This window comes from Bradyrhizobium sp. JR4.3, assembly GCF_040547695.1.
Taxonomy (GTDB): domain Bacteria; phylum Pseudomonadota; class Alphaproteobacteria; order Rhizobiales; family Xanthobacteraceae; genus Bradyrhizobium; species Bradyrhizobium canariense.
The window spans coordinates 1-44,491 of sequence record NZ_JBEPQF010000051.1; the positions used below are offsets into that span (position 1 = coordinate 1).

Below are 44,491 nucleotides of genomic sequence, written 5' to 3' on the forward strand. Positions count from 1 at the left end.
GATCACTGCGCAGCGCGCCAATCTTGACGCAGCCAAGAAAACCTGACCCAACTCCTCATGCCGGCAACGACACTCCGGCCGCCTTCGTCGGAACAGGTGGCCGCCTTCGATCGGAATGCATGGTCGCGTTCAAGCGGAATCCCTGGCCGCAATCCCCGGAATCCGCATAGAGGCGGCCAGATAAGCAATGAAGCCCGAGCAAGAACGGCTCAAAGACGAAGAAGACAGCGTCGCGGGCCACGAAGCGAGGGCCTGCCGCAGGTAGCGCGCAACGGCATCGGGTATTAATTTCCAAGCGGCCGTCACAGCGATTGCCGCAATCCACGTCGCGCGGGGGCGTCCACTTGGGTGGTTGGAGGATATAGCAGACGACGTCCCGGCATCTATTCGCGCCGAAACCGGCGGAGCTGGCGACGACCTCAATCTTCGCTATAGAGACGGCTCCGTTGCTGAGGTTCAAATCAAGCGCGGCCTGCACTCCGGCGCTCGTCTGTGGGAGCCTTTGCTAAAACTTGCTGGGGCTCTTCACGGCGGGACCATAGGCCATGGAATTCTGGTCATTTCGTCAGACAGCAGCCGAAGCACTAGCCTCGAGCTGGCACGCGGTATCAAACAATTAGGGGAAGACCGAAACGAAGGGTTGGGCGAGCTAGCAACGAAATTGAGCGACAAGCTCAAAGCTGCAACGCTGCCCATGCAATCGGTTTGCTCGCGCCTTCGCATCGTTTCCATTCATGGCACAGACGCCGATTCAGCATCAATACGGGCCGCGCAGGCGGAATTGGCTCACCTTTGTAAGAGCCATGACGACGTGGGCAATTTATGGAACAGACTTTACAGAGACGCCACGTCCTTAATTGAGCATCGGGGACACCGAACCGCCTCATCTATCGTCGGCGTTTTGCGTACCGCAAACGTGGCGATCGCATCAGGCGTTGACACTCCGGGCTGCATTATTACTAGGCTCGTCGATTGGTCCCTCGCGGTGAACGCGACGTTCTCAATCTTCGGCGTTTCCAAGCCTCTTCCAATTGACACTGCGTGGATACCGGTGAGGGTAGCAATTCGCGATGAAGCTGGACACGCGCGCCTTCTAACCACCCGAAGCAACGTGTCGTTGCTCACGGGCAGCATAAGTCGACGGGCAAAATTCGCCGCCGGGCGGCCACCTAAGGCGAGGCCAAGGTGATGGACGATCAGATCGAGCCGGGTCGTTCGCCGCGCCCACGGTGCTAGAGCGCCGTCATCGAAGCGCTCGGTGAAAATACGCCGACCGCAGAGAGCAGTAACGCAGCGGAAGCGGCGCGCCACGACCACTAAGCGAACCTGCCGCCCCGCTAGCGGCAGATCGGTTAGGCGCCGCTGATATCGGCTATGGATCCGCCCAGAACTGGTCCCGCATCCGGGACAGAGACTCGTCCCGCTCGTGGGACGCACGGTGATCACGGTCGTAGCGCCATCACAAAAAGGCGCTTTCCACGTCAAACCCGTGAGGGACCAGAGCCGACGGACGTAGGGCTCGCTGCATCATATTGATTCCTTTGTGAAACCAACACGAGCCGGCGCTTGAACTTCATCAAAAGTGATGGTGTGGAACGGCCCTTCGGACCGGCATCAAAAGTGCCTAACGTGGTCGCGTAGAGAGGCGCCACAAAGGAAGGACCGTTCCATGGAGAAGATTATCACAGTGGGTTTGGATTTGGCCAAGTCGATCTTTCAAGTTCACGGCATCGCCGAAAACGGGAAAGTCTTGGTTCGTCGCACATTGCGGCGATCGCAGGTTCTGCCCTTCTTTCGGAGCCTTCCAGCTTGCGTGGTAGGTATGGAGGCCTGTGCGAGTGCCCATCACTGGGCACGCGAGATAGCGGCGTTGGGCCACTCTGTCCGCATGATGCCGCCAGCCTACGTGAAGCCTTACGTCAAACGAAACAAGACCGACGCGGCGGATGCTGAAGCCATTTGTGAGGCGGTCAACCGCCCGACAATGCGGTTCGTGCCCGTGAAAACTGCCGAACAACAAGCAGCCAGCATGATTTTGCGAACGCGAGAGATGCTGATGAAGCAGCGCAGCCAGACTGCAAATGCCCTGCGTGCTCTCATGGCCGAATTGGGCATTATCGCCGGCACAGGCATGGCAAGCAGGTGCTTCTCCGGGACGAAAAAGACAATAGGATTCCCGGCGCCGCCCGCTTTGCCCTGATCCTATTCGCTGAACAGATTGAGCTGCTTACAACCCGCATAGAGAAGCTCGACAGAGAGATTTTGGTTGCCGTCAGAAAGGACCCTGATGCAAGGCGTCTGATGAGCATTCCGGGTGTCGGTCCTCTCATCGCCGCTACCGTTCGGACATCCGTCGTGGATGCTCGCGATTTTGCGACTGCACGAGATTTTGCGGCTTGGACGGGGCTCACACCGAGGGCACAGTCGAGCGGCGGGAAAGAAAGGCTCGGCGCGATATCAAAGCGTGGAAATCGGCAACTACGGACGCTCCTGATCGTTGGTGCGACCTCTATCATCAAGCTTGCTAAACGAGGCTTGAAAGTCCCACTCTGGATTCGGACCATGCTGCAAAGACGGCCGGTCAAGGTCGTATCGGTCGCGCTCGCCAATAAGATTGCGCGCACGATCTGGCCTTGCTGGTCAGAGGCGGCATCTATCAGGCTCCGGCCGCAATGCTGAAATCCTAATCTCAAGAGCTCTCCGGCGAAAGAAGAAAGCTGCCGAGGAGGCAAGGTGCAAATCTGGATGAACCCCGAATGACGTCATTCCCGGTAGCAATCAGACCGCTTGACTCACTGCGCTTCGAGCGCGAGAAATTGATTGGGCGATTGCTTCCGCGGATATCATCGTGGCCAGCGGCCAGGCGCCGCGTTCACAGGCCGAACATATGACCGCACCGTCATCCCTTGTTCAACCAGAGAAAGATCTTGCAGCCCGGGCCGTTCCACATATGAGTCAGAGCCCTTATTCCATGCCGAAACACAACGGGTGGATGGTCTCAAACTGGACATGGACCAGCGCGGCCTTGATGAGGGCGGAATACCGGACGATCTGAGCGCGCTCTGAAGGTCGACCAGCCTGAATTAATCTTCGTGGACTGCAGAGGTATTCTCAGGACGCGTTCGTTCGAACTCGTTCCCGGGAGCCCCACCAGCGCTGCCGGCGTTCGCGCCGCCATCCCCGTTGCGCCGGGAGGCGCAGCGACGGCACTGCGGGACTGAAACGGAGCTTCTTCGGCAACAGGCTCCAGATCACACGGACGAGCTTCCATAAACTCGAGCACCGCACGCCCCTTTTCGGTGATGCGCCAGCCGCCGTTCAGACGCTCGACGAGCGCTTGCGAGAAGATGTCCAGATCCGGTACGCGTGCGCCCAAGCGCTTGGTTCGCTCGGTCCAGTCGCGTCCGCTGGTCGCAAGAATCGCCATGTCGCGCTTCAGGTCGGCCATCACGGCGAACCCGTCCGGATAGCTGACCAGTATCTTCAGCACCGTGACCTGGAAATTCACCCTTAGGCCCCCTCGAGACCTAGCGCGACATCGTCGGCGCTTCGGACAGCTCGCGGCCGACCTGTATCACGCTGTCCGGGGATGTCTCGCCTCTGGTAGCGGTTTGGGATCTTTGAGGCCACGTGCGTACGGGCACCGGTTTCAGTCCGGGAAAACTTTTCGCAGACCTCGTTCAGGACGGCGCGCAGAAGCGCAGTCGTAGCAGGATCGAACATGGGAGACCCCAAAAGAAAAATGATCGTAAAGCAATCACTGCGGGCTTCGAATTCAACAGTGTTGATAACTCCCGAACTCTACACTTCCGCTTGGACTTGACGATAGCCCGAAAATGCGTGTCCCTAGCCGAGGCCTTAAGTTAGTGGCGGCGGGCGCCGATCGGACATTTATGGAGCGCAACAGGCGTATTTCGGTGGTTGAGGACGGTTTGATACGTTTGCTGGCCGTATCCTTGCGGCGTCGGCTCCCTGAAGCGCGGGATCAAGATTCCCTCTGTTCTCGGGCGATTTGGGCGAATTCTCGATCCAGCCGCGTACGATCGGCGATGGCAGAGGATTGTTTTCGCAGTCGCGGCAGACGTAGCCCTGGCGCTCTTCCGCGACATCGCCGGGGTGGGCCGTCATTGGCTTGCCGCACGTCGGGCACGCCTTCGGGCTTGAGTAGAGCTCCCCCACTGGATTTCTACTGGGTCGTCCGGTCGTGATGTGACATTGATGCGCGAATAGGCCCAGGCGAAGCCGCGGCAGCACGCTACAGGAATTCGCGTGTTGCAGCATCAAACGCGCCCGCGGGCATTCTTTGCGGCTCGCCGCCATCTATCCAGACAAACACGTTCCCCTCGGCGCGACACCGGCAATACACGAATTCGGAATCGCTTATCTGAATTCGGTGGAGCGCAAGGATAGTTGAGAGCCTGGAATTCCATTCGATAAATTTCTGCCATGCCGATTTAACATCGAAGCGCGGCCGATAGGGTCCATTTTCGTGTACGATCTCACTACAGAAATTGTACGCCTCAACCAGCTCGTCGAAATCAAACCCCGGCCTTTTCTCCGGCGAGATTGGCTCGAAGCTATTCGCATAGATCGGAACCATAAATGCGTGAACTCCGGGAAACCTGGCCTTCAAACTGTTCTGGATACCCTTGATCTGTTTCGTCTCATAAGAGATGCTCATACGAGGTTCAAAGGCGGTCCAGCACGCATAGATCATCAGCTCAAAAACCTTGCGGTAATGAATAGCGATCGATTCAGCTATTTCTCGACCTGAGAAATCGAACAACGAGACTTCTATTCCGCAGTTGGCAGCCCTGGTGGCTTCCTCGCTGGTCGCGAGGGACACAAGTCGACTTATGAAGCTGCGGCGCTTCCTGATATCTTCCATACATCCCTGATATGCGATCAAATCGGCAGGTGGTTCGGCCGTGTCGGGCTTGTCGAAAAGAATCGTGCCTCCGGCAAACGACATTTGGGTCCCGTAATACGCGACGTCCTGAGCCTCGAATGTCAGAATCCGGATATCGCCATCGTCATCGATCTCTGCCTTCAAGTTACGCAGGCTTCTCGCTCCTGCCGGACTCGTCAAATTCAGTATCTCGAGCCAGTGATGATCCTTGAGGCGGTATCTCTCGGTCGTGATGTTGATTCGCTTTCTCGTGTCTTCGCGCCTAAAAACGAGAAATCCATCGTGCCCAGGATCTGCATGCATGTTCACCACATGATTCAGATGTATGATGTCGCCCATCACAGCACCCATGTTGATGATCCTCCGAGCTTATGTGTGCGGTCACCGGCCCGAGCATAGCCCCTTTTCAAAACCTCAGCCAGCGCTGGGGCACCTAACTAACCCGGTCGGCTGCAAAGAAGGAAAAAAAGCAGGATCGCGGCCGTCCGCGTTGCACTTATGAGGGGGCTGCGCCAGGTTGGTTGGGCAGAGATCTGGGAGTTTGCAACAATAACGACAAAGCTGCGCGGCATCGACCGCCGCGAATTAACTATTGTTCTTAGTGGCGCAAAGCGACGCTGGGACAAACGAAGCTTTCGCTTCTCTTCCTCGGAACGACTGTTCGACAGTCTGGATGGGCGTGAGTTCCGCTCGGCGCGCGATGCCGAACGCATCTCATGTGCGTTTTTCTCCGAAGGCTTCGTTGCCGGAGCTAGCGTTGCGGCGAATGTTGCGCATCGCGATCCGGCTGGGATCGTCTACGCCAGTTTTCTCACGATGCGCCTTGTTGGTAGCCGACATTAGCGCGCAAACGAGGCCAGCATCGAGCGTGATCCAGCGTGATCGACGAGGGGATAGTGGGGTGGTTGTGCACCAACGTACTCGAAGGAAAAATCCTATTTAGCGACAAGCGTCTAGCGATTTTCCAAGTTCGGAAGGGGTATGTAATTGGGGTTAGTTCCTCGTTACAGATCGTGATGGACCCGAAGTGTCATGCAGCGACTGTTACGCGCCCGCGCAATCACATTGTAGCACGGATTCCGAATCGATATCCATCTCGACTAGATCATCACGCTCATCGCCGACTGCTGGATCCGGCACGCGGCACTCCACGTCCTTCAAACGAAGCGATCGTGAAGGTCGGCAAACGACCAGGTTTCTGCCATCCCAGCGATCGCGTTCCTTTAGCGGATAGAGAACGGCCTTGCCGATCTTGATGAACGACGGTCCGATCCTCATCGAACGCCAGTTGCGAAGCGTGCCTTCGCTGATCTGGCTGCGGTAACGTTCGATTCGACGACTTCGCTAAGCGTCAGGAATATCGGGTCGGACATGTCTGTCTTCCTTTTTTGTCCAGACATTTCCGAAAAGGCGAACGATTGCGTTCAGAGGTCTCACTCGTCCTGTCCGCGACGGAGGTCCGGAATTGAATGAGCCCCGTTGGATACAGAGCACGAAAATTCAATCCACAAAAACGTTGTTGAGGGAAAAACAGGCCGAACGCCGACGTCACCTTTTGTTCGCAACTGAAGATCGGACAAAGCGGATGCGCGCGACGTGATGATCCGAGTGCGATCATCGGGCCGACTTGGCCCAATGATGGATTGGACCGGGGTATCTCGGAAAGCGAGGCTCGCTAAATGGTAGCGCTCGAAGCAACTCGACAGGCCGTATTCGGGCCAGAAAACGACGCGTGTGTCGTCTCAAATAATTTGGTGCGTCGTTTTGAGGAGAGGGGCGGCCGCGCGGGGAACAAACGCGGGTCTTGAATTTGTTTCGATCGGCAGCTTTATTTAGGACCGTGGCGGCGGCCAGAAATCCGTCGATATAGGCGAGTACAGAGGCTTGTCTTGAGACTGCATTGGCCAACAGCTTCGTCGACTGCGCAGCGACGTCCGAGGCATCCGACAGGCGGGAGTTTAATGCGCGGCTTGTCGCGCATAGATCCCAGCCTGACGGTAAAACGGCTATGGTCGCCGAACTTGGAGACGATCACGTGCGCAATGGCCGCTTCGGTCGGCAGCCCACCAGGCAGGACATGCTCCGGCGCGTGTGCCTGCACGACAGCGCCCGAGCAGCGACGGCAGACGTATTTCGGGCGGCGCGTGACCAACACCCGCCATTGCGCCGGGATCACGTCGAGGCGTTTGCTGATGTCCTCGCCGGTCTTCGTCATGGCGCCGCAGCCGCACGGACAGAGCGTGCTCGCAGGCTCGATGATCCGCTTCACCCGAGGCAATGAGCAGGCAAGCAACCCCGATTGCGATGACGGTCTTGATCCGATCCGGCGCGCGATCGGCCCCTGATGATCGCCGCCGCCTTCTCCTGCGCCGCATCCAGGACGCCTTGCGCGATCTCCACGTTTTCGAGCGGCAAATGATATTGATCTGGCCGCAGCTTCTCGGACTTCGCGCGAACTTCTCCCGGCGTAGTTCGCCGAGAATGACCTCCAACCGACGGCCGTGCTTCTTCCGACGTCGCCAACGCCGCCTGATGCTCGCTCAACGCCGCTTGGGTTTGCGCCAAAAGCGCCTTCAGGCGTTCGTTCTCGTCGCGCAGCGTCGCGGTGCTCATGCGCAATGTCCAGCGCATCTCCGCCGCCGGCACCATGCGTAACTCGGCTCCGAGTCATTCTGCCGCAATTATCCAGCAGCCTGTGGACGCCGCGCTTCCTCCGGGCGGACCAACCTCCAATCCAGGCCTTCGAACAACGCCGCGAACATCGCCGGCGATTCCGCATCACGCCGTCCGCAATCTTTGGCCATACGAACTTGCAGCCCTCGAGGCGTTTGTGCACCAGCACCAGGCCCGTTCGATCCCAGACCAGAATCTTGATCCGCTCCGCCCGTTTGGACCGGAACACGAAGGCCGCGCCGCTGAACGGGTCGAGACCAAGCATCTCCTGCACCTTCGCAGCAAGCCCATCGTGGCCACAGCGGAAGTCGACAGGCCGCGTTGCGATATAAATCTTCAGCTCGGCGCCGGAGGCGATCATCGTGACGCCCGCACCGCGCGGATCACCCGAGATAGCTGCTCCCCATCTATCGCCGCGTCCGTCCGTACCACGACGTCGCCGATCGTAATTTCCAGCTTGGCCGCCAGAACGTGAGGCTCCTCTGCCGGCTCCTCCACCACCAGCGGCGCGAAGCTCGCTCCCGGATATTCCCGCGGAGCCAATTCGCCGCGCTGTCGAAGGCGCCGCCGCCAATCGTAAACCTGCCAGCGCGTTGCCCCGTGCTTGCGCGCCACCTCCGACACCTGAGCGCCGGGCAGCAGACTCCCGGCGGCGATCCGCGCCCTTTCAGCCTCCGAACGCACACGAGGCCGAGACGGTCCTTCAAGCACTTCAAGCCGACTGACCGCCCCGACCGACGAGCCGTCCAAATGGACGTCCTTTTTGCCGTCCAATCCCATCCAAAACCTCCGTCCAAGCCGGAGGCCTTCTTCGCACATTTAATCTAACCTTGAAGCCAGGGTACCGGCTTCGCGCTTACCTCCAAACCGCTCGTCAGCTACCAGATCAATCGACAACTCTCTGGTGGAATCTTCCTCCACTGTTGATACGCGCCTTTGGGGCGCCCCCCAGTTTCCCGCATAGCTCAGGTCACCGCACACAGTCCGACTGGTGTCGGGCGAGAGCCGCTCCAGCCAACTCTATCCGCACAAGCCGACATCAGCCTCTGAGACGGTTTTGCAGTGCCTGCCGATCGACGACGAACCGGTCCAGGTGGACTGTCTGCCCTACTTGCGCCAATCGCCTAACCAGCTCACGCGTACCGTCCACCACGAAGACGCCGCAATCATAACCGTTCTGCTGCTGGGCCATGCGGGCAGGCTTCAAGCGGAGGTCCAGCCTACCTGCGAGATGTTCTGCTTGCTTTTTGTTGAGTCCCCCGTAGGAATCGTAGTGATAGGCGACCGGCCGGTCCCGGTCGCTGCGATCAACGAACAGCAGCGACCAATGGTTGCCGCGGCTATTAGGATTTTCAGGATCGGCATTAATCACGGGCAGGAACAGGAAGTCGGCTGTATCATTACCATTATCATCATAGATGATGCGCTGGAATCCGGTTAGCACGACGCCATCGTGGTCAGAGCGCAGATAATTTAGGACTATGAGGGGATTCACGAACCGCGTCCGGGCGGCGAGATTTGGATGGTACCTCTGCAAGTCCTTCTCCTGGAGCCGTAATCCCTGTCGATATGCTGGTCGCCCAGCCATTCCGTGTCATCGAGCACCAGCCCGCGGCCGTGAGACGACACTGTCGGATCTAAAGCCCTGATCTGAGCATTAGCGGAGGTGCTCGGAAACGGCCGTACAGAATTAGCATCGTCGCGTGATTCGGACGGCGTGGGTGCAGTCAGATCAACCAATGGAAAACCGCGGTAGGTGTCTGAGCCAGCCCTGGCAGCGGGCGCCGGCGCAAAGTGAGCATCGTCGCGCAATTCGGACGGTGTCGGCGCATTCAGATCAACAAACGGCTCAAGACCGCCGTAGGTGTCTGAGCGAGCCCTGGCGGGATACGCCGGCGCAAAGTGAGCGTCGTCGCGCAATTCGGACGGTGTCGGCGCATTCAGATCAACAAACGGCTCAAGACCGCCGTAGGTGTCTGAGCGAGCCCTGGCAGGATGCACCGGCGCAAAGTGAGCGTCGTCGCGCAATTCGGACGGTGTCGGCGCATCCAGATCAACAAATGGCTCAAGACCAGCGTAGGTGTCTGAGCGAGCCCTGGCGGGATACGCCGGCGCAAAGTGAGCGTCGTCGCGCAATTCGGACGGTGTCGGCGCATCCAGATCAACAAATGGCTCAAGACCAGCGTAGGTCTCTGAGCGAGCCCTGGCAGGATGCGCCGGCGCAAAGTGAGCATCGTCGCGCAATTCGGACGGTGTCGGCGCATTCAGATCAACAGATGGCTCAAGCCTGCCCTTAGTATGTGACGGGGGCCTGGATGGTGATGCTGGTTCTTGCAGCTGTTCACCCAACCAAACCCAAGCTCCCGCGCTTGGGCTTGCCGGCGTTGAGGGAAGATCCTGCGCCGAGCCGGGATGCCGATCGCCCTGCGCGGCCGGCGAGCTCGGCTGCTCAGGGCCTGCCAGCCCCAGCTCTCGGTTCGCCTCGATGAGTTTTAAGTAGCTGCGAAGATGCGACAAATCGGGACCGTGTATTCTGCCTGCAGTCCGTTGGAACGCTAGCACATCGTTGTCGAACGTTAACTGCTCCTGGCTAGAGCCGTTAAGTCGCCCGATGATGCTCCCTTTGCGATTCCCTTTAAGCCACGCACTCAGTGCGCGAAGACGTGTCGCCCGCTTTTGCGCAGACCCCTTATCCTTCGCAGTTTTAAGATTTTTCAGAGCTTGGCTCAGCGCGCCCTCGATGAGGGGCGCATCTTCTGGATGAGGAACCAGGCGACGTGGGGCCCCGAGGACGCGGGGTTCGGGAGCTTCGGCTTCTTCACCCCCACGCAAGAGCCGCCGGAGAACATCCAGAGCCGATGTAATGCTGTGCTTGGGGTCACGGCCCAAGCTCCGGTACGCCGCAATTTCCGCATCCAGCGTTGCGCCTTTTCGCAGCCGAGATGCTACAGGCCCCCTAATACTTGCGTTGACCCAGCGAACAAATGTCCCAAGTCCGGAAACACTGTTCTTGATGGCGCCTGGGGTGAGCTTGCGCCGCTCGGCGTTTAAACGAAACCTCGCCAAGAGCTCCGCGTCTTCGCCCGGGAGCTGCTCGCCGATCAGCTCGTCCGGCGACGGCATCAGAGCCTGCATCTGCGATGGTGACGCCGCCAGTTGATGGGATGGCGTCTCCATCAGCTGCCGCTCAACGGCGACGCCCTGCGGATTGCTTAGCGTCTTCTGCCTCTTCGCTGATCTCAACTCCCCTATATCATGCTCATCGTTGACGAGAACCTGCTCGCCTGGCCCGAGCGGGTTCCTGTGACGTTTATCCGTCAGTTCGTCGTCATGGTGGCGCCAGTTCAGGGACTCTGCGGGATGCAATGCCAAGCCATGCGGCGGTGGAACCCCATGGTCGTCGCGGGGCAAGTTCAAGTCACGAAAAGACCCTCCGGCATCCGCTGCTTGTTGATGGTGCGCGATTGTCTCGAGAGGCGAGCAGCTGGGTCCGTCCATCGTCTCCAAAAGCAGATCCTGCTGGTTCGCAGGCAGAGTCTCCGGCCAGCTGATAGCTCCGTTCGACCCGCTGTGCTGCGCAGTCGCAGTCCGCCTCGGCTCGGCGCGAACCGCGTCTTCGAGATCAGGAACGGGGCGAATATGACGCCGGAGTTCGATCGCTCTAGCACCCGCCGGCGACCTCAGGAGATGAGCCAGTGCGGCCCCGGCTTTTCTGCGGCCACGGGGGTCCGCCTCCTTATACTGGCTGACATCATCATCCAGCGAGCCGTCGCCAAGTCGAGCAGCAATGCCGGGCTTATCGCTTTCACGGAGGTAATCACTGAAATCGATAAGAAGAGTTGCATAGCCCCTGACGGTGTTGGCGGTGCCTGACGCTGCATCTTCCTTGTACCTCTTGATGAGATCCGCATCTTGGGGATGGGGATTCAGCTCAACCCGGCTTGCAATCGGCGCGATGCCGCCCGGCGATTGGGAGGCTCGAAGATGATCCAGTGGCGTAGCGATGGCCTGCCCCTCCTGCTTGCCGAACTCCTGGGCATCCTTGTCCAGCGACTCTTCGGAAAGCCGGGCAGCAATGCCCGGCTTTCCGTTCTTTACGAGCCAATGTCCCAATCCGAGAAGACAACGTACATTGCGCCTGACGGTGCGATCGGAGGCCCCAGCCTTGAGGAGTGCCGGCCCGAGCCCCTCAATAAGAGACGCATCTTCGGAATAAACAGGATCCATGCTGCTACCTGCGAAAACCAAATTTGCATGGCCGAGCGGCAGCGCCGACGCATTCAGCATCGTTCCACCACCTTCACCGTGCGGAGCCGGCGTATATGGTTGCCCGCTCGCCCGCATGATGGGCCGCGCCTCAGATCGCGATGCATCCGCTTGATGGGCGCGGGCCTGCATGAGCACGGGAGAGGACGGGACAGCGACCTCGCTCAGCTGCTGCTGAAAGGCCGCCGCCTCTGCCGACGAGTCGGCCGGAGAGGCATCTTGCGCGTCCACGCTATCCGTTTGTTGACGCCCCCGATTCATTGAGACGAAGTTCATCTGTACTCACTTTCGATGATGAAGGGCCGGGAGCGCTGATCGTATGCGCCTGGAATTGAGCCGACACATCGCCGGCATTTGACGGTTCAGCTGCCAAGCGAAAGGAAGTCGGGGTCACGACGCTCCCGCTCGAATTTCAACGGACCCCGTTGTCGATCTGTTCGAGGGAGCCCGCGCCAGTTTCGAGCTCATCGAAAAGTTCCTCTCGGTGATAACGGTCTGCTTGATGGCGTCACCACTACATCCCCAGCCGAGCCATCTGCGCCGACACGTGCTCCGACTCCGGAACCGAGTGCAACGGACGGCCGCCAACTGCGTCGCTCATCAAGGACCTACAGAACGAGGCGTGAGAGCGGCGCCGTTCTATCTCGAGGCCCGGAGCGCATCCGCTCAACGACGGAGTCGAAAGATTGCCTGCCTTCCCCGGGGGCGGGACCGGGCTCCGGGCTCGAACTGCTCGATCCCGATGTGCTGTTGGCTCCTGCGGGCCCAACGTGCGATTTGCCAGGTCGGCCAATGCCCGTCATATTCCACCTCCAATCAAGTCGATAGTGCGCAGCCTGTCTGGATAGACAGGCTGGCTGACGAGTAGCTGACGAAGGGCGTTTTTCCTGGATTCATAGGAAAACCCGGATCACCGCGGGTTGCAATTCTGGTGGATTGTGGTGAGGCAAAAATGCCCGGGGAATATCGAGTGGCGGACCTTCGGCTGCCGCACGTCCTGCTCTCCGGGAAGGAGATGCGAATCCGAAGAGCCTATCCAGCGGTGATGCACCATCCTGACCAGACGCAGAGCGTGGGTCAAAGCAACATTTTCTTGCTCCCCGTCCGAGATGTTGCGCAGCGCCTTTCGAAAGTAGCAGCCGAGGATCTCGCGCACAGCGCGGGTTACGTGACCCATTATTTTGCCTATCGAAAGCGGGCTGCTCAGCTGAGGAGGTGACGATGTTTTCACCTCACGGGAGATTGCTCTCGCCGCAGGTCTTTCGGCGAGGAATTACGGTTTCCTTGTCGACGAAAAGATGGCACCGCCCGCGCTCGAACCGGCGGCCGATGGACGGTCCGGAAAGCAAACTCTACCACGCCGAGGCGTTGGCCCAGACGGCGCTGGTCGGCGCGCTGCACGCGGCCGGGTTCGAATTGCTGGTCTCCGCTCGGGTCAAGGATCGCACTAATCGTGAACTGAATCAGCGCGGAAAGTCAGAGTTGATATTGGCATGGATGCCTCTCCAAGGCGCCAGCTCGAGGTCTGCGGTTTTGGGACGCAGCAGTGTGAGTTGGCTCGCCTCGAACTTGATGCGCACGCGCACCGCTGGGCACAATTCGTCATTGAACATCGCCCATCGCAGCACAATGGGCGGCGCCTGTTCGTCCCTGCCGACGCAAGGCGGTCTCGAGAGATTGCGATTGCATCCCATACGACGTTGAAACGTTCGGTCGCGCAGATCACTGGGATGAATGGTGCCCCGATGTTCTGCATGCGCCTTCTGATCTCGATTGATCGCCCTTCCAGTTCTTGCCGTCGCCCCATTTCCCTATGAACTCTTGGGAAATACTCTCGAAATTGGCGAGTGAGATAGCTTATAGTCGTGTGATGCGGGTACGAAGGGGGCCTTTTCGGTGCACGATAGTTCGGTGGAAAGAGCCAGATGGCTCCGCGATTTGCTACGCTTTCTGCCTTTGCGTAGCCAATTCGTGCTCTCGGGCAATACCCGCGACCTTCAGACGCACGAGATCGTTCCGGGCGAGGTGACCGCAGCGCCCCTATCCAGGGTCTTGCCGGACGTTTTAAAGTCAGCTGGTTATGCGCAGATCGCATGGTTCGATCTTCTGAACGGATTTCGGGAGATCGAGTCGGCGGACGGAAGCTACCTCACGCGCGGGTTAGAGCTGTCGCCGCAGAAAGCTGATGGTATTCATGACGGTCAGCACCGAATATGGGAATAGCCGCAGCGTATAGTGTCCGCAGCCGAAGCGGATCCACGCGGGGGTCAGCCCGTGCGTCGACAGCCTGTCCACGTAGCGGCGGGTCGATTGCGGAATAAACACCGCGTCGCGCCGGCCCGATATGATCAATGCGTGATTGAGCCGTCGGCTGAGCCGTTGTGCGTAGGTCGCCGGGTTGATGACCGCCCACGCGGCCTGTACCTCCTCAAATGCAAAGCGTCGTTCGAGGCTCGACCTCACGTGGGCGGTGGCCGAGCCGGTCCAGACCACCTCGGCGAAATCAATCAGCCATCAGAATTAGGACAGCGGCGGACACGCGGGAGTCCAGCGCTGCGACGATTGAGCCGATCGAGGATCCGACGCTCACCCCAATGATGCCGAGCCGGCGGAATCCTTGCCGCTCGAGCCAGGCGAGGCAGGTGCGCGCGTCGAGGATTGCTTGCCGGTTGCTTCGGATCGTGAGCCCGAGATTCTCGCAGACCAGCTCACGGGCAAAGCCGACGCCGGGAGTTTTGCGCTCATGATGGTAGGGAAGACTCAGCCGCAGACAAGCGATGCCGGATGCCGCGAGCAGGCGAGCGAACGCGTGGTACGCCTCGGCCTCGGCGTTCCAGTGATGCAACAGGATGACGGCGCGCTCGCGGTGGCGTGCTTCGTACAGCCGAGCTCGCGCGACATCATTGGCAGCTCCGCTCGCGATAGGGCTTTTGAACGTGATGCTGTCGCGGTCTTGCGTGAATTCGACCGGCGTGTCGGGCGCGAAATAGCGCTCTGGGCTTTCGATGGCTGCGCCCGCGTGGCGCAACAAGGCGGAAAGATCGTCAGGTCGCCCATCGGCCTCGAGTAGATCGAAGCCGACCGAAGGGGCGGCCGAAAACTTGGTTGCGGCCACTTCAGCCGCGGCGGCGTGCTCGACTCCATCCACGTATCGTCGCCAGGAAATCACTCGCGCCATTCCGGATGAGTCTCCGCGCCGCTTCGAACAGCGTAGCGAGTCGGCCGCGATTGTCGAGGGCTACTCATCAAGCGGGGTGCCGCGGAGCGAAATCCCAGATTTTCGCTCGCTCCACGCCGGGCTACGCCTGCGACCCATAGATCGCGGCGCGAGATCAGCGCTGTGCACCCCTCAAGTATACGCGCTCGGTTCGGCGCGTTACGCGTGCTTCCGGCAGGCGTGCTCCTGACGCTCCACGACGGGAGCATTCTCGTTCCGCCGCCCGATTTCGCTAATCCCGCCGAAACCCTGACGCCGGCGGTCCGGTCCCGGTCGGGAAGTTCGATCCGGCCGAGCGGGACGCGCGCTGTGTGGCCTTCGCCTTCGGAGGGCAACGATGCCAGTCGTGATCATTCCCTCGATCGGCCAGAAGTACGAGGCGAAGATCACGCTCGATCACCGCCTAAGTGTGCTCAACGATGAACGAGCGTGAGGACGGGCCGCGAGTGGGATTGTTGTGCATCAAACCACTGCCGCTTCTATCCAATTAAACGCGTCTTAGTTCTTGGGATCGAAGAGGCACTGGGGACGCCAATAGGGATTGTAGGCTATGATCGTTTATGATCTTCACGTTGTTCATCGACATCGTGACCTGCCTTTAGCCGAGCTAGCGACCTGCGCGTCGGCGCGAGCCGTCAGCATCATTGAAGCGAGAAGCAGAAAAGGAGCGATTATCGTTTTCATGGTGACGATGGCATGTTTGTGACAGTTATTTGAGGCTGCACACTCACCTTAGACGCCGCGCTAACCGCGCTGTCATGATGTGCTTGGGCCGCCGTTTTAGCGCCCGATACTGAGACTGTCCAAGCAAGGTAAAGCTGCGGTCATATCAGAATGCAAATGACAATAACTGCAAGAGCACGGCCCTACCATCTAAGTGAGGGCCAATCGAAATCGGTTCCGAGCGTGAGAAGCGGCTCAATCGCGACAGTTTGGTCTGTCTAGGAAAGGATCTCTGCGCGTATCCTCCCTACCTACCCCGCGCGAGCTTTACCGCCCCCTCTGCGAGCTGCGCCTCGCACGGTCATCGATCTCCTCGCGGAACGCGGGAGCCGTAGAAGTGACATCGTCTTTGTCTGCGGCTTCAACGGACCGTCTAACTTCAGCCGCTGCTTCGGCCGCCGTCTCGAACTACGCTGGCGGCCGCGTGGGAAGCGAGGCGATTGGCTAACCGGTCGGCCAGATCTGCCCCTGCTCAAGGAAAGCGCGCTTTATAAAGTCGGCAACGCGCGGCCATATTTCCGGGCTAAGAGGCGGCAGATATTGAAGGTGTCCGTAATCGCCTAGCGGCTCGCTAACGGCGATCTGCCAGGGCAGAACAACTTGCGGCCGCGCGGGCGGCGGAGGCCCTTCGGCTCCCAGCGCGATCTGGAAGGCGTGTGAACGTCGTGGAGCAGATTGGAGAGGGGATCGCCAATTGGAAACGCGAGCTTGAGCACCTTGTGAGAGGCGAGAAGCGAGATGTGCTCGCTATTCTTCGCCGCCACAGCGTATTGGGTGGTCAGGCACTCGCGGTTGACGCCGCCGCGGTGAGGCAGACCGAGCGCGCCTTGCGATTGAGGCGGGACACCGCCCCGAGAGCGAGCCGCGCGCCGAGGCTGTGTGTGGCTCGACGACCGGCCGACGCTCCTCATCATCGACGAGCGTTGGCTCGTCCTCGACGATCCGGCCTTCGGCCAGCAGCTTCGGGAAATGGCTGAAGACGCTTCGGGAGAAGAATGCGTCTGTCGTCTTCGCCATGCAACAGCTCTCCGACATCGACGGCAGCAACATCGCGCCGGCGATCGTCGAGAGCTGTCCGACGCGCGTCTTCGTGCGGAACGAGCGCGCGATCGAACCGCAGATCACCGCGATCTATCGGCGGTTCGGTCTGAATGATCGCTAAATCGAGATTATCGCGCGCGCGACGCCGCAGCGGACTACTACTACTGCCAATCGCGACGCGGCAACCGGCTGTTCGAACTGGGTCTCGGGCCGATCGCGCTTGTATTCTGCGCAGCATCCGCAAAGGGCGACCATGCCGCCGGCTGCTCGCCGAGCACGGCCGCGAGAATTTTACGCCGGCCTGGCTCGCCGATCACGCGCTCCTTTGGGCTGCCGATCTCATCCCTGAACTGACAAACCTGGAGGTGCAATCATGATCGTCCGCAAGACGCGCCGTGGCTTAATGGCCGCGAGCGCCCTGTCGCTCACCTTGTCGATCTCGCCGTTTTTGACGGCGCGCAGTGGATCGTCTACGACCCGACGAACTTCAGCCAGAACGTGCTGACGGCGGCGCGCGAGCTGCAGCAGATCAACAATCAAATCCAAATGCTGAACAACCAGGCCCAAAGCCTAGTGAACCAGTCGAAGAATCTGGCGAACCTGCCGATGTCGACACTCGCGCAGCTTCAATCGACGATCGCTCGGACCCAACCGCTTCTGAGTCAGGCGCGCGCTCTCAACGTTCAGGGTATTCAAACTGTCTATTCCAGCAGCTACCGCACGGCGCCAGTCACGGGCTCCAATGCCACGCTGTTCACTGCTGCTCAAACCCGTTGGCAGAACTCGGTGGCCGCTTTCGAGGATCGCTGAAGGTGCAGCCCGGCGTCGTCGGCAATATCCAGACCAACTCCGGCGCGATGACGTCGCTGGTCACCGCCAGGCAGTCCGCCAGCGGCGCGGCAGGCCGCTCAGGCCGGTAACCAGCTCCTCGTCCTGCAATCCCAGCAGTTGTCCGATGTCGTTGCTTTTCTCGCCGCGAAGGGACGAGCGGACGCGCTGGAGCAGGCGCGCGTGACGGCGACCGAGTCGCAGGGCCTGCAATAGTGCAAGCTCTTCGCGACGCGCAGCGGCTACCAGCCCGGCAACGTCACCATGTTCAGCGGCAACTGAGGCACAGATCATGGAGCGCTCGGATGTGCAGCCACTCCTTGACGCAGCAAGCCAGATGATGGGCTTCACCAGCTTCTTTGCGAACTTCGTCCAGATAGCCGTCTTGATGGTGTCTGGCTCCTGGTGCTGATCGCCTTCTTCATTCCGGCGGTGCAGCTGTTCGTCACGCTGATCGAATTCAAGCTGACCACGCTGGCTTCATCCTCATTCCCTCCGCCCTCTTCAGCAAGACCGTCTTCCTCGCGGAGAAGGTGCTGGGCAACGTCGTCGCCTCCGACGTGAAGGTGATGGTGCTCGCTGTCATCGTCGGCATTGGCACCGGGCTGTTATCTCAGTTCACCACCGCTTATGGGGGCGGCCAGCCGACGATCGAGCAGGTGCTCACGGTCGTGCTCGCAGCGCTCGCCATGCTCGGCCTTGGCATTCTTCGGGCCCGGCATCGCAACCGGTCTGATGTCAGGGGCGCCGCAGCTCGCCGCGGGCGTTGTGCGGAACTGGCCTCCCCGTCGCCGGGACGGCGTGCAATCGTTGCTGCGTAAGCCGGAGGATGAAGACCACATCAGCAGATATCACTAGCGCAGAACAATCTTAATTTGATTGGGGAGGCAGTCCTACTGATGCGAGCGCTCGCACCCATTTCGTTGAAATCCTGCGTAGCAGCGTCAAAAGTGCTTAAAGTTCTGCAAGTTTTCGTTCCAGCTTCGCGAGTTTGCAGAAAAACAAACTGCCCCTTGGGTTAAATGAGGGGCTTGAAAATCAGGAGATTGCACATGAAGGTCGGTGTTCCAAAGGAAATCAAGGCGCACGAATACCGCGTGGGTCTGACCCCTGGCGCCGCCCGCGAATATGTAGCTGCCGGTCACAGTGTACTGGTCGAGACCAGTGCGGGTGCCGGCATCGGCGCGACGGATGACAATTATCGCAAGGTGGGCGCAACGATTGTGAGCTCAGCTCGTGAGGTATTTGCGGCAAGCGAGATGATCGTAAAGGTGAAGGAGCCGCAGCCTTCCGAGTGGACACAGCTGCGCGAGGATCAGATCCTTTTCACCTACCTGCATCTGGCACCAGACCCGGAACAAGCGAAAGGGCTCCTGAAATCGGGATGCTCTGCCATCGCCTATGAGACCGTAACGGATGCGCTTGGTGGCCTTCCGCTGCTTGCGCCGATGAGCGAGGTGGCGGGAAGGCTTGCGGTCGAAGCGGCAGGCAGCGCCCTCAAGCGCTATACTGGCGGACGGGGACTGTTGATTGGCGGCGTTCCTGGCGTGCAGCCGGCTCGCATCGTCGTGATTGGAGGCGGCGTTGTTGGGACTCATGCGGCACGAATGGCGGCGGGCTTAAGCGCTGAGGTCACAATCCTAGACCGCTCGATCCCTCGTCTTCGCGAACTAGATGAACTGTTCGAAAGTCGCATTCGTACCAGATTTTCGACGATCGATGCTGTCGAAGAGGAGGTCTTTGCAGCCGACGTAGTCATCGGCGCGGTCCTCGTCCCCGGTGCGAGCGCGCCGAAACTTGTCAGCCGCAGCATGCTAGGCTCGATGCGCAAGGGGTCCGTGATCGTTGACGTCGCCATCGATCAAGGTGGCTGTTTCGAGACATCACGCCCGACCACGCACGCCGATCCCACTTACGAGGTCGATGGCGTCATTCATTACTGTGTCGCCAATATGCCCGGAGCCGTCCCGCTCACTTCGAGTCAGGCATTGAACAATGCCACGCTACCCTTTGGGTTGGCTCTCGCCAACAAGGGTTTTGCGGCGGTGCTCGAAAATCCGCATCTGCGGGCAGGCCTTAATGTCTATCGTGGCCGGCTCACGTCCAAGGCCGTAGCCGAGAGCCTTGGCTTGCCATTTTCTCCGATCGAACAGGCTGCGGCCTGATCCCAGAGGTCCCTATGGGACGTTTCCTCCCTGACTTGGGCCACTCCTCGGAGTGGCCCGTTTTTTTTGAGGTGAGGGCACCGCACGCTTCGTTGGCGACTTGCGAGAGTTCGATATCTTGACCGCGCCCAGTTGAGCTTCTTCGTTAAGCTGCTCCAAGCCGCGGTGCGAACAAGTCGGAGAACTGCGAAGCGCTCTGTGAGCTGTGAAACGAGCTCATCTCAATCATTGTGCGGCGGGCGGCGCGGGAGGAGTCGACGCGCAAGAGACATCCAGACCAAGCTCGCTACCAGCTTCATGGCTCGATACCTTCCGATCAGACCGATGCAGTCTTGGACTTGTCGAGATACTTCTCGTGGAAATTTGTTGTTGTTGGCGGCGGCGGTCAGCTTCGTAGTCCGTGCGATCAGCCCCTCGATGCGCTCGATATCGTCCCATGTCCCGCCCGAGAGACCAGATTCGGTGATGCTGTGCGTGCGATAGCTTACGATGGACTTCAAACCTTCTAAGCAATCACACAATCCACTGCGCGTTCGAAGCGCTCCGCGCCGACACCCGGCTTGAACACCGCCAAGACAAACCGGACAGTAGCCATCTCGAATTGCAGCTCCTCAGTAACGCGGCGCGAGGATAAGGAGAAGACATTCTCAGACCAGGTGACACGCGACGGACCGGCCGGGCGCAATCTCCTTCAGAGGGGGGCGTCTTTGCCCGCAGACAGGCTTGGCCAATGGACAACGCCCCCTCAGCCTGCATCCGGGCGCGATATCGATAGGGCTTGGAATTTCTCCCGATAAAGCGAAATCCTCGCGCTTTGCGTCGGGATCCGGAATCGGAACTGCTGCCAGCAAAGCTCGCGAGTAGGGATGCAGCGGGTTTGCAAATAGATCCTTTGTGCTCGACATTTCCACAATGCTGCCGAGATACATCACTGCAACGCGGCTCGCGAGGTACTTCACTGTGGCCAAATCGTGTGAAATGAAAAGATAGGACAGACCGAGCTGCTCGCGCAGCTTCTCCAATAAGAGAATCGCGCGCGAGCGTAGCGATACGTCCAGCGCGGAGGTTGGCTCATCGAGAACAACGAACCGGGGATTCGTTGCAATCGCCCGGGCTATGTTGACCCGCTGGCGTTGACCGCCCGAAAGCTCGTGCGGGTATCGGTCCAACTGGTCGCGGCCTAGTCCGACCTCCTGCATCAGGTCCTCAACGCGCTCTCGCCGCTCCTTTGCCTGAAGCTTGGTGTGAAGCGTGAGCGCCTCCTCGACCATCCGTCTCACCGACAGCCTGGGATTGAGCGAGGCAGTCGGATCCTGAAACACCATCTGGATGTCGCGGCGCAAAGGCTTCATGGCATGCGCATCAAGAGTCGCTATCTCCTTGCCATCATAGCGGACGGATCCTGCCGTCGGATCAAGCAGCCGGACCAGGCAACGCGCAACGGTCGATTTTCCACACCCGGACTCGCCGACTAGGCCAACGGTTTCGCCGGCCTCGATGTCGAAGGAGACGGAATCGACCGCCCGCACCACGGGCTGCTTCTGACCGCGCAGGCGCGCGAGTGTGCTGGCCATCCCGCCGAGCGGAAAGTGCATTTGCAGATCACGAATTTCAACAAGTGCCACGGCGTTCCTCGAATCCATAACATGCAACAACATGGCCGGGACCGGCCTCGATCAACGCAGGGCGCGAAGCGCGACAGCGATCCATCACCCACTCACAGCGTCCTGCATAACGGCACCCGCTCGGCGGGTTGACCAGCGAAGGGACCGAGCCGGGTATGGGCTCCAGAACGACGTCCCGATCTACCCGCGGTATCGACCGGACGAGCGCCTTGGTATAGGGGTGGGCGGGATTATGGAACAGCTCCCGTACGGGAGCGCATTCAACCACCTGGCCTGCATGCATAACGGCAACGCGGTCGCAGATCTCGGCAACGACGCCGAGATCGTGCGTGACGAGCATGATCGCAGCACCTGTTTTCGCGCTCAATTCGCGCAGCAGATCGAGAATCTTGGCCGCGATCGAAACGTCGAGCCCGGTCGTTGGCTCGTCCGCGAGCAGGAGCTGAGGTGAGGTGGCAAGCGCCATCGCGATCATGATGCGTTGACACATTCCCCCCGAAAGCTGATGCGGATATTGCTGGGCTCGCTTTTCCGGCGCCGGGATGTGGACAAGGCGCAGCATTTCCAGCATCCTCTTGTCCGCCTCGCGTGCCGACAAGCCTGCGTGGACCATCAGCAAGCGTGAAATCTGCTTTCCTACAGTCAGTAGCGGATTGAGCGCGGTTCGCGGCGTTTGCGATATCATCGCGATCTTGGCGCCGCGCATCCGCCGCATCTCTTCCTCAGGAAGCGTGCCGAGATCAACGCCCTCAAAGTGGACCTTTCCTGAGACCACACGTCCCGGCGGACGGATCAGACGCAGCACGGCGAAAGACGTGACCGACTTGCCCGAGCCCGACTCGCCAACCAATCCGAGAACCTCGCCTCGGCGAATCGTCAGGTTGATGTGATCGACAGCTTTAATTGCGCCCTGGTCGATCTGGAAATGAACCGTCAGATCAGAGATTTCAAGAAGTTCGGTCATCGCAGTCCCCTCATGCGTGGGTCCAGAAGATCACGCAATCCATCGCCAATAAGGTTGAATGCAAGAACGGAAATCATGATCGCAAGGCCCGGAAACAGGAATAGCCACCACTCGCCCGTGACGATCTGCGAGGCGCCTTCCGCCGTCATCACGCCCCATTCGCTCTGCGGCGGCTGAATTCCAAGGCCTATGAAAGACAGGGAGGCCATCGTCAGGAGTGCAAAGCCCGTCGAGAGGGTCGCCTGGACGATCAGCGGCGGAAGACAGTTGGGCAGCAGGTGAATGAGCACAATCCTCCAGGTTGGATTACCAAGAGTGCGCGCAGCATCGGCATATTCCATCTCACGAAGCCGAAGCATCTCCCCACGCGTCAGCCGCAGATAGGCCGGGATTTGCGTGATCGAGATGGCAATGGCGACATTCGTCGTGGAATTGCCAAGCCCCGCCGTGATGCCCATGGCGAGCACGAAGGCCGGGAAGGCCATCAGCGCGTCGACGACGCGCATCGCGATCGTATCAGCCCAGCCCCGGCTGTATCCGACGACGGCTCCTAGCAGCCCTCCGATGCAAACCGCGACAAAGGTTGCCGCAAAGGCCACCAGCAGGTCGACACGTGCGGCAAAAATGATCCGCGAGAGTTGATCGCGGCCGAACTCGTCAGTGCCAAGCGCATGATGCCAGGACGGCGGCTGCAGAGAGGCTGCAGGGTCGGTGGCATCGGGCGCGTAGGGCGCTATGATCGGCGCCAATATCGCGGCCGCTGCGATCAGCATGATGACACACAGGGCCGCAAACGAGATGGGATTGCGCTGAAGCCGCCGCCACGTCAGAGACGAAGCCGCTGGTTGCGAAATCGAGGTAGACACAAACGATGGTGAGGACATCAGCTGAACCTTATCCGGGGATCTACGAGGCCGTACGCAATATCGACCGCCAGATTGACCGTGACACACGTCACCGCGACGAAGAGGATGAAAGACTGGATTGGAGCCGAGTCCTTCGTGAGCAATGCAGTCACCGCGTAATTGCCGATACCCGGCCACGAGAACACGCTTTCAACGACCGCATTTCCAGCCATCAGAAATCCAAAAACGATTCCGGAAATCGTGATGACGGGTATGAGCGCATTTCGCAGGGCATCCCTGTAGATCACCGTTCGCGCCGGCAATCCGGCCGCCCAGGCTGCCTTGATGTAATCGGACTCGAGGATCTCAAGCATGGTGGATCTCACCATGCGGGCGACCGGCGCGATCGCACTGAGCCCGAGGGTAGCTGCAGGGAGCATGAGCTGATGCAGGCTTGAGCATAGGGTAGTCCAGTTGCCGGTGATCAGGGAGTCGATCACATAAAGCCCAGTTATCTGTGCGGGTGGTTCGATGCCGGATCCCAGCCGTCCAAGCGGAGAGGGGGCCAAGTTGAGCATGTAAAAGAAGACGTAAACGAACAGGAGCCCCGTCAGGAAGCTCGGCATCGCGACACCCATGATGCCGACCACTCGTCCGATATGGTCGATGAATGTGTCACGATGCACCGCAGATAAGACCCCGAGAGGCAGTCCGATCACGATCGCGATGAGAAGGCTCGCCAGATTGAGCTCGAGAGTGGCGGGCAGGCGCTGCAGGAAGTCCTGAGACACCGGCCGTCCCGTGGAGGCACTCTCACCAAGATCGCCTTTGAAGATGCCGGAGACGTAGCGGTAATACTGCTCTGGAAACGCACGATCCAGGCCCATTTGGTGCTCCATTACCGCCAGATGCTCTGGTGTGGCAAAGGGGCCCGCCTTCACCATGGCCGGATTGCCCGGGAGCAGGTAGGTGAGGGTGAAGCAGATCACGCTGACGCCGAACAAGGTCGGCAGAGCCAGCGCAAACCGTCGCATCACATAATTGAAAAAACCCATTGAAGCGATCTCCCGATCGAGACGAAGATTGACGTGTTCAGGCGAGCTTCATGCTGAAAAAGCGCTCATAACTATCCCAGCGCTTCTCAATGCCAACGAGGTCGGATCGCATGACGCGGGTCCAGTTCTCGTACCAGAGATGTCCCCAGACGGCATCGCCGATGACGATCTCCTGCAGGCGTTTTGCCGCCGCCAGACGCTTGCTGGTGTCGGTTTCGTGCATGTTCTCATCAATCAGCTTGTCAACTTCCGGATTGGAATAGAATGAGCTGTTGGTGCCTTTTGCTGTGCTGTGGAAGTTGAAGAACAAATGATAGAAGGGATCGTTGATCCAGGACTGCCACGACTCGATCGAAAGCTGGTGATCGCCTTTGGTTGCGATCTGCCGGAATGTGGCCTCGGTTTCCTTGACGATGCTCACCTTGAAGCCGATCTTCTCCAGCTCGGTCTGAAGCCAGACCGAGGCCTGCTCATGCGGCTGCCATCCAGCGCGCACCGCAAGGTCGATCGGAATCGGCTCCTTGCCGAAACCGGCCTCGCGCATCAACTCCTTGGCCTTTGCGATGTCGTACCTGTAGGGACTGATCGTGCTGTCGTAACCCGGCGTCAAACTCGGCACAGGACTCTTCATCTCGGTGCCAAAACCGTACAGCACGCTCGGGATGATCGCCTGAACCGGGATCGCGTAATTGATCGCCTGGCGTACCTTGACATTGTCAAGCGGCGCCTTCTGCGTGTTCATACAAACCCAGTGACACAGCGTGTCCGGCACGGAAACGGTCTTCAAACCCGGCTCCGCCTCGAGAGCCTTCACATTGCGCGGAGACAGAGTTGATCTACCGACCACCATATCGATGGCCTTGCGCTTGAGCAGCAGCACGCGGTCGGCTTCGTTCGGTACATATTTGAAGACCACCCGATCGAAGTACGGCCGGCCACGCCAGTGCTCGGCCTGCGCTTCCAGGACGACCTCGACCCCCGGCTGGTTCTTCACCAGCTGATACGGCCCGAGGCCGGCGGTGTTTCGCTTCAACCAGTTGGCAGCCCAGGGATCGTCCGCCGTCGCGTTCGCCTTGACCTCATCCGGGTCAAGCATCGCGTTGTTCATAAGCGCCATCATGTCCAGCGCCATCGGGCTTGGCGCGGGCATGTTGATCTCGATTGTAAACTCGTCGCGCCCCTTGAACTGCTCGGGCTTCGTCACCCCCAGAAGCCGCGGAAACAGGAGGCGCATATAACCCGGCGACTGCAGCCCGCGGTCGAGGAGATACTTCACGGTCGTGGCGTTGACATCGCGGCCGCTCGGTAATTTTACGCCTTTGCGGATGTTCAGCACGAGCGTGGAGCCACCATTTTCGAAGGACCAGGACTGGGCGATGCCGCCCTCGATCTCGCCAGGCTTTGCTTGCGAGACTCCCGGTTTTCCCTCGACCGGCTGCACCTTCCACATCAGCGGGCTGTCGTAAACGTTGGCCTGCACGGTGTAGCCGGCCGACGTCTTGAAGGAGGCCGGATCGAGTGTGTCGATGTCAGCATCCCAGGCAACTGTCAGCGTTCGCTTTTCCTGCGCGGGAGCCAAACGAGCTGTGCCGGTGCATGTGAGGGCCGCGACGCTGGTCGCCGCAAATTTCAAGAAATCCCGACGGCGCGTGTCGCTTGTCATCTCATTTCCCTCCTGCTTTGCGCGAAAGATTTGCCGGTGATCCGGTGCGCGATGGCTTGCATTATTGTCATCGTCCTGTTATTGTCAACTGAGTTTCAATATACGAAACATGGTGATTAAAAAGTGGGCTCAATCGAGAATGCAGCGCAGATCCTCAGGCTTTTTGGCCCTGGCAGGCTTGAAGTCTCGGTGACGGATGTCTCGCAACTGTTAAATATGCCTAAAAGTTCAGCATCTCGATTGCTTAAGACGATGCTGCTGGAGGGGCTGTTGTCGCGCTCGGAGAATCCGCCGCGCTACAAAGTCGGAAATCTGCTTTTCGAGATTTCGCGCCTCTACAAGCTGAGCTCCTCGCTGATTGACGCGGTCGATGAGGCCGTAAGAGAAATCACCCGAGTGACCGGGCATACCGGTTATGTCTCGATCCTTGATGGTGCGGATGTTCTGGTCATCCGGATGCATCAGGGGTCTCACGCCTTGCGCGTATTCACGCCGCTCGGGCAGCGTGCCCCGGCATTTGCGACGGCGATTGGGCGCTGTCTGCTTTCGCGCCTTCCGGATAGCGTGGTGCGCTCCCTTCATGCTGGAGGCCTCACTCCGCCTTCGCCGCGCGCCCCTCAAAATGTCGACGAGCTGGTGGCGGCGCTGGACCAGCCGCGCCGGTTCGGCTGGGCCGAGGCCCTCGATGAGGCGATCCCCGGGGTCGGTTCGATATCCGTGAGCGTCTCCGATCCTGAAATCGGCGAGACGGTGGGCTTCTGTATTTCCTATCCGGCCTCGCATGTGAACGATGAGGAGAGGAGTCGCGCAATCACGCAGCTTACGACCGCCGCCCAGCGCATCGCGCACCGCTTCGGCGATCAGTTTCTGTTGCAGCGGGCGCAGCGCGCCCTTGGTGGTGGCGGTCCTGTTGCTGCGTGATCTGTTTTTTATCGCCGCGATGGATGCGGCTCGGAGGCTCTAGATGAAACAATTGAGTCCGGAGGATATCGAGGCGCTCTCGGTCGGTGCCTGGATTCTCGGAACAGGCGGCGGCGGGAGCCCGTATCACGCGCTGCTCAACTTGCGGCGTTTCTACGACGAGGGCGTTCGCCTCGATCTGATCGATCCCGACGAGCTGGACGATGATGACGCCATCGCGGTTGTCTCCATCATGGGCGCTCCGCTTGTTTTCCAGGAGCGTCTGGTCGACAGCCGGTTGATCGCTCGTGCCGTTTCGGCCATGGAAGAGCATCTTGACCGCAAGTTCAGAGCGGTTATGGCCGTCGAAATCGGTGGCGGCAACGGCATGCAGTCCTTGCTCGCGGCCGTCCACCTGAAAATTCCAGTTGTCGATGCCGATGCAATGGGGCGGGCCTATCCAGAAGCGCAGATGACGAGCTTTGCGGTCGGCAATCTCGCTCCCTATCCGCTGACCTCGGTAGATCCGCGAGGTAATGAGGCCATCGTCGGCAAAACCTCCTCCTGGAAATGGATGGAGCGTGTCAGTCGTAAGCTTTGTACCGAGTTCGGATCCATTGTCGCGACTTGCAAGGCGCCGCGCTCCGGCGCTGAAGTGAAAAAATGGGCCATTCCCCGCACCACATCCAAGGCCATCAATCTCGGACGGGCGGTTGCCGAGGCCAACCGGCAGCATGCCGACCCGATCGCGGCCATTCTAAAAGCGGAATCCGGCAAGTTCCTGTTCGCTGGCAAGGTCGTTGAGGTCGAGCGGCGGACAACGGAGGGCTTCCTGCGCGGGCGGACTGTCGTGGATGGGCTTGGCGATGATCACGGCAGCCAGATCCGGATCGACTTCCAGAACGAGTGGATCGTCGTCTGGCGCGATGGGCAGGCGGTCGTCTCGACGCCAGACCTCATCTGCGTTCTCGACAGCGAATCCGGCGAGGCGATCGGAACGGAAACCATTCGCTACGGGCAACGCACGACGGTGATCGCGCTGCCAGCAGCTCCAGTCTTCCTCTCGCCGCGCGGGCTCGACCATGTCGGTCCCCGTGCCTTTGGTTATGACATCGATTTCAAGTCGGTATTCTGCTCATGAGACGCATTGGTATTGACGTAGGTGGGACCAACACGGACGCCGTGCTGATCGACGGCGGAAAGGTCGTGCAGGGCGTGAAAGTCGCCACCACGGCCGATGTCACCAGCGGTGTGGCTGCGGCGATCGATGCACTCGATCTGAGCGCCGAACTTGCAACCAGCATCGACGCGCTGATGATTGGTACGACCCACTTCATCAATGCGGTCGTGCAGCGCCGTCATCTGACCAAAGTGGCGGTGATCCGGGTCGCGCTCCCCGCCACAAGATCTTTGCCGCCCTTCACCGATTGGCCGGCTGACCTGGCTGAGCTCGCCAATGGCGGGGTCTGGCAGATTGAAGGCGGCCACGATTACGACGGCCGCAGGTTCGCCACTCTGGATATTGCCGCCGCCAGGCGAATTGCCCGCGAAATCCGCAGCCTCGGCCTCGAATACGTCGTGGTCAACGCACTGTTCTCCCCACTTGATCCGTCCGACGAAGAAGAGGTCGCCGCCATCCTGCGCGAGGAGATTCCCGATGCATCGGTGACCTGCGCACATCTGCTCGGCGGGATCGGATTGCTCGAGCGCGAGAATGCGGCAATCCTCAATGCCTCTCTCATTGCGCTTGCGCAGAAGACCATCACGGCCTTTGAACATGCCAAGTCAAAAGTCGGACTTAAGGCGCCGCTTTTTGTCACGCAAAATGACGGCACCGTCGCGGAGGCCTCGCGTGCCGCCGCATATCCGGTGTTCAGCTTCGCCTCCGGTGCGACCAACTCGATGCGGGGGGCGGCCTATCTTTCCGGGCTCAAAGATGCGGTGGTGGTCGATGTCGGCGGCACGACGGCCGATTTTGGCTTTTTGCGGAACGGCTTTCCCCGTGAAGCCAACACCGTCGTTCACATTGGAGGCGTAAGGACCCTGTTCCGCATGCCGGACCTCGTTTCCATCGGACTTGGCGGCGGCAGCCATATCGACCTAGAAGCGGCAACCATCGGGCCGCTCAGTGTCGGGTACCGCCTGTCCTCGGAAGCGCTTGTGTTCGGCGGCAATAGCGTGACCTCGACCGACATCGGCGTTGCCGCCGGACTGATCGACCTCGGCGACCGCAAGCGTGTGGCACATATCACCGCTGATGACGTGAAGAGGGTTCTGCGCCGCTGCAAGGAGATGCTGGAAGCGAACGTCGACCGGATGAAGACAAGCGCTTCAGACGTCACGCTCATCGCGGTCGGTGGAGGCGCCTTTCTTGTTCCGGAAGAATTGCAGGGCGTCGGGCAGGTGGTGCGCGTTCAGCACGGGGGCTGCGCGAACGCGGTTGGCGCAGCCATCGCTCAGATCAGTGGTGAAGTCGATCAGGTCTTCCAGGGGCTGACGCGAGAGGAGGCTGTCGGCTCAGCACGCAAGCTTGCCGAATCCCGAGCGGTGGAGGCCGGCGCGGAGTCGAAATCGCTGGCCCTGGTCGAGGCGGAGGATACGCCGATCGCATATCTGCCCGGCAATGCCATGCGCGTCCGTGTGAAGGTCGTCGGCGATATCAGATCAACCCGTATTGAGCAAACAGCCAAGGAGAAAGTCATATGCCAGTCCGTTTCCTGATCAGCACGCTCAAGGAAGGTGTCGATCCAGTCGAATATGAGGCTTGGGTTCGCGAGCGCGACTACGCTCTTGTGCGTAGCCTCGACAATTACGTGAGCTACAAAGTTCATCGCATTCGCCGCCCCATCCAGGGCGCCGAAACGTCAACATGGCAGTACATCGAAAGAATCGAAGTCAAGAGCCTGGAGCAACACGACAAGGACCTTGCCTCATCTGCCGGTGTTGCGCTGCGAGAGGAGCTTTATGGCAAGTTTCTCGATCGCTCAAAGAACATCTATTTCGTCAGCGACGAGATAGAATGATTTCTTCGCCCCATTGAGCTCTGCCTGATCCAAGACGTAAGCGCAAACAGGACACCAAGATGACCCTCGATCTGCTAATTCTCGGCAACGCGCCCATGGTCAAGATGCTTGATCGCGTCAAACTCGCCGAAGCGAGCGGATACGATACGGTCTGGCTTGCCGATGAGAGGTTTTATCGCGAAGTCTATTCGTGCCTGGGATATTTTGCGCAAAATACGTCGCGGGTCAGGCTCGGGCCTTGCGTGACAGACCCCTACGCTCGACATCCGGCGCTGACGGCCATGGCGATTGCGACGCTCGACGAGATATCGAACAAGCGCGCAATCCTGGGCATCGGCGCCGGTATTTCCGGCTTTGCCGAGCTCGGCATCGATCGCAAGAAGCCCGCGCGTGCGATCAGCGAAGCGATCGAGGTCATTCGCATGCTCCTGCGCGGCGAAACCGTCACCTACGAGGGAGAGGTCATTCAGTTCAAGGAGGGCAAGCTGAACTTCGCTCCCATCCGCGCCGATATCCCGATCTATGTCGCCAGCAACGGGCCGCTCGGCCAACGAACCGCAGGCGCTTGCGCCGATGCCGCGTTCATGGAGGCAGGGGGCAATGCTCCCGAAGTCCAGGCCTTCCGTGCGAGACTGGATGACGGGGCGAGGAAGGCGGGCCGCGATCCCAAATCCGTCAGGCTGATCGTCAGGCTCAATGCCTGTATCGCCTCAGACGGTCAGGCCGCTCGTGACACGCTCCGGCCGACGGTTGCAAGACTGCTGGGTGCAGGACGTCTCAAATTTGAAACGGCCGAAGAGCAGGGCTTGACCCTGCCGGAGGACGCACTCGCCTCGGTTCAGGGCGCCCATTACGCCGCCGGCGTGACGCCGTATCTTCCTTTGCTGCCGTATGTGACCGATCGCCATATCAATGCCTTCACTCTGGCCGGCAATGTCGAGGAGGTGACCGCGCGCGTGATCGAGCTGCGTCAGGCCGGCGTCGACGGGATCATCATCATGCCGTTCGCGCCCGAAGGAGGCGCGATCGAGGACACGATCGCCAAGATGGGCGACGAGGTCTGGCCTGCTGCCCAGGACAAGCAAGGGAGCAGGCCATGAGCTTTGATCTTCATCGCCCGGCAACCGTCACCGAAGCCATCGACCTTGCTCAACGCTTTGCGCCGACGGCGCGCTATGTTGCCGGCGGGACCGATACAGTCATCCAGATCAATCGGAAGAAGATCGATCCCGTACATCTGATCGATGTCGCCTGCCTGCCCGGCATGAGAGAAATCACCGAGACCGCCGCAGCATTCACCCTTGGCGCGCTGACAAGGTACCGCACGATCGAAACCCATGCTGCGTTTCGGGGTAATTTGCGGGCGCTGCTCGAGGCCGCCAGCGTCGTCGGTGGCCATCAGGTACGAAACATCGCAACCATCGGCGGCAACATCGTCAATGCTTCGCCTGCCGCCGATTTTGTGCCGCCGCTGCTCGCGCTCGATGCCAGTCTCGACATCACAGGTCCCGATGGACGGCGCTCTGCCCCCTTACGCGACTTCATCATAGGTCCGGGAAAGAACGGCCTCCTGCCAGCCGAGATCCTGACCAGCATCCAATTTGCCAAGCTTCCAACCCGATCCGCAACCGCCTTCCTGAAGGAAGGTCGCCGGCGGGCCATGGAGATATCGGTGGTTTGCGTTGCAGCTTGTTTGACGCTGGAGGCTTCCACCTCGCGCTGCGCTTCAGTGCGTCTGGCCATCGGGGCGGCGAGCCCAAAGGCGTTCCGGCCCGAACAGGCGGAGAGCTATCTCCTAGGCAAGCCCGCCGGCAAGGAAAGCTTTGCGGAGGCGGGCAGGCTTGCGGCAGAGGCGTCCAGTCCGATCTCCGATGTCCGCGCGTCGTCCGGCTATCGCCGTGGTCTTGTCGCGATCATGGTCGAGCGGGCGCTTGAGACGTGTTTGCAACGAATTCGGGAACAGGATCAATGAACCGGACAATTCTCAATCTCGTTGTCAACGGCGAGAGCCATCAGCTGCTCATTGAGCCCCATTGGACGTTGCTGCAGGTCTTGCGCAACGAGATCGGCATGATGGGCACCAAGGAAAACTGCCTGGAAGCTGAGTGCGGCGTCTGTACGGTGCTGCTCGATGGAAGGGCCGTGAACTCCTGCATCCTGCTCGCAGGCCAGGTCGAGGGATGCTCGATCACCACGATCGAGGGGATCGGCGATCCCGAGCATCTGCATCCCCTTCAGGAGGCGTTCATCGAATGCGGCGCCGTTCAGTGCGGCTACTGCATCCCGGGAATGATCCTGACCGCAAAGTCATTCTTGGATGAAAATCCGGGCTGCCGACCCTCGCGCGACGAGATCAGGGAAGCCATCGCAGGGACGCTATGCCGCTGCACAGGCTATCGCAAAATCGTTGATGCCGTGGCAACCGCAGCAGACCGCATCGCACTCTCGGGAGTCAAGCAATGAACGCTCATACCCATCGCGTCGCCGGTCACCGCCTGCCCCGGCTGGATGGTGTTGGCAAGGTTACCGGAAAGCACGTTTATGCTGCGGATTTCAAGTTGCCCGGCATGCTCTATGGCAAGATCCTGCGCAGTGCTCGCGCGCACGCGCTGATCAAAAGGATCGATACCTCGCGCGCCGCTGCAATTGCCGGCGTGCGTGGCATTATCACTGCCGCTGACATCCCGCAGGTCCGTTACGGAGCGGCGGTACGCGACACGACCGTGTTCGCAACCGATCGCGTCCTGTTCATGGGACATGCAATCGCCGCGGTTGCTGCCACCTCTCTCGAAATCGCGGAGCGCGCGATTGAGGCCATCACGGTTGAATACCAGGATCTGCCGGCGCTGTATGATCCGGAGGAGGCGCTCACAAGCGATATCCGCATCCATCCGGATTGGGAAAGCTACAAGGCGCTGCCAATCATTTCGCGCAAAGGCAATATCGCAGGACAAGCCCGTATTCACGTCGGCGACGTCGAAGGGACCTTCGCCACGGCTTATAAGGTCTACGAGCATCGGTTCACAACCTCGCTGCAGCATCCAGGATACACCGAGCCGCGGGTCGCAACCGCGGACTGGGACGCCAACGGGATCGTGACGGTCTGGTGCAACACCCAATTGCCGTTTGACACGCAAACCACATTGGCCGAAATCCTCGATTTGCCGGCCGCGCGGGTGCGCGTGACTGTGCCAGGTATTGGCGGCGGCTTCGGCGGCAAGCTGAGGATCGGTTTTGAGCACTTCGCAGCTCTGCTCGCGCGCAAGACCGCGCGCCCGGTCAAGGTGATGTCGACGAGCGAAGAGGAGTTCACAGCAGCACTTCCCCGTCAGGCTTCCGTAGTCCTGCTCAAGACTGCCGTCGACAAAGACGGGCACCTTCTTGCCCGAAGCGGTAGGATCATCGTGGATTGTGGGGCTTATGCAGGCTCAGGTCCCGGCACGGCTGCGATAGCACTTCAGGTCATGGCGGGCCCTTACAAGACCGGTGCGCTCGCATTCGAAAGCATCGCTGTCTACACCAACAAGGTCCATTCGGGCTCGTTCCGTGCGCCGGCAGGGCCGATGGCGAATTTCGCGATGGAAAGCCAGATCGACATGATCGCAAAGGATCTCGGCTTGGATGCTCTCGACATGCGCCTGCGCAACATCGTCAAGGAGGGGGATCCAGGTCCTTCCGGCGAGACGCACACATCCGTGAGCATCGAGGAATGTCTGCGCAAGGCAGCCGATGCGATCGGCTGGCACGATCGCAATCCCGAGCCAGGACGCGGCAAGGGCATTGCGTGCAGCTGGTGGATGACGACCGGAGGCTCGTCCGGGGTCTATGTCAAGATCAATCCCGACGGCAGTGCGACACTCGTCAGCGGCGCCGTCGAAATTGGCACTGGCGCCCTCACGGGAGCTGCTCAAGTGCTGGCCGAAGAGTTGTCCCTCGATCTGACCGACATCATCGTGACAGGTGTCGACACCCAGGCCGCGCCGTTCGACTACGGCGCTCAGGGGAGCCGCACGGCGTTCTCCGTCGGGAATGCGTGTCTTGCTGCGGCTCGCGAGCTCCGACGCCAGATGTTCGAGATCGCAGCCAAGCAGCTACAAGCGCCGATCGAGGACATGAAGCTGCAAGACAAGCACGTCGTCGCCGGCAACAAGTCGATTTCGATCGCGGAGCTGGCGCGCATCTCGCGTCTCGCCGGCGGTGGGCTCATCGCGCATGGCACGGCCATTTCGCCCGCACCAGCGTATGATCCGACACGCGTCAAGAACCATCCGCTTCCCGTATGGAATACTCCGAGCTACCATGCCCATGCCGTCGACCTTTCGGTCGATCAAGCCACCGGCAGGGTGACGATCAATCGATATGTCGTAGCCCAGGACGTCGGATATGCGATCAATCCGACTTACATCGAGGGCCAGATCGAGGGCGGAGTGGCGCAAGGTATCGGTCAGGCCCTCTCGGAGGAGATCGTCTATCAGGACGGTCGTGTCATGAATGCAAACCTGACTGACTACAAGATGCCGACGGCAATGGATGTCCCGGAGATCGAGAGCATTATCGTCGAATGCCGCTCCGCAGCCGGTCCTTACGGCGCCAAGGGCGTCGGCGAGCCGCCCTGCATCGAACCACCGGCCGCAATCGGCAATGCCATCGCAGCGGCGATCGGCTGCTGGCCAAATTCGCTGCCGATGACTGCTGAAAAAATTGTTGCTTCAATGCGAGCCCGGCAGCCATGATCCGCGTCGAGGTCAACATGCATGGAAATCTTCGCCGGTTCTTGCCCGGCGGTGTCGGATCCATTCAGCTTGACCTCCCCGAGGGGACGACAATTCTCAAGGTGATCGACTCCTTGAGCGCCGAGCATGAGGTCTGGCTCGCATCAATTGGTGACACGGTCGTGCCGTTATGGGCTGAGGTCAAGGAGGGGGCTGAGCTCAACTTCTATCCCTATCTTGAGGGTGGCTAGCATGAATTCCTTTTTTCGGGGAGAGGCTGACAATCGTCGACCTACGGCCGCGTCGGGCTTGACGAGTTCGTTCTCGTGAACAGGCGGGATCGTGTTCGGCCTCGTATGAATACGGTGCGGCAGGCTCAAGCAGAGCAAAATTTTCGCGGCAATACGCAGGCCGCAAGCAAAGGAGTGTAATACAAATGTCGAACGCGCCCCTCCCGACTTTGTCGATCGTCGGCGGCACCGGAGATCTCGGATCGGGCCTTGCCCGCAGCTGGAGCCACGCCGGATATTCCGTCATTCTTGGATCGCGCTCGATTGAGCGCGCCCAGGATGCGGTCGCGCTCCTGAAGTCGGACGGGTTTGCCAATGTCAGCGGTGACACCAACGCTGCCGCCGCGGCGAAGAGCGATATTGTTGTCATTGCCGTGCCTTTTTCCAACTACGAGGCAAGCCTGGCCGAGATCAAGGACGCGGCCAAGGGCAAGATCGTTGTCACCGCGGTCGTGCCGCTCGTGCCGCCGAAGGTGTCTGTTGTTCAACTTCCGAGCGCCGGGTCGGCCGCCCTGATCGCGCAATCGCAGCTTGATCCGAGCTCGCGGGTGGTCGGGGCCTTCCACAATGTCGGCTCACAGAAGCTCCATGCCGGAGGCAAGGCGGACTGCGACGTCCTCGTGTTCAGCGACGACCCGGAGGCCCGCAAAGAGGTCATGCTGCTGGCCGATGCGGTGAGCAATCGCGGCATCGATGGCGGTGCGCTCGCGAACTCAGCGGCAGCCGAGGCTCTCACCTCCGTTCTGATCGCGATCAACCGCAAATACAAGGTGAAGGGTGCCGGCATCACGTTTTCCGGCCTGACGTGAATGGAAAACCGCAGGGGCGTTCGCAACGATGCTCACAGCCCTCGATACTCTTGACCGTAAAATCTTGGGCCAACTCATTCGGGATGCCCGAATAAGTCAGTTGGCGCTTGCCGAACGTGTCGGTCTCTCGGCAACGTCTTGCGCAAGGCGTGTGCTGCAAATGGAGAAAGCCGGCATCATCAAGGGCTACTCGGTCGCGATCGACGCAAACTCGCTTGGCTTTCCCTTGACCGTGATCGTCCACATCACGCTCGACCGCCAAAGTGAGGATGCGCTCAGGGTTTTTGAGACCGAAATCCAGAAGTGCCCCGACGTGATCGCCTGCCATCTGATGTCTGGCACGGACGACTATCGGCTTTTGGTGCTGGCGCGCGACATGGAGGACTACGAACGCATACATAAGCAGCACTTGTCGCGGCTACCCGGTGTGGCAAGACTGCAATCGAGCTTCGCAATGCGGACCGTCATCAAGCGCTCGATTTCTCCGGCGGCGCTTCATGGCTAGCAACCAATCGCGCAGCGGAGCTCGCAATGAAGGCAGGAGATGGTGCAGGCGGTCGCAAACCCGCGACAGCACGCCTGCAGCGTGTCGACTTCGGAGACTTGTCCGCAAGCCTTGGCGGCCGGACGATGCTCAAGGAGAAGCAGACGAGGTATAAAACTGAGGGGCAGCTCGTCGAGACCGTATTCGACGTGAGATGCCCACGCGCCAGAAACACGAGACAAATTCCGGACATGGGCGCCGAAGGAAGGAAGAGCTCGCGATGACGAGGAGCATCACATACACCGCCCTTCCCGGAATTCCTTTGACGGAGCCGGGCGACGATCTGGTTGGCGTCATCGCGGCCGGCGTCAGGAGTGCGGACATCGTCGTCGCGACCGGTGACATCTTTGTCATCGCACAAAAAATCGTATCGAAGGCGGAAAACAGGTACGTCTATCTTGACGATGTGAACCCTTCCGACCGCGCTATCGAGCTTGCAAAGACGGTCGGCAAGGATCCCCGGCACATTGAGGTCGTGCTCTCGGAATCCACCGAGGTCTTGCGCGCAAGGCAGAACGTGATCATCGTTGCCCACCGCCTCGGCTTCGTGATGGCGAACGCCGGGATCGATGAATCCAACATCGAGCAGGATCGCGGCCACCGCGTATTGTTGCTGCCGGAAGATCCGGATGTGAGCTGCCAGCGCCTGAAGGCCGGCCTCGATCGGCGGTTCAGTGTCGATGCCGGCGTCATCATAAACGACAGCTTCGGACGCCCCTGGCGCAACGGCGTCGTTGGCGTGGCGCTCGGAAGTGCTGGTCTTCCTGCCCTTCAGAGCATGATCGGCGAGCCCGATCTGTTCGGGCGGCCCATGCAGGTGACGGAGATCGCCGTTGCGGATGAGCTGGCAGCCGCCGCCTCGCTCGTGATGGGACAGGCGGCCGAAGGCCAACCGGTTATCCACGTCCGTGGATTCTCCTCTGGCGCTCCAATTAATTCGGCGTCCGCACTCCTGCGTGCGAAAGAACGGGACATGTTCAGATGAACGGGCGGTCACAGTTTGTGCCTACAGAAGGCCGCGTAGTGGCACTCTGCGGGGGCGTCGGAGGAGCAAAGCTTGCTGTTGGATTGCAGCACGTGCTCGCAGAGAGACTAACCGTGGTCGTCAATGTCGCCGATGATTTCGAGCATCTCGGGCTCCATATCTCGCCTGACCTGGACACAGTCCTTTATACGCTCGCGGGCCTCAGCGACCAGCAGCGCGGTTGGGGCCGATCCGATGAGACCTGGAACTTCATGGAGGCTTTGAAGCAAATCGGCGGCGAGACCTGGTTCTTACTCGGCGATCGCGACATGGCGATGCATGTGGAGCGGACCCGCCGTCGCCTAAGCGGTGAAAGTCTCACAGCCATTGCCATCGATATTGCGCGGCGGTTCGGTATTCGTTCAGCCGTGCTGCCCGTCACCAACGACAGGCTTTCCACCATGATCGACAGCACGGAAGGCGAACTCGAATTCCAGCGCTATTTTGTCGGACGTCGTTGCGAACCCGTTGTCAAGCAGATCCGGTTCAGCGGGGCGCAAAGCGCTCGCCTGAGCGAAGAGGTGCTAGCGTCGCTCGATGCCGAGGATCTGCATCTTGTCATTATTTGCCCTTCCAATCCCTATCTCAGCGTCGATCCGATCCTGGCTGTTCCTGGGATGGCCGAAAAGCTGCGTGCGACCGGCGTTCCCGTTCTGGCCATTTCCCCAATTATCGGCGGTCAGGCAATCAAAGGGCCGACGCGCAAGATCATGGACGAACTTGGCCTCGAGCCGTCAAATGCGGAGATTTCCAGACATTATGCAGGGCTGCTCGATGGCCTCGTCATAGATGTCGCCGATGCCGCAGGGGCGGGCGATCTCGGGGTTGATCTACACGCGGCACCTACGCTCATGACAGACTTGCAGTCGAAGATCAGGCTCGCCGAGCATGCGCTTGCCTTCGGCGAGAGCCTTCGCGCAACGCACAAACGGCGGATCAGGCCCCCTTCGATACGAGGCGCGTCATGACAAGACGAAATGCATGGGTGATCATCCCGGCAAAATCGTTCTCGTGCGCGAAGCAGCGACTCTCGCCATTGCTGACGCCTTCCGAGCGTGTCCTGTTGGCCCGGTCGATGCTGGGCGACGTTCTGAGCGCGGCATGCGGCGTGATGCAACTCAACCGTGTCGCTGTGGTCACCAGTGCTGAAGATGTCGCTCAAGAGGCGACCCGTCTGGGGGCTGTCGTGATTGATGACGGCGGTGCGGACGGAACCAATGCTGCAGTGGCAGCCGGGCTCGCCGCCATCGAAAGTCGTGGAGGCGAACTCATCCTCGTTCTGCCGAGCGATGTTCCGGCAATCTTGAGCGAGGACGTCTCAACGCTTCTTCAAGCCGCACAAGGCGACGCCGTGGTGATCGTGCCGGCGCCGCGCGACGGCGGCACCAACGCGGTTGCGTTCAGCTTGGCGCGACCATTACAGCCGTGTTTCGGCCCCGACAGCTTTGCCCGCCACATCGCCGCAGCCGATCGCCTCGGCATTGAGCCCATCTTGTGCTCCAATGCGAGGATTGGACTTGATCTCGATGCTCCCGCCGATCTCTTTAATTTTCTTGAGCTGAACACGACCACAGCCACCGATCGCTATTTGCGTTCGATCGATCTGGGGCAAAGGCTGCTCGTGGAAAGCGCCGGATAGGGCGGGCGCACAATCGTCGATGCGGCGCCCGAAATGTGCTCGAAACTGGTTGCCCAAAATAGGGAGAGCTCCGCCGGACTGCGGAGAGCGTGAGGAGTTCTGAGAATGGTGGATCGGATGTTCCTGGAATCGCTGAGACGAAGTGACATTTCGGCTTCAGAGGCCCTGTCTGTAGTCAGCGACGTGTCCCTTCCCGATCTCATGCGGATGGCGGCATCAAAGCGGGATGAGGCCCATGGTAGAAAGATCTCCTACTCGCGAAAGGTGTTCATTCCGCTTACGCAGTTGTGCCGGGATGTCTGCCACTACTGCACATTCGCCCATTCTCCCCAAAAAGGGCAGCGCGCCTACCTCACCATGCATGAGGTGCTGGCGATCGCGCGTGCCGGTCGTGAGGCCGGCTGCAAGGAGGCGCTGTTTACGCTCGGCGACAAGCCTGAGCTGCGATACCGCCTGGCCCAGCGTGAACTGCACGAGATGGGCTTTGCATCGACCCTGGCTTACCTCAAGGAAGCCGCGCGCGTGGTTTTCTGCGAGACAGGCCTCTTGCCGCATCTCAATCCAGGCTTGATGGAGGCTGATGATATCGCGGCCTTGCGCAAAGTCTCCATCTCGCAAGGGATCATGCTCGAGAGCGCCTCCGCAAGGCTGTGCGGGCCCGGGGGACCGCATTTCGGTTCACCTGACAAGGACCCTGCAAGGCGGCTGCGGACGATTGAACTCGCTGGCCAGCTCTCGGTGCCCTTCACGACCGGATTGCTGGTCGGTATCGGTGAGACGCCGCTTGAGCGCATCTCCTCGCTGCTTGCATTGCGCAATCTGGACGAACGCTACGGGCACATTCAGGAAGTCATTATCCAGAACTTCAGGCCGAAGCCGGATACCCGCATGAGGCACGCGCCGGCGCCAACAATGGAAGACCATCTGTGGACCATTGCGCTCACGCGATTGCTGTTCCGGTCTGATATGAACATCCAGGCGCCGCCCAATCTCAGCCCGGGCGTACTGGACATGATCTTGGCCGCTGGCATCAATGACTGGGGCGGCGTGTCCCCGGTGACACCGGACCATGTCAATCCCGAGGCGCCTTGGCCCCATCTCGCACGTCTTTCCGAGTCCACCGCTGCATGCAGCAAGACGCTCGTCGAACGCCTCGCAGTCTATCCGGCCTATGCGCGTCACTATGCACGCTGGACTGACACATCGCTGCAGAAGAGCCTGCTCGGTCTCGTCGACGGAAATGGCTGGCCGCGTCGGGACGAATGGTGCCCTGGAACAAGGTGCGATCCGCCTGCCGGAGAGCTGGCGATGCTGCATGAAAAAGCCAACCCGCCCGCCGTCTTAGCCGGCAGGTTTCGGAGAATTATCGCGAAGGCTCAATCTGGGACACGACTCGAAGAGGCAGAGATCGTGTCACTGTTCGAGGCCGAGGAGCGCGATTTCATGGCCGTGTGCCGCGCTGCTGATGAGCTGCGCCGATCCGTCAGTGGCGATTCCGTCAGCTATGTCGTCAACCGCAACATCAACTACACCAATATCTGCTACTTTAAGTGCCAGTTCTGCGCATTTTCAAAAGGAAAGCTCGCCGAGAACTTGCGCGGGCGGCCCTACGACATTTCGATGGATGAGATCGGGCGGCGCGCCCGCGAAGCCTGGGAGCGCGGCGCCACCGAGGTCTGCATGCAGGGCGGCATCCATCCCGCCTACACCGGTGCGAAGTATCTTGAGATTTGCCGGTCCGTGAAGCAGGCCACGCCCGACATGCATATCCATGCCTTCTCGCCGCTCGAGGTGTTCCAGGGCGCCAAGACGCTCGGGAGTTCGGTCGATGAGTTTCTGCGCGAGTTGAAGGACGCCGGTCTTGGCACTTTGCCGGGGACGGCTGCAGAAATTCTGGACGACGAGGTCCGCGCGATTCTGTGTCCCGACAAGATCAACACCGCGCAATGGCTGCAGATCATGGCAGCGGCCCATAGAACGGGATTGCGCAGCACCGCAACGATCATGTTCGGCCATGTTGACCGTTACGAGCATTGGGCAAGACATCTGTTGCGCATCCGGGATGTTCAGGCCGAGACCGGTGGCTTCACTGAATTTGTCCCATTGCCGTTCGTCCACATGGAAGCCCCGATCTATTTGAAAGGGCGATCGCGCAAGGGGCCGACCTTCCGCGAGGTCGTTCTCATGCATGCGATCGGACGGCTTGTCTTCCACACCAAGATCTCCAACATCCAGGCGTCTTGGGTGAAGCTCGGCGAAAAAGGCATTCGCGCCTGCCTTGAGGCTGGTGTGAACGATCTCGGCGGCACGCTCATGGACGAGACGATCTCGCGTTCAGCCGGTGCCCAACACGGCCACGAGATGGCTCCAAAGCAAATGGAAGAGCTCATCCGCGCGACGGCGCGCCTGCCGCGCCAACGTACGACACTCTATGGCGATGTTGCTGACCATCGTTATCTCGCCTCGCTGAACCCGCCAGAACTCGAGCCGATTGTTACTGGACTGGAGGACCATCGCGGTGGGGGCGGCGCTGCAGGGCCTCCTGCGCTTGAAATGAGGTAGCGGGAGCGCGGACCCTGCGGGCAAAAGTCTAGCGACGCCGACATGCGTTGCCGCGGAATACTTGACGCGGTTTCGAATTTGTGATCACATATCTCATATTGGAGAACTTTGGAGTGAGCCGTATTATCGCGCCAGCGCACGCTTTCGGCTGGGCCTTGATTGTCCAACGCGTTTCGATTGACCGGCGTTTGGCGCCGTTATCGGGCGCGGCACTCCGCTCAAGCTTGATCCGGGCGGCCGACATGCGGTGCCGCAAGGCTCATTGCATCAACTATTCCGTCGCCTTTGAGTTGGGGAGCCTGCCTTGCGAGCTCTCCAAGCGCACCCTTGCCGTGATGGATATCAGGCCATCACGAGGAGCAGGAACATCGTCCCGCTTTAGCTCTCGCGATGTCGCGTTTTCCGGCGCGCGCACTCAGCTGAACCGCCCAGAACTGCTGTCCAAGGAGTCGACGGGGCCAAGGCCGCGGAAGCGGATCCAGCAAGCAAGAGAATCTGCCCTGGTTTTTAGACCAGAGGCCGATGAGGTCGCCAATCTCAGGCAATCCCCGGCGGCCAATTCCACGATCACACCACCCAGGAGCGTTCATGCCGACTATAGATGAAGACCGAGCAGCCATTTTGAAAGTGCACCGCGACTGGTGGGCGGCCAATTACAAGTGGGATATCCCCTTGATGCGAACTTGCTTTCCGAGTGGCGCCGCGTTCTTGAATTTCAACCTCAGCGGTGATCCGTACTTCGGGCGGGAAGAACTGACCGCCTTTTGGGAGTCGTTCAAGGACACGCCGCGATCCAGGCCTGCGGTCATGCACATCTGGCGTCTGGATGTCCATGGCGACGTGGCTTACCTGCTTTGCGAAGGCAACTTCGAGACCGCCGAGAAACCGGACCAGTACCTGCGCAGCACCGAGATCTACGTGCGCAATGACGGGGAGGGAAAGCCGGAGTGGAAGATCTGGCACTTCCACTGCTCGGAGATGGCGCCGCAAGACAAGATTCGGCAGCCGTTCGGCGATAGCTATGCCAGCCGCGGTGTGGGCTATCTGCCGTCCAGCTTCGGCAAGAGCTTCTCTGTCACTGACGATCAAAAGCCGTAACGGCAAGCGAGCGTCCTGTCGGGGCTGGCAGGAGCATCCTACTTCCGGCGGGACGAACTGATCCCGCCGGTGCTGCAAAAACATACAGAACCGTTTTTTTCTCGTTGAAGTGCCGTCCGATGTGCCCGCCCGGAAGCGAATGGACTTTCGATGCTTGAGCTTGGCTGGAATCGAAGAGCGATCCACAAATTGAGCGTCCTTTCGGCCGTTCGGGTCACCGTGCCCGAGGATGATTCATGAGGCGGCTCACTATCAAGCGACCGGTCGGTACGATTGCCGTGTCTTACCATGGCGAGACCGATGCGAGCAGGCCGCCAATCCTGTTCGTGCATCCCATCAATCTTCAAGGCGCGGCGTGGGCCGAAATTGTACCGGCGTTCGCCGACCGGTTCACCATCGTTCCTGACATGCGAGGATTCGGTGACTCGCCGCCGACCAAACAATACGACCTTGCGCGGTGGGCGCAGGACTGCATCGACGCCGTCGACCGGGCGGGCGTCGACCGCTTCCACGCGGTCGGCGGTTCACTCGGTGGAGCGATTTCGCTCTATCTCGCAGCCGCCGAACCCAAACGGGTCATCTCGGTTGTTGCGGTAGGCAGTCAGCTCTACTCGCGAGATCCTGACAATACGGCGGTGCTATCCACCCTCGAACATCACACCGTCACCGAGATGTTTGAGCTCATCCTGCCGAAATATGCGCTGGGCCCAAACGCGTCTGCCGAAGTGGTGGCCAAGACCATGACGCTGCGCAATCCGAACGGAAAGGACGACATCCGTCGCGTGTGGCGAGCGGCATGCGCGGCCGATATCCGCGCACAGGTGGCTAGCGTCAGCTGTCCCGTGACGGTTCTGACCGGCGAGTTCGACCTTACCTGCACTCCTGCGGCGGGCGCAGAAATGGCAGCCTCGCTGCATGCTCCGCACGTTGTCCTGCCAGGCGTCGGTCATTTGCCGATGCTGGAGGATCCGCCCGCTTTGATCGCCGCGATCAAGGCGCACCTCAAGCGCGTGGAGTTCTGAAGAGATGACATACTCGATTGTCGCCAGAGACCCGATCACCGGCCAATTGGGTGTGGCCAGCCAGTCGCATTATTTTGCCCTCGGGCGCGTCGTGACGTTTGCGCGAGCCGGCGTTGGTGCTGTTGCGACCCAGTCCTTCGTTGATCCAGCTTACGGGCCGAATGGGCTGGATCTCATGGCCTCGGGCGCATCGGCGGCGACGGCGCTCGCGACCCTGCTCGCAAAGGACGCAGAGCGAGAACTGCGCCAGGTCGCCTTCCTCGATGCCGTCGGCGGCAAAGCCATGTTCACTGGCGATCGCTGTGTTCCCCATCGCGGTCAGCTCGAGGCCAATAACGTTGTGGTGTTGGGAAATATGCTTGCCAGCGACGGCGTCGTGCCTGCCATGCTGGCGGCGTACGAGAATGCTGCCGGTCCACTCGTCGATCGTATGCTCGCGGCGATGGACGCAGGTGAGGCCGCGGGGGGTGACGCCCGTGGCCGGATGTCGGCTGCGCTTCTCGTGGTGTCCGCAGACGCCGGTCCAGCGCCTTGGGCTAACTGCCTTATCGACGTGCGAGTTGACGACCATCCTGACCCGCTCGCCGAATTGCGCAGGCTCGCCAAGCTCTCTCAGGCACACACGACCTTCGGCGCGTCTGTCTTCACACCCGGGCTGCTCTCGCGCGAAGCGGCAGCAACAGGTTCGCAGCTTGTAGAGGCGCTACGTATGCTCACGGACGCTCAAGTATTGATCGGCGCCGACCCCGAGCCAACCTTCTGGAAGGGCGTGCTGCTGATCCGTGCCGGCGAGATTGCCCTAGCACTACTTTGGCACTTTTGTTTTAGCGATTCCTACGAGGAGCCTTTCACAATGGGAGCATCGCAGGGGTGGAGGGCGTTCGAAGAGATCGA

At 60.1% G+C, this 44,491-nt stretch carries 35 protein-coding genes and 9 pseudogenes; 26 read left to right on the top strand and 18 right to left on the bottom strand.

The genetic code is table 11. The features are described 5' to 3' along the window. Positions 1-1,077: 1,077 nt before the first annotated feature. Positions 1,078-1,528 (bottom strand): annotated as a pseudogene (locus tag ABIB91_RS41860) (transposase family protein); the annotation flags it as partial. Positions 1,529-1,669: 141 nt separating this feature from the next. On the opposite strand from ABIB91_RS41860, the pseudogene ABIB91_RS38655 reads away from it, so the two are divergent. Continuing rightward, positions 1,670-2,687 (top strand): annotated as a pseudogene (locus tag ABIB91_RS38655) (IS110 family RNA-guided transposase). Between the two features lie 424 nt (positions 2,688-3,111). Here ABIB91_RS38655 and ABIB91_RS38660 read toward each other — a convergent pair. The 3 genes and pseudogenes from ABIB91_RS38660 to ABIB91_RS38670 all read right to left on the bottom strand — a co-directional run bounded on the left by ABIB91_RS38660 (position 3,112) and on the right by ABIB91_RS38670 (position 5,260). Next, positions 3,112-3,508, bottom strand: a pseudogene (locus ABIB91_RS38660) (hypothetical protein). Between the two features lie 19 nt (positions 3,509-3,527). Beyond that, a pseudogene (locus tag ABIB91_RS38665) lies at positions 3,528-3,723 on the bottom strand (hypothetical protein). A gap of 532 nt (positions 3,724-4,255) precedes the next feature. Further along, positions 4,256-5,260: a hypothetical protein gene (locus tag ABIB91_RS38670; protein ID WP_354128639.1), complete on the bottom strand. Its 1,005-nt coding sequence runs from the start codon at positions 5,258-5,260 to the stop codon at positions 4,256-4,258. A 147-nt stretch (positions 5,261-5,407) separates the two neighbouring features. Here ABIB91_RS38670 and ABIB91_RS38675 point away from each other — a divergent pair, with 147 nt between their 5' ends. Continuing rightward, positions 5,408-5,752, top strand: a complete 345-nt coding sequence (locus ABIB91_RS38675; protein ID WP_354172293.1) for a hypothetical protein — start codon at positions 5,408-5,410, stop codon at positions 5,750-5,752. A 315-nt stretch (positions 5,753-6,067) separates the two neighbouring features. Here the strand turns inward: ABIB91_RS38675 and ABIB91_RS38680 are convergent. From ABIB91_RS38680 to ABIB91_RS38705, 7 genes and pseudogenes are all read right to left on the bottom strand, one after another. Next, positions 6,068-6,241: pseudogene (locus ABIB91_RS38680) on the bottom strand (DNA-binding protein); the annotation flags it as partial. Positions 6,242-6,737: 496 nt separating this feature from the next. Beyond that, positions 6,738-7,124 carry an IS66 family transposase zinc-finger binding domain-containing protein gene (locus tag ABIB91_RS41865; protein ID WP_502917082.1) on the bottom strand — a complete coding sequence of 129 codons (387 nt, stop codon included), beginning with the start codon at positions 7,122-7,124 and terminating at the stop codon, positions 6,738-6,740. A gap of 50 nt (positions 7,125-7,174) precedes the next feature. Next, complete coding sequence (locus tag ABIB91_RS41870) at positions 7,175-7,522, bottom strand: hypothetical protein (protein WP_502917085.1); 348 nt, start codon at positions 7,520-7,522, stop codon at positions 7,175-7,177. A gap of 175 nt (positions 7,523-7,697) precedes the next feature. Next, positions 7,698-7,943 (bottom strand): annotated as a pseudogene (tnpB, locus tag ABIB91_RS38690) (IS66 family insertion sequence element accessory protein TnpB); the annotation flags it as partial. Further along, positions 7,940-8,362: a transposase gene (locus ABIB91_RS38695; protein WP_354172240.1), complete on the bottom strand. Its 423-nt coding sequence runs from the start codon at positions 8,360-8,362 to the stop codon at positions 7,940-7,942. The gene ABIB91_RS38695 and the pseudogene tnpB, both read right to left, overlap by 4 nt. 259 nt (positions 8,363-8,621) lie before the next feature. Further along, a complete protein-coding gene (locus tag ABIB91_RS38700) occupies positions 8,622-9,077 on the bottom strand; it encodes a C48 family peptidase (RefSeq protein ID WP_354172242.1) in 456 nt (151 codons plus the stop codon). Continuing rightward, positions 9,074-12,124: a hypothetical protein gene (locus ABIB91_RS38705; protein ID WP_354172244.1), complete on the bottom strand. Its 3,051-nt coding sequence runs from the start codon at positions 12,122-12,124 to the stop codon at positions 9,074-9,076. Before ABIB91_RS38705 ends, ABIB91_RS38700 begins: the two co-directional genes overlap by 4 nt. Positions 12,125-13,069: 945 nt before the next feature. Here ABIB91_RS38705 and ABIB91_RS38710 point away from each other — a divergent pair. Continuing rightward, complete coding sequence (locus ABIB91_RS38710) at positions 13,070-13,552, top strand: hypothetical protein (protein ID WP_354172246.1); 483 nt, start codon at positions 13,070-13,072, stop codon at positions 13,550-13,552. Between the two features lie 267 nt (positions 13,553-13,819). Next, positions 13,820-14,071 (top strand): hypothetical protein, encoded by a 252-nt coding sequence (locus tag ABIB91_RS41875; protein ID WP_502917083.1) that lies wholly within the window; start codon positions 13,820-13,822, stop codon positions 14,069-14,071. Here the strand turns inward: ABIB91_RS41875 and ABIB91_RS38715 are convergent. Together ABIB91_RS38715 and ABIB91_RS38720 are read right to left on the bottom strand one after the other, a co-directional pair. Further along, complete coding sequence (locus ABIB91_RS38715; protein ID WP_354128635.1) at positions 14,009-14,341, bottom strand: hypothetical protein; 333 nt, start codon at positions 14,339-14,341, stop codon at positions 14,009-14,011. The two genes, ABIB91_RS41875 and ABIB91_RS38715, sit on opposite strands and share 63 nt — an antisense overlap. A gap of 10 nt (positions 14,342-14,351) precedes the next feature. Next, positions 14,352-15,026 (bottom strand): alpha/beta hydrolase family protein, encoded by a 675-nt coding sequence (locus tag ABIB91_RS38720; RefSeq protein WP_354172248.1) that lies wholly within the window; start codon positions 15,024-15,026, stop codon positions 14,352-14,354. 1,647 nt (positions 15,027-16,673) lie between these two features. Here ABIB91_RS38720 and ABIB91_RS38725 point away from each other — a divergent pair. The 4 genes and pseudogenes from ABIB91_RS38725 to ald form a co-directional block, all read left to right on the top strand. Beyond that, positions 16,674-17,206: pseudogene (locus tag ABIB91_RS38725) on the top strand (conjugal transfer protein TrbE); the annotation flags it as partial. Then, positions 17,203-17,939 (top strand): annotated as a pseudogene (gene trbJ, locus ABIB91_RS38730) (P-type conjugative transfer protein TrbJ). The pseudogenes ABIB91_RS38725 and trbJ, both read left to right, overlap by 4 nt. A 28-nt stretch (positions 17,940-17,967) precedes the next feature. Next, positions 17,968-18,453, top strand: a pseudogene (locus ABIB91_RS38735) (type IV secretion system protein); the annotation flags it as partial. 256 nt (positions 18,454-18,709) lie between these two features. Continuing rightward, positions 18,710-19,822 (top strand): alanine dehydrogenase, encoded by a 1,113-nt coding sequence (gene ald / locus ABIB91_RS38740; protein WP_354128633.1) that lies wholly within the window; start codon positions 18,710-18,712, stop codon positions 19,820-19,822. Positions 19,823-20,469: 647 nt separating this feature from the next. Here ald and ABIB91_RS38745 read toward each other — a convergent pair. The 5 genes from ABIB91_RS38745 to ABIB91_RS38765 are packed head-to-tail and all read right to left on the bottom strand — an operon-like array spanning position 20,470 to position 25,974. Continuing rightward, a complete protein-coding gene (locus ABIB91_RS38745) occupies positions 20,470-21,447 on the bottom strand; it encodes an ABC transporter ATP-binding protein (RefSeq protein WP_354172251.1) in 978 nt (325 codons plus the stop codon). After that, positions 21,434-22,411 carry an ABC transporter ATP-binding protein gene (locus ABIB91_RS38750; protein ID WP_354172253.1) on the bottom strand — a complete coding sequence of 326 codons (978 nt, stop codon included), beginning with the start codon at positions 22,409-22,411 and terminating at the stop codon, positions 21,434-21,436. The genes ABIB91_RS38745 and ABIB91_RS38750 overlap by 14 nt, the downstream gene beginning before the upstream one ends. Continuing rightward, a complete protein-coding gene (locus ABIB91_RS38755; protein ID WP_354128631.1) occupies positions 22,408-23,295 on the bottom strand; it encodes an ABC transporter permease in 888 nt (295 codons plus the stop codon). The genes ABIB91_RS38750 and ABIB91_RS38755 overlap by 4 nt, the downstream gene beginning before the upstream one ends. Then, a complete protein-coding gene (locus ABIB91_RS38760; RefSeq protein ID WP_354172255.1) occupies positions 23,295-24,311 on the bottom strand; it encodes an ABC transporter permease in 1,017 nt (338 codons plus the stop codon). The genes ABIB91_RS38755 and ABIB91_RS38760 overlap by 1 nt, the downstream gene beginning before the upstream one ends. A gap of 37 nt (positions 24,312-24,348) precedes the next feature. After that, a complete protein-coding gene (locus tag ABIB91_RS38765) occupies positions 24,349-25,974 on the bottom strand; it encodes an ABC transporter substrate-binding protein (protein ID WP_354172257.1) in 1,626 nt (541 codons plus the stop codon). A 123-nt stretch (positions 25,975-26,097) separates the two neighbouring features. Between ABIB91_RS38765 and ABIB91_RS38770 the strand changes: the two genes are divergently transcribed. From ABIB91_RS38770 to ABIB91_RS38855, 18 genes are all read left to right on the top strand, one after another. Beyond that, positions 26,098-26,895, top strand: coding sequence for an IclR family transcriptional regulator (locus ABIB91_RS38770; RefSeq protein ID WP_354172259.1), 798 nt, complete (start codon positions 26,098-26,100; stop codon positions 26,893-26,895). Between the two features lie 43 nt (positions 26,896-26,938). Continuing rightward, on the top strand, positions 26,939-28,015 hold the full coding sequence (locus tag ABIB91_RS38775; protein ID WP_354172261.1) for an S-methyl thiohydantoin desulfurase family protein: 1,077 nt from the start codon (positions 26,939-26,941) through the stop codon (positions 28,013-28,015). After that, positions 28,012-29,595 carry a hydantoinase/oxoprolinase N-terminal domain-containing protein gene (locus tag ABIB91_RS38780; RefSeq protein ID WP_354172263.1) on the top strand — a complete coding sequence of 528 codons (1,584 nt, stop codon included), beginning with the start codon at positions 28,012-28,014 and terminating at the stop codon, positions 29,593-29,595. The genes ABIB91_RS38775 and ABIB91_RS38780 overlap by 4 nt, the downstream gene beginning before the upstream one ends. Beyond that, complete coding sequence (locus ABIB91_RS38785) at positions 29,577-29,897, top strand: RedY/HapK family protein (protein ID WP_354172265.1); 321 nt, start codon at positions 29,577-29,579, stop codon at positions 29,895-29,897. Before ABIB91_RS38780 ends, ABIB91_RS38785 begins: the two co-directional genes overlap by 19 nt. 59 nt (positions 29,898-29,956) lie before the next feature. Next, a complete protein-coding gene (locus ABIB91_RS38790) occupies positions 29,957-30,997 on the top strand; it encodes an LLM class flavin-dependent oxidoreductase (RefSeq protein ID WP_354172267.1) in 1,041 nt (346 codons plus the stop codon). Further along, positions 30,994-31,869, top strand: coding sequence for an FAD binding domain-containing protein (locus ABIB91_RS38795; RefSeq protein ID WP_354172269.1), 876 nt, complete (start codon positions 30,994-30,996; stop codon positions 31,867-31,869). Before ABIB91_RS38790 ends, ABIB91_RS38795 begins: the two co-directional genes overlap by 4 nt. Beyond that, positions 31,866-32,360, top strand: coding sequence for a (2Fe-2S)-binding protein (locus tag ABIB91_RS38800; RefSeq protein WP_354172271.1), 495 nt, complete (start codon positions 31,866-31,868; stop codon positions 32,358-32,360). The genes ABIB91_RS38795 and ABIB91_RS38800 overlap by 4 nt, the downstream gene beginning before the upstream one ends. After that, positions 32,357-34,630 carry a xanthine dehydrogenase family protein molybdopterin-binding subunit gene (locus ABIB91_RS38805; protein WP_354172273.1) on the top strand — a complete coding sequence of 758 codons (2,274 nt, stop codon included), beginning with the start codon at positions 32,357-32,359 and terminating at the stop codon, positions 34,628-34,630. Before ABIB91_RS38800 ends, ABIB91_RS38805 begins: the two co-directional genes overlap by 4 nt. Beyond that, on the top strand, positions 34,627-34,860 hold the full coding sequence (locus tag ABIB91_RS38810) for a MoaD/ThiS family protein (protein ID WP_354128620.1): 234 nt from the start codon (positions 34,627-34,629) through the stop codon (positions 34,858-34,860). Before ABIB91_RS38805 ends, ABIB91_RS38810 begins: the two co-directional genes overlap by 4 nt. Before the next feature lie 185 nt (positions 34,861-35,045). Then, positions 35,046-35,708, top strand: a complete 663-nt coding sequence (npdG, locus tag ABIB91_RS38815; RefSeq protein WP_354172275.1) for an NADPH-dependent F420 reductase — start codon at positions 35,046-35,048, stop codon at positions 35,706-35,708. A gap of 28 nt (positions 35,709-35,736) precedes the next feature. Then, entirely contained in the window at positions 35,737-36,213 is a 477-nt protein-coding gene (locus tag ABIB91_RS38820; protein WP_354172277.1) for an Lrp/AsnC family transcriptional regulator, read from the top strand. Positions 36,214-36,472: 259 nt separating this feature from the next. Next, positions 36,473-37,237, top strand: coding sequence for a coenzyme F420-0:L-glutamate ligase (gene cofE, locus ABIB91_RS38825; protein WP_354172291.1), 765 nt, complete (start codon positions 36,473-36,475; stop codon positions 37,235-37,237). Further along, positions 37,234-38,244 carry a 2-phospho-L-lactate transferase gene (cofD, locus tag ABIB91_RS38830; protein ID WP_354172281.1) on the top strand — a complete coding sequence of 337 codons (1,011 nt, stop codon included), beginning with the start codon at positions 37,234-37,236 and terminating at the stop codon, positions 38,242-38,244. The genes cofE and cofD overlap by 4 nt, the downstream gene beginning before the upstream one ends. Then, a complete protein-coding gene (gene cofC / locus ABIB91_RS38835; RefSeq protein WP_354172283.1) occupies positions 38,241-38,915 on the top strand; it encodes a 2-phospho-L-lactate guanylyltransferase in 675 nt (224 codons plus the stop codon). Before cofD ends, cofC begins: the two co-directional genes overlap by 4 nt. Before the next feature lie 105 nt (positions 38,916-39,020). Next, entirely contained in the window at positions 39,021-41,477 is a 2,457-nt protein-coding gene (cofH, locus tag ABIB91_RS38840; protein ID WP_354172285.1) for a 5-amino-6-(D-ribitylamino)uracil--L-tyrosine 4-hydroxyphenyl transferase CofH, read from the top strand. A 588-nt stretch (positions 41,478-42,065) separates the two neighbouring features. After that, positions 42,066-42,575 (top strand): YybH family protein, encoded by a 510-nt coding sequence (locus tag ABIB91_RS38845; protein ID WP_354128613.1) that lies wholly within the window; start codon positions 42,066-42,068, stop codon positions 42,573-42,575. A gap of 236 nt (positions 42,576-42,811) precedes the next feature. After that, a complete protein-coding gene (locus tag ABIB91_RS38850; protein WP_354172287.1) occupies positions 42,812-43,597 on the top strand; it encodes an alpha/beta fold hydrolase in 786 nt (261 codons plus the stop codon). A gap of 4 nt (positions 43,598-43,601) precedes the next feature. Further along, a partial coding sequence (locus ABIB91_RS38855) for a DUF1028 domain-containing protein (RefSeq protein WP_354172289.1) occupies positions 43,602-44,491 on the top strand: 890 nt, incomplete at its 3' end.

What these genes read in the sequence shown, in the direction of transcription:
- ABIB91_RS38795 (WP_354172269.1), top strand. Translation starts at nt 30,994, where the DNA reads ATGAGCTTTGATCTTCATCGCCCGGCAACCGTCACCGAAGCCATCGAC.
- ABIB91_RS38710 (WP_354172246.1), top strand. Translation starts at nt 13,070, where the DNA reads ATGTTTTCACCTCACGGGAGATTGCTCTCGCCGCAGGTCTTTCGGCGA.
- cofE (WP_354172291.1), top strand. Translation starts at nt 36,473, where the DNA reads ATGACGAGGAGCATCACATACACCGCCCTTCCCGGAATTCCTTTGACG.
- ABIB91_RS38820 (WP_354172277.1), top strand. Translation starts at nt 35,737, where the DNA reads ATGCTCACAGCCCTCGATACTCTTGACCGTAAAATCTTGGGCCAACTC.
- ABIB91_RS38670 (WP_354128639.1), bottom strand. Translation starts at nt 5,260, where the DNA reads ATGGGTGCTGTGATGGGCGACATCATACATCTGAATCATGTGGTGAAC.
- ABIB91_RS38800 (WP_354172271.1), top strand. Translation starts at nt 31,866, where the DNA reads ATGAACCGGACAATTCTCAATCTCGTTGTCAACGGCGAGAGCCATCAG.
- ABIB91_RS38775 (WP_354172261.1), top strand. Translation starts at nt 26,939, where the DNA reads ATGAAACAATTGAGTCCGGAGGATATCGAGGCGCTCTCGGTCGGTGCC.
- ABIB91_RS38750 (WP_354172253.1), bottom strand. Translation starts at nt 22,411, where the DNA reads ATGACCGAACTTCTTGAAATCTCTGATCTGACGGTTCATTTCCAGATC.
- ABIB91_RS38790 (WP_354172267.1), top strand. Translation starts at nt 29,957, where the DNA reads ATGACCCTCGATCTGCTAATTCTCGGCAACGCGCCCATGGTCAAGATG.
- ABIB91_RS41870 (WP_502917085.1), bottom strand. Translation starts at nt 7,522, where the DNA reads ATGAGCACCGCGACGCTGCGCGACGAGAACGAACGCCTGAAGGCGCTT.
- ABIB91_RS38810 (WP_354128620.1), top strand. Translation starts at nt 34,627, where the DNA reads ATGATCCGCGTCGAGGTCAACATGCATGGAAATCTTCGCCGGTTCTTG.
- ABIB91_RS38720 (WP_354172248.1), bottom strand. Translation starts at nt 15,026, where the DNA reads ATGGCGCGAGTGATTTCCTGGCGACGATACGTGGATGGAGTCGAGCAC.
- cofD (WP_354172281.1), top strand. Translation starts at nt 37,234, where the DNA reads ATGAACGGGCGGTCACAGTTTGTGCCTACAGAAGGCCGCGTAGTGGCA.
- ABIB91_RS41865 (WP_502917082.1), bottom strand. Translation starts at nt 7,124, where the DNA reads ATGACGAAGACCGGCGAGGACATCAGCAAACGCCTCGACGTGATCCCG.
- cofC (WP_354172283.1), top strand. Translation starts at nt 38,241, where the DNA reads ATGACAAGACGAAATGCATGGGTGATCATCCCGGCAAAATCGTTCTCG.
- cofH (WP_354172285.1), top strand. Translation starts at nt 39,021, where the DNA reads ATGGTGGATCGGATGTTCCTGGAATCGCTGAGACGAAGTGACATTTCG.
- ABIB91_RS38675 (WP_354172293.1), top strand. Translation starts at nt 5,408, where the DNA reads ATGAGGGGGCTGCGCCAGGTTGGTTGGGCAGAGATCTGGGAGTTTGCA.
- ABIB91_RS38760 (WP_354172255.1), bottom strand. Translation starts at nt 24,311, where the DNA reads ATGGGTTTTTTCAATTATGTGATGCGACGGTTTGCGCTGGCTCTGCCG.
- ABIB91_RS38765 (WP_354172257.1), bottom strand. Translation starts at nt 25,974, where the DNA reads ATGACAAGCGACACGCGCCGTCGGGATTTCTTGAAATTTGCGGCGACC.
- ald (WP_354128633.1), top strand. Translation starts at nt 18,710, where the DNA reads ATGAAGGTCGGTGTTCCAAAGGAAATCAAGGCGCACGAATACCGCGTG.
- npdG (WP_354172275.1), top strand. Translation starts at nt 35,046, where the DNA reads ATGTCGAACGCGCCCCTCCCGACTTTGTCGATCGTCGGCGGCACCGGA.
- ABIB91_RS38755 (WP_354128631.1), bottom strand. Translation starts at nt 23,295, where the DNA reads ATGTCCTCACCATCGTTTGTGTCTACCTCGATTTCGCAACCAGCGGCT.
- ABIB91_RS38780 (WP_354172263.1), top strand. Translation starts at nt 28,012, where the DNA reads ATGAGACGCATTGGTATTGACGTAGGTGGGACCAACACGGACGCCGTG.
- ABIB91_RS38845 (WP_354128613.1), top strand. Translation starts at nt 42,066, where the DNA reads ATGCCGACTATAGATGAAGACCGAGCAGCCATTTTGAAAGTGCACCGC.
- ABIB91_RS38705 (WP_354172244.1), bottom strand. Translation starts at nt 12,124, where the DNA reads ATGAACTTCGTCTCAATGAATCGGGGGCGTCAACAAACGGATAGCGTG.
- ABIB91_RS38695 (WP_354172240.1), bottom strand. Translation starts at nt 8,362, where the DNA reads ATGGGATTGGACGGCAAAAAGGACGTCCATTTGGACGGCTCGTCGGTC.
- ABIB91_RS38805 (WP_354172273.1), top strand. Translation starts at nt 32,357, where the DNA reads ATGAACGCTCATACCCATCGCGTCGCCGGTCACCGCCTGCCCCGGCTG.
- ABIB91_RS38785 (WP_354172265.1), top strand. Translation starts at nt 29,577, where the DNA reads ATGCCAGTCCGTTTCCTGATCAGCACGCTCAAGGAAGGTGTCGATCCA.
- ABIB91_RS38850 (WP_354172287.1), top strand. Translation starts at nt 42,812, where the DNA reads ATGAGGCGGCTCACTATCAAGCGACCGGTCGGTACGATTGCCGTGTCT.